Origin of the sequence: Reyranella sp. CPCC 100927 (genome assembly GCF_007859315.1) — a bacterium.
GTDB lineage: Bacteria > Pseudomonadota > Alphaproteobacteria > Reyranellales > Reyranellaceae > Vineibacter.
The window spans coordinates 57672-113857 of the sequence record NZ_VOHA01000022.1 but is presented as its reverse complement, the minus strand read 5'-3'; the positions used below and the strand labels follow the sequence as shown (position 1 = coordinate 113857).

Sequence of the window (56186 nt, the reverse complement as noted above, 5' to 3'; positions counted from 1 at the left end):
TGGCCATCTCGGTCTGGATCCGGTTGTCGCTCAACGAATCGCCGGTGTTCCAGAAGATGAAGGCCGAGGGCAAGGGCTCGACCTCGCCGCTCAAGGACTCGTTCGGCCAATGGGCCAACCTGAAGATCGTGATCCTCGCCCTCCTCGGCCTCACCGTCGGGCAGGCCGTGGTCTGGTACACGGGTCAGTTCTACACGCTCTTCTTCCTGACCCAGACGCTCAAGGTCGACCTCACGACAGCGAACATCCTGATCGCCCTGTCGCTGGCGATCGCCACGCCGGGGTTCATCTTCTTCGGCTGGCTCAGCGACCGTATCGGCCGCAAGCCCATCATCATGGCGGGCTGCCTGATCGCTGCTCTCGCCTACTTCCCGCTGTTCGGCGCGCTCACCAAGTACGCCAACCCGCAGCTGGAAGCCGCCGTCGAAAAGGCGCCGGTGGTGGTCGTGGCCGATCCAGCCGCCTGCTCGTTCCAGTTCAACCCGACGGGCACGGCCAAGTTCACCCAGCAGTGCGACCAGGCCAAAGCGCTCCTGGCCCGCGCCGGCGTGCCGTACAACAACGAGGCAGCACCCGCCGGCACGGCTGACGTGAAGGTCAAGGTCGGCAGCACCGTGATCGACAAGTTCGATGCCAAGGCGGTGTCCGCCGCGTTGAACACGGCAGGCTATCCGGCCAAGGCGGCCCCGCTGGTGGCGTTCTCCAGCAACTGGTGGATGGTGCTGGTGATCCTCACCATCCTGGTGGTCTTCGTCACCATGGTGTACGGCCCGATCGCGGCCATGCTGGTCGAGTTGTTCCCGACCCGCATCCGCTACACCTCGATGTCGCTGCCCTACCATATCGGCAACGGCTGGTTCGGCGGCTTCCTGCCGGCCACCGCCTTCGCGCTGGTGGCCTGGAAGGGCGATATCTACTTCGGCCTGTGGTACCCGATCGTCTTCGCCCTGATGACGTTCGTGATCGGCATGCTGTTCGTCCGTGAGACCAAGGATCGGCCGATCATGGACTGATCCGCGCGACAGCGCACAACGCGGCGGCCCGGGCACAACCCGGGCCGTTTGCTTTTCTGCCCTCACCGCAAGAAGCGATTCGTACAGTGGCCAGCCGTCATCCTGAGCGCAGCGAAGGATCTTGCGGTTGATCGTTCAAGAACGCCGGCGATGATCAGCAGCGCCACCAAGTGCTGACATCATCCTTCGCTGCGCTCTGGACGACGGGACCGGCGTCACGACGCCAGATAAAGCCGCCGGGCAACGCTTTCGCCGCGCGCCACCTCGAGCGCTTTCATGGTCTGCGCGTAGCCCGAATCGACGGCGCGATCGAAGCTGGTCCAGTCGAGCAGGTCGATGTCCTGCATCGGCGGCAGGACCAGCATGTCGACCTGCGTTCGATCGGTCAGTGCCCGCGACGTGCTGCCGACCAGTGCCGAACGCAACAGCACGCGCACGATCGATGGTATCGGCAACGTCTCGTCGCGATTCCACACCAGGCGCCGCAGGAACTCCCATGCCGACCACGACTCGACGACGTCGGCACCAGCCGACAGACCGCCGCCGGTCTCGATGTCGATGCCGATCACCGGACCGCGGCCGATATTGCGCATCGCCGTGACCGGGAAGTTGTCGATCACGCCGCCGTCGACATGCACGTTGCCGCCGGCCAGCACCGGCGGCAGCACGCCGGGGATCGATACGCTGGCGCGCAGCCAATGCCACAGCTTGCCGCGGCGATGCACGTCGGCGTTCTGGCGCGTCAGGTTCGCCGATACGCAGAAGAACGGCTTGGGCAAGTCCTCGATATCGCTTTCGCCGAAGGCGGCGCGCAGCAAGCGGGTGACGCGCTTGCCGGAGAACAGCGAGACGAACGGTACCGTGTAGTCGTTCAGCGGGTTGTGTTCGACGAACGAACGCCGGAAACGCTCCTGCATCTCCTCGACCGTCCAGCCCGCGGCCACGCTGGCGGCGACGATGGCGCCCATGCTGGTGCCGCCGACCAGATCGATGGGCACGCCGGCCTCGCGCAGCGCCCGCACGGCGCCGATATGGGCAAAGCCGCGCGCCCCGCCGCCCGCCATCACCACGCCCACCGAACGATTCAGCAGCAGCCGCGCCAGCCGGTTGAAGTCGTTGTCGCGGCCCAGGCGCACGTGATGGTGCATGCCGTAATCCTGGCCGTGCAGCCACTGCGCCGTGGTGCCCGGCTTGGCGCGCCGCCCGTCCTCGTGCACCAGCACCAGTTCGCGACGGGAGCGGAACGGGCCGCCGCGGAACATCTCCTCGGCCCGGATCGCATCGATCAGCTGCGGGCCGGTCGGCGGCCGGTCGACGATGGCGAGCACCAGCAGCGCGTCGGCCTGGCGCAGGCACATGCGGGTCCACGGCGTCAGGCCAGGGTCGGCGCGATAGACGACGAAGGCGGACTCGGCCTCGGCGCGATAGAAATTCTCCGGCGGCGATCCCATCGCCTCGGGGCCGATGACCTCGACCTTGCCGGTGGCCTGGATGCGTTTCAGCGCCGCCGCCAGGTCGGCCGCGAACGGTGCGCATGGCGTATCGAGCCCGTGCGGCAGCAGCGCGATGGTGCGCGGCGGGCGCATGTCCGGCCGCGGCGGGGCGCGGTAGCGCTCGACCACCTTGGCCAGCAGGCCCATCAGCGCCTCGGGATGCTCGGCGCAGACACGCTCGAATTCACTGCGCGTGAGGCGTAGCACCTCGCTGTCGCGGATCGCGGCGATCGTATGCGACCGCCGACGATGGCCGATCAGCGACATCTCGCCCACGATGTCGCCGACCGGGATTTCGGCGATGACCCGCACGTTGCCCTCGGGCCCTGGCGGGTCGAACACGGCCAGGCAGCCGAACGAGACGACGTACAGCGCATCGCCGGGATCGCCGGCCTCGAACAGGGTGGCCCCGCCGGGAATGGGGATGACCTCGAACGACCCCTCGACCGCCCGCAGGGTGGCGTCATCCAGCCCGGAGAACAGCGGCGCGCGTCGCAGGGCGGCAGTACGCCGCGCCCGCGGATCGACCAGCGCCGCTACAGCCTCGTTCATCGCCTGCGAACCTCAAAGGAGGCCGCAGAATTGCATCACCGCCGGTCATGAGCAAGGCGCCGCTGACGCTACAGCACCCCGGGTCAGCCTTCCGACATGCGCGCGGTCAATCGTCGTGCGTCTCGTGCAGGGCTGTGGCGCCACGCTTCCAGTAGCCGGCGGCCCGCAACCACTCCTTGCGCAACCCGTGCTGATCGAGCAGCCGTCGGCGCAGCCGCTTGGCAACATCGGATTCGCCCGCGACCCACGTGTAGCCGTCGCCCGCCGGCAGGCGCAGGCCGTTCACGGCCGCCTCGAGCCGGTCGGCACTGCCCGGCGCCTCGCTACCGCGATGCAACCAGGTTACCGTCAGCGCCGCGCGGCTCTGCCACGCCAGTTCCTCGGCGGCACTGGCCACCTCGGCGATGACGATGGCACTCGCCGTGGCCGGCAGTTCCTCCAGCCGCCGGCCGATGGCCGGCACGGCGGTCTCATCGCCGATCAGCAGATGCCAGTCGAAATCGTCGGGAATGACGAAGGAGCCGCGCGGGCCGCCGACGCCCAGCATCTGGCCCGGCTGCGCCGCCGCGGCCCACTCCGTTGCCGGCCCGGCGTCATGCAAGGCGAAGTCGATATCGAGTTCGTTGGCGACGGGATCATAGCGGCGTGGCGTGTAGTCGCGCGCCGCCGGCCGCGTTGCGCCCTCAGGAAAGACGGCGCCGTTCGGCCCCGGCTGCGGCAGCACCGGCCGGTCCTGGCCCGGCGGTGCAAAGAACAGTTTGACGTGGTCGTCGAACGACGCGCTCACGAAACCCGACAGGTCATCGCCGGTCAGGGTAATGCGCACCATGTTCGGCGTCAGGCGCCCGACGCGGCGCACGGTCAGCAGCCGCATCTTCAGATCATGACGGCGGCGCTCGATGACGTGGCGGGTGGCGACTGTGGATTGGATCGGCGCGCTGGCTTGCGACATGGCAAGGCTCCTGTTGCGGAGCCGGAACCGACCTCGAGGCACAACCACGCAGGTCGAATCCGGGCCCCCGGTTCGAACGGCGCGTTGGCTGACGTTAACGCCTACGTGCGGGGCACGATCACCCCGCAATCACATGCGAATAATAATTGATCGCAACTAGAACGTCAACACCAGCTTGCCGACATGCCCGCCGGTGGCCAGTTGCTCCAGCGCCGCGCCGAAGGCGGCGACCGGAAACGTCTTTGCGACCACCGGCCGGATCGCCTGCATCTGCACCACGCGCACCAACGCCTCGAAGCTCTGTCGGTTGCCGGCGGTGGCGACGTGGATGGTGGTGGCCCGGCGTATCGCCTCGAAGATGTCGATGCTGGCCGCCGTATCGGCAGCGTAGCCCACGAGGTGGACGCGACCACCGGTGCGGGTCGCGGCGATCGAGCGCGCCAGCGACGCACCACCCGCCACATCGATGGCGACATCGACACCGCCGGTCAGGGCCAGGACCTGCGCCGGCCAGTCGGCGACATCGCCTGTGGTCACGATGTCCTCGATGCCCAACGCGCGCAGGCGCTCGGCGTGGCGGCTGCCGCGGATGAGTGCGATCACGCGTGCGCCGCCAGCGCGGGCAAGCTGCAGGGCGGCCATGGAGACACCGCCGGCACCTTGCACCAGCAGGGTCTCCCCCGGACGCAAGGTCGCGTTCTGATAGAGCGCGTGCCATGCCGTGACCGCCGTCACCGGCAAGGTCGCGGCCTCCTCGGGCGACAGGTGCGACGGCGCCCGCACCACCTCCTCCTCGTTCAGGCACATGAACTCGGCGAGCACGCCGTCGCTGGGACCGCCCAGCCGCCGGCGCGCCACGCGCGGACTGACCGGACCATCGATCCAGTCCGGCAGGTAGACCGGACACGCGAGATCGCCCTGCCGCACGCGCGTGACCCGCGCACCGACGGCGATCACCTCGCCGGCACCGTCGGAGACTGGCACCAGCGGCGGCTGGACGCCGACATGATAGTGGCCGCGCGCGATGGCGAGGTCGCGATAGTTCAGGGCGGCGGCGCGCATGCGCAACACCACGTCATGCGGTCCCGGCTGCGGGTCGGGCCGTTCCATGACTCGCAGATCATCGAGCGCGATGCGCTCGGCATAGGCATACACTTTCATGGGCTGCGACCGTCAATCCCGCACGGCCGATGGGGCCGGCTCACGCGGTCAAGCTAGGCACCGCCCTTCGATGCAGCCAGCTCATTGTCGTCATCACAATGATGAGCCGGATAGATTGCACCCGGGAGCGCGGGCGTCCCGCCCGCTCATGACCCGGCGCTACGCGCCGGTGCGGGCCGGAGGCCCGCGCTCCCAGATGATTCACACTAGCCGCTGGTGCGCATCGAGCGGGCGAGATGCTCGGCCAGTTCCCGCATCGGCAGGCCGCGCGGATTGGCCCGACGCCAGACCGCCCAGAAGTCACGCTTCTTCAGCGGCAGCAGCGGCATCGTCGCCAGACCGCGATCACCCTTGAACGGCTCCGCCGACCAGCGCGTGATCACGCCGACGCCATGGCCGGCGCGGGCCAGTTCGGCGATGGCTTCGGTGAGCTGCACGCGCCAGATCTGGCCCGAGCCTGCGTGGCGATTGCCGACGCCGCGCACGACGGCACGCAGGCGTTCGACATCGTCGTCGGGCAGGTCGTGGATGAGCAGGGTCTGCCCTGCGAGGCCCTGCCAGCGCACGCCGGGATGCCGCGACGTGCGTTGCGCCGCCAGCGGATGGCCGGCGGCGAGCACGGCCACGATGTCGAGCGAAAACAGGCGGCGCCGCTCGAAACGCTCGTCACGGCCGGGCCGTGAGGTCACGGCGACGTCGATCTCGTCGCCGGCCAGCGCCTCGAGCTCACGTCGCGTGGCCTGGAAACCGACCTGAATATCCAGCGCCGGATGCTCGCCCCCGAACCGCGCCAGCACGCCGGCAAGCCAGCCATAGGAGGTCGGACAGCCGGCCGCCACGCGCAGCGGCGTACGCTCGGCCTGGGCACGACGCAGCTCCAGCTCGGTCTCGGCCAGCTCGCCCAGCACGCGGTTGGCCGCGGCCAGCAGCCGGTGCCCCGCGGCGGAGGGCACCATGCGCTTGCCGACGCGGTCGAACAGCTTGACGTCAAGATCACGTTCCAGATTGAGCAGCTGATGGCTGAGCGCCGACTGGGTCAGGTTCAGCCACGCCGCCGCGCGCGTGACGCCCTGCTCGCGGGCGATGGCCTGAATGAGCCTGAGATGGCGAACCTCGCACACCAGGCGCGGTGCCACTCCCGGCTCCACCGAGACCGTTGGCGCCAGCAAGTTCATCCATCAATTCCAATCATCATCATCTGTGTACAATGAAGATGATTGGACGACGACACAACCCCGTGCAGGGTTCCGCGCCGCGAACGCCAGGGCCGGCCGGTCTTGCCCGACAGGGCGCGGCTGCTACTATCCCGGCAAAGTGAACCGGGCGTCACGCGCACTGGCGCGACGCCTGTGGAGGAGATTCATGGACCTCGCCTTTACGCCGCAAGACATCGCCTTTCGCGATGAAGTCAAAGCTTTCGTCAAAGCCAACCTGCCGCAGGACATCGCCGACAAGGTCGCGCACGGCAAGCACCTAGTGCGCGACGACCACATGCGCTGGCAGCAGGCGCTGGGCCGTCAGGGCTGGCTGGTCTACACGTGGCCCAAGAAGCACGGTGGCCCGGGCTGGACGGTCACCCAGCGCTACATCTTCGAGAACGTCTGCGCCGACATGAACGCGCCGGGCATCATCCCGTTCGGCTCCAAGATGGTCGGGCCGGTGATCTACACCTTCGGCAGTGAGGAACAGAAGGCGCGCTTCCTGCCGGGCATCCGCGAATCGTCGGTGTGGTGGTGCCAGGGCTACTCCGAGCCGGGCTCGGGCTCGGACCTGGCGTCGTTGCGCACCCGCGCCGTGCGCGAGGGCGACCACTACGTGGTCAACGGGTCGAAGACCTGGAACACGATGGGCCACTGGGCCGACTGGATCTTCTGCCTGGTGCGCACCGATGCCAGCGCCAAGCCGCAGGAAGGCATCTCCTTCCTGCTGATCGACATGAAGACGCCGGGCATCACGGTGAAGCCGATCATCATGGCCGACGGCGGCCATGAGGTGAACGAGGTGTTCTTCGACAACGTCAAGGTGCCGGCCGAGAATTTGGTCGGCAAGGAAGGCGAAGGCTGGACCTACGCCAAGTTCCTGCTCGCCAACGAGCGGCTGGGCATCGCCGCGGTGCCGCAGTCCAAGCGCGGCGTCGATACGCTGAAGCAGATCGCGCGCAGCGAGACGCAGGGCGGCAAGCCGCTGATCGAGGATCAGGATTTCCGCAACAAGCTCGCCGACCTCGAGATCCAGGTGACGGCGCTGGAATACACCGAGCTGCGCGCGCTCTCGGCCATGGCGGCCGGCGGCGCGCCGGGACCGGAGGTATCGTTCCTCAAGATCCGCGGCTCGGAGATCCAGCAGCGCATCAGCGAGCTGGCGGTCGAGGCCGTCGGCTACTACGCCATGCCCTATCACCCTGCCCTGCTCTGGCATGGTGCCAACGAAGAGCCGATCGGACCCGCCTATGCCCACATCGCGGCGCCGCGCTATTTCAATGCGCGAAAGACGACGATCTATGGCGGTTCCAACGAGATCCAGCGCAATGTGATTTCGAAGATGGTGCTTGGCCTGTAGAACAGGGCATAACGGTACGGGAATGCGGAGGGAGTAAGTCGGATGGATCTGTCGTATTCGGACGAACAGAAGCAGATCAAGGAAGGCGTCGAGCGCTTCGTGCGCGAGCAATACGCGTTCGAGACGCGGCGCAAGATCGCCGCCTCCGATCGTGGCTGGCTGCCGGAGAACTGGGCCAAGTTCGCCGAGCTGGGCTGGCTCGGCATGTCGTTCAGCGAGGACGACGGCGGCTTCGGCGGCGGCATGGTCGAGACGGCGATCCTGATGGAAGCCTTCGGCTCCGGCCTGGTGCTCGAGCCCTATCTGCCCACGGTGATCCTGGGCGGCGGCTTGCTGGCATCAGGCGGCAATGCGGCGCAGAAGGAAGCGCTGCTGGCGCCGATGATCGGCGGCGAGAAGCAGTTCGCCGTCGCCTATGTCGAGAAGCAGTCGCGCTACAACCTGGCCGACGTCGCCGTCACCGCCAAGAAGAGCGGCGGCGGCTACGTGCTCTCGGGCCACAAGGGTGTCGTCTACAACGCCGCCTCGGCCGACACGATCTTCGTCACTGCCCGCACGTCGGGCGGCCAGCGTGACGAGAAGGGCATCACGGTCTTCGCCATCGACGCCAAGGCCAAGGGCATCACCCGGCGCGACTATCCCACGCAGGATGCGCTGCGCGCCTCGGAAGTGACGTTCGACAACGTCAGCGCCGGTGCCGACGCCGTCGTCGGCCAGGTCGACAACGGGCTGGCGCTGTTCGAGGGCGTGCTCGATCGCGCCATCGTGGCGCTGTGCGCCGAAGCCGTCGGCTGCATGGATGCGCTCAACAAGCAGACGCTGGAATACATCAAGACGCGCAAGCAGTTCGGCGTGCCGATCGGCAAGTTCCAGGTGCTGCAGCATCGCATGGTCGACTGCTTCACCAATGCCCAGGAAGCGCGCTCGATGACCTTGATGGCGACGCTCAAGATCGACGATCCCGACGCGACGGTGCGCAAGAAGGCGGCCTCGGGCGCCAAGGTGCAGATCGGCAAGTCGGGCAAGTTCGTGGGCCAGAGCGCCGTGCAGATGCACGGCGGCATGGGCGTCACCGACGAGCTGGCGGTCAGCCACTACTTCAAGCGTCTGACCATGGTCGACACCTTGTTCGGCAGTTCACAGCATCACCTGACGCGCTACGGCAATTTGTCGATGGCGGCATAAGCGACAGAAGCCCGGCCTCAGTGCCGGGCTTCTTGTTTGTGGGCAGCGCAGGCTGCAGCGGCACAATGTTCCACAATCCGAAACCCATGACCGCAAAGCGGGGCGGATGAGCAAAATCGGTGTCGCGCGCCCCAGTCGCCGGGTCTAAGGTAAATCAGCATTCACGAGCCGACCGCGCTTCCGCCGGGGCGCCGCGGCTCACGTAAGCAGAACCAAGCGTTTCTATCGGAGGGATTTGGCGAATGGTCGGCATCACGGCTTTTGGCGCCTACGTTCCGCGGCTGCGGCTCAACCGCCAGGCGGTCTACGAGGCGAACAAGTGGTTCGCACCTGGCCTGCGCGGCCAGTCCAAGGGCGAGCGCTCGATGGCCAACTGGGACGAGGATTCGCTCACCATGGCGGTCGAGGCGGCGCGCGACTGCCTCAACGGCACCGATCCGAAGACCCTGAAGAACCTCTACTTCGCCTCGACCACGCACCCCTTCAAGGACCGCCAGAACGCCGGCGTCATCGGCACGGCGCTCACCGTCGAGCAGGGCCTGATGGCGGCCGACATCGGCGGTTCGCAGAAGGCCGGCACCTCGGCCCTGATCGCCGGCCTGAACGCGGCCGGCTCGGGCGCGCCGACCCTGGTCACCGCGGCCGACAAGCGGCTCGCCCGCGTGGCCTCGGCCGGCGAGCTGCAGTACGGCGATGGCGCGGCGGCGCTGATGCTGGGCACCGACAAGGTGATCGCCAAGCTGTTGGGCACCCGCTCAGTGTCGATGGACTTCGTCGACCATTTCCGCGGCGATGAATCGGACTTCGACTACGGCTGGGAAGAGCGCTGGATCCGCGACGAAGGCTACGTGAAGATCGTGCCCCCGGCGATCAAGGAAGCGCTGCAGGCGTTCGGCCTGAAGGGCGCTGACATCACCCACTTCGTCATGCCGAGCCTGATGGGCGCCGTGCCCAAGCAGATGGCCAAGATGGCCGGCATCGCCGAGACGGCGGTGCGTGACCTGCTGAATGCCCAGCTCGGCGACACCGGCTCGGCGCATGCGCTGGTCATGCTGGTCGATGCGCTGGAGAACGCCAAGCCGGGCGACAAGATCCTGGTCGTCGGCTTCGGCCAGGGCGTCGACATCATCGCGCTCGAGGTCACGGCCGAGATCGGCAAGCTCGGCAAGCGCCTGGGCCTGTCGGGCTGGCTGGCGCGCCGGAAGGAAGAGAAGAACTACATGAAGTTCCTCGCCTTCAACGAGATGTTGCCGCTTGAAAAGGGCATGCGGGCCGAGTTCGACAAGAAGACGGCGCTGTCGGTCCTATGGCGCAAGCGCGACATGATCTACGGCCTGGTCGGCGGCAAGTGCCGCGTCTGCGGCACCATCCAGTTCCCGCGGGCGCAGATCTGCGTCAACCCGAACTGCCACGCGATGGACAGCCAGGACGACTACCCGATGGCCGGCCTCGAGGCCTCCATCATGTCGTTCACGGCCGACGCGCTCACTTATTCGCCGGACCCCCCGGCGTATTACGGCATGGTCACCTTCCCCGAGGGCGGGCGATTCACGGCCGACTTCACCGACTGCGACAAGGAACAGGTCAAGGTCGGCACCAAGATGCGCATGACGTTCCGCATTCGTGACAACGACACGATGCGTGGCGGGTTCAAGCGCTACTTCTGGAAGGCGGCGCCGGTCTGACCGGCGCCCTCTTTCCCGCGTAATTCACAGAGTTCCAGAGAGTACAGGGCACGAAAGGAGACCGTGCGATGGCCAAGGGCATCAAGGACAAGGTCGCGATCCTCGGCATGGGCTGCTCGAAGTTCGGCGAACGTTGGGACGCCGGCGCCGAAGAGCTGATGGTTGAGGCCTTCAAGGAATGCGTGGCGGATGCCGGCATCGACATGAAGCAGCTCCAGGCCGCCTGGTTCTCGACCGCGATCGACGAGGTGCATGTCGGCAAGTCCGGCGTGCCGCTGTCGGTCACGCTGCGCCTGCCGAACATCCCGGTGACGCATGTCGAGAACTTCTGCGCCTCGGGCACCGAAGCCTTCCGCGGCGCCTGCTACGCGGTGGCCTCGGGTGCCGCCGACTTCGCGTTGGCGCTGGGTGTCGAGAAGCTGAAGGACACCGGTTACGGCGGTCTGCCGGGCGGCCGTGGCGGCCCGCTGCAGGCGCTGTGGAATGCCAACGGCACGGCACCGGGCAACTTCGCCCAGCTCGCCTCGGCCTACATGGCGGCGCACAACGTCCAGTACGACGACCTCAAGCGCGCCATCGGCCATGTGTCGTGGAAGAGCCACCAGAACGGCGCCAAGAACACCAAGGCCCACCTCCAGAAGGCGGTGGACATGGACACCATCCTCAACGCGCCGATGATCGCCGCGCCGCTCGGCCTGTTCGATTGCTGCGGCGTGTCCGACGGTGCGGCGGCGGCGATCGTCACCACGCCGGAGATCGCCAAGTCGCTGGGCAAGCACGACCTGATCAGCGTCAAGGCGCTGCAGCTCGCCGTCTCCAACGGCTCGGAGTCGGGCCACAACTCGTGGGACGGCAGCTACCTGCACACCACGCGGATCGCCTCGAAGCGCGCCTACGAAGAGGCGGGCATCAAGAACCCGCGCGACGAAGTCTCGATGTTCGAGGTGCACGACTGCTTCTCGGTCACCGAGCTGGTGACCATGGAAGACCTGCACATCTCCGAGACCGGCAAGGGCTGGAAGGACGTGCTCGACGGCTTCTACGATGCCGACGGCAAGATCCCCTGCCAGATCGACGGCGGCCTGAAATGCTTCGGCCATCCGATCGGTGCCTCGGGCCTGCGCATGCTCTACGAGATGTACCTGCAGCTGCAGGGCAAGGCGGGCCCCCGCCAGCTCAAGGATCCGCGGATCGGCATGACCCACAATCTCGGCGGCCTGCCGCGTGAGAACGTGTCGTCGGTCTCGATCATCGGTCGTCTCGACGCTTAACGACCCCGACAAACCGCCCGGTTCCGCACGGAGCCGGGCGGTTTTTTGTCTCTTCAGTTCAGCAACCACGCGGAGGGAAAGCCCAATCCATGCTCGACAAGAAACACATCGGCCACACCTTCAAGCCGTTCACCACGACGGTCGAGGCCGGCAAGATCCGCCTGTTCTGCAAGGCGATCGGCGAAGAAGACCTGATCTATCAGGACGAGGCCGCGGCCAAGGCCGCCGGCTACCGCGCCATTCCGGCGCCCGCCACGTTCCTGACCGCCGTCACCAACGACGATCCCGACAAGGGCGGCCTGCTGCGCCTGCTGAACGTCGATATCGGCCTGATCCTGCACGGCGAGCAGCACTACGAGTATCTGGCGCCGGTCCATGTCGGCGACCGCATCACCTGCCAGTCGAAGGTGCTCGACATCTACGACAAGAAGGGCGGCGCCCTGTGGTTCGTGGTGTCGGAAACCGAGATGAAGGACGCCGGATCCGGCAAGCCGGTGGCCAAGGCGCGCAGCGTCACGGTCGTGCGCAACCCGGATGCGGCGAAGAAGGCCTAGGAGACTGACATGGCAAACGCACCGAAATTTGCCGACGTGAAGGTCGGCGACGAGTTGCCGGCGCTGAAGCTGGCGCCGATCAGCCGGCACCAGCTGGCGCTCTACTGCGGCGGCTCGGGCGACCACAACCCGATCCACGTCGACATCGACTTCGCCAAGAAGTTCGGTTTCAAGGACGTCTTCGCGCACGGCATGCTGTCGATGGCGTTCCTGGGCCGGCTGGCCACCTCGTGGGTGCCGCAGAAGCAGGTCCGCAAGCTCGGCACCCGCTTCACCTCCATCACCTGGGTCGGCGACGTGATCACGGTCACGGGCAAGGTGACGGGCAAGCGCGAGGAGAACGGCGAGAAGCTGGTCGACCTCGACGTGAAGTGCACCAACCAGAACGGCCAGAGCACGCTCGAGGGCAACGCCACCGTGGCGCTGGCGTAGGGGTTCATCTCGTCATGTCGAGCGCAGCGAGACATCTTTTGGGAATGGAGTCTCCGTTCGCACAAGATTCCGCGCTGCGCTCGGAATGACAGACTTCGGAAAAAGGAGAGAAAAATCATGGGTCAACTCGACGGGCGGGTCGCCATCGTTACCGGCTCGGGCCGCGGCATCGGCCAGGAAATCGCCTTCCGGCTGGTGCGTGACGGCGCCAAGGTGGTCGTCAACGACATCGACGACGCACCGGCCAAGGAGACCATCGCCGCCATCGAGAAGATGGGCGGCAAGGCCGTGGCCTGCGTCGGCGACGTCGCGGCGGCCGATTTCGGCGACCGCATCGTGAAGACGGCGGTCGATGCCTTCGGCGATTGCCACATCGTGGTGAACAACGCCGGCTACACCTGGGACAGCGTCATCCAGAAGATGACCGACGAGCAGTGGTACGCCATCATCGACGTGCACCTGACGGCGCCGTTCCGCGTCCTGCGCGCCTTCCAGCAGCATCTGCGCAGCGCGGTCGAGAAGGAGCGCTCGGCCGGCAAGCGCATCGTGCGCAAGGTGGTCAACATCTCGTCGACCTCGGGCGTCAACGGCAACGCCGGCCAGTCGAACTACTCGGCCGGCAAGGCGGGCATCGTCGGCCTGACCAAGACCCTGGCCAAGGAGTTCGGCCGCTACGACGCGACCGTCAACGCCGTCGCCTTCGGCTACATCCAGACGCGCCTCACCAAGCCGCTTTCCGAAGGCGAGGCCGGCGAGATCGAGGTGCAGGGCCGCAAGGTCAAGATCGGCGTGCAGGGTGGCCGCATCGCGGCCATGAACCAGATGATTCCGCTGGGCCGTGGCGGCCTGCCGGAAGAAGCGGCCGGCTCGGTCTACCTGTTCTGCAGCCCCGACAGCGACTATGTCAGCGGCCAGTGCCTGGTGGTGAACGGCGGCCTCTGACACCATCGTCGGACGTCGAAAAAGGCATCGTCCCCCAGGGGTCGATGCCTTTTTATTGTCGGCTCAGGGACCGCCGGCCCGATCCGCCACCGCATCGTCCGGTACGAGAAGCCAGGTCGCCGCGGCGGCCAGCAGCGCCGCTACGGCGGCGACGGCGAAGGCCAGGACCAGCGAATGGCTCGCCAGCACACCGCCCAATGCCGCGCCCAGCGGCAGGCCGCACATGTTCAGGCTCATGGACACCGCCAGCGCCCGGCCCAGCCAGGCCGGATCGGTGCGGCGCTGCCGCAACGTCAGCAAGCCCACGTCCACCGGGCCGGTCAGCGCGCCGACGACGATCATCCCGGCAGCCAGTCCCCACAGGCCGAAATGCGCGCTCAACGGGTAGATCGCGACGGCGGAAGCCAGGATTCCCGCCACCATCAATGGCCGCTCGCGCCCGGCAACGCGCGCCGAGCCGCTGTACAAGGCGCCCACGCTGCCGGCCAGACCCGACAGCGCCCACAGCGCGCCCACCATGCTGTCCGCCGCGCCGCGATCACCCAGCTCGCGCAGGACAAAGACCGGCACGGCGATGATCAGAATGCCGAAGCTCGCCATGAAGAGGGCATACGACACCGCAAGCCCGCGCAGCACGCGATGGCGCAACACGTAGATCAGACCCGCCCTGGCGTCGCCCATCAGGGACGTGCCCCGATCGGGCGGACGGCTCTCTTCGCGGCGGGTGAGCGGCATCAGGCTGATCGCCGCCGCGAGGTATGATGCCGCGACGACCATCAGCGTGGTGGTGGCGCCGGCGACGCCGAAGAGAAGCCCCGCCAGCACCGGGCCCAGCACATCGACCAGCGCGTAGCTGCTGGTATCGAGCGCATTGGCCCGATCCCGTGCCGACTCCGGCACCAGGCGCGGAATGAGGGTCCGGATGCCGGCGAAGCTCAGCGGACTGGTGAGCGAGTAGAGCGCGACCAGGAGCAGCAGCGCCGGCGGACTCATCGCATCCGCGACGTGCAACACCACGATGCCGGTCAGCAGCAATGCGCCCATGACCATGTCGACGACGATCGCCTTGGCGATTCCCAGGCGATCCAGCAGCGCGCCGGCCAGCGGGCTGACCAGCATCCCCGGTGCCATCGACGCAAACGACACCCAGCCCGCCAGCACGGGCGACTGAAAGGCGTTCAGCGCGTAGAGCACGATGGCCAGCGAGAACATGCGCCCGGCCAACCGCGACAGGGCCGCCGACAGCAGCAGATTGGGCACGTCGGCCAGCCGCAGCACCTGCCAGTACGACCGCGATACGTCCGTCATCCAAGGTAGCCCGCGCGACTTGATCGTGCAGCTTACCCCTGGTTGATCAGCCACACACCAGCAACGATCAGCACCAGGCCGGCGATCTTGAGCAGACCGAAGGGTTCGTTGAACAGCAGGTAGCCGACCACGGCCACGATGGCGTAGCTCAGCGACACGCTGGGGAATGCCACCGACACCGGGATCTTGCGCAAGGCGATGATGTAGAGGAACGCCGCCATGCCGTAGAGCATCAGCCCGACGATCGTCTGCGGCCGCAGCAGCTGCTGGACAATGGTCTCGCTGTCGGCGCCCGCCTTCAGCAGGATCTGGCCGCCGATGCCGGTGACGATGCCGCCGGCCAATGCCGCATAGAAGAGCCACATGGGGACTACTCGGCAGCCCGGTCGGCCGTATTCTGCAGCGGTGGCGGCAGGGGCGGTGTCGATGACCACTGGGCGCGGGCGGCCTCGACCGGCGAGATGTGGGCGCGATCGCCGCCCGCGTAGGGCCGCCCGGACGCCGCGCTGCCGGCCGCCGGTTCATGCGCGACCAGCGATCCGCCGTCGTGCAGGTAGATGCGGCGCACCATGTATTGCGGCTTGCGGTTGGCGGTCAGGAACATGCGGCCCAGATACTCGCCCACGACTCCCAGGATCATCAACTGCACGCCGGCCAGCAGCGCCACCGTCGACATCAGCGACGCCCAGCCGGTCGGCAGGCCGCGGTTGATCAGCGCCTCGATCAGCACGGCGAGGAAGCCGAGCAGGCCGCAGCCGCTCAGCACCATGCCGGTGACGCTGGCGACGCGCAGCGGCAGCACCGAGAAATTGAGGAACATGGACAACCACAGCCGCACCAGGCGGCGCAGCGTGTAGTTGCTGCGCCCTTCGGCGCGCGGCAGGTGCATGACCTGCAATCGGCCGACATTCTCCGTGATCTGGAAGATCAGGCCGTCGACATAGGGATAGGGCCCGTCATAGCTCACCAGCCGCTCGCGCAGAAAGGCGCTGACGCAGCGGAAGCTCGACAGGTAGAGACCGCGCGGCTTGTCGATCAGGCGATCGGCGCACCAATTGGTGAAGCGGCTGCCGATGTTGCGCCACGCCGCATGCTGCTTGGTCGCATAGTAGGTGTAGACGACGTCGTAATCGTTATCGCGCGTGTACTCGAACAGGCGGCGCACTTCCTCCGGCGGATTCTGCAGGTCATCGTCCATCGTGATGGCATAGTCGCCGCGCGCATGGGCCAGCCCCGCCATGACCGCGTTGTGCTCGCCGTAATTGCGCGACAGGTCGACCAGGGTGACCGGCGCACCAGGCTGTGCCGCCAGCGCGCGACAGACCTCGAAACTGTTGTCCGGGCTGCCGTCATTGACCAGGACGACCTCGAGGCCGCCCGGCACCTCCAGAGCACGCAGCGCCGCCACCAGTTCGCCGACGCTGGCGGCCCCGTTGTAGACCGGCACCACGATGCTGAGGGCAAATGGCCGTTTCATGATCCCTTCGTTCCACCCTTCTGTGCCACCAGCAGGACCGAGCCGCCGAACGGCAGCGACAGGCCCCAGCCGATCAGGCGACGCTCCAGCCCGACGATGGCGGCGAACAGCGCGTTCACCGGCGCCGGCAAGGCCTGCACGTCACTGCCAGTGTTCCGCAGCAGCACCCGTCTCGCAACCATCAGCGGAAACAGAAAACAGTTCCAGTACGAGGTACGCCGCACGCTGAAGCCGGCTTCCTCCACCAGCGCCCTCGCCCGCCCGCGCACGAAGCGGCGCACATTGTGCACCTGCCGGTCGTGCGCCGACAACATCCACGGATATGCCGGCAGATTCAGGATCAGGATTCCGCCGCTTTCGAGGCACCGGTGCGCTTCTTTCAGGGCCAGTGCCGGATCGACCAGGCCATGCGAGAGGACATCGGCGCTCACGATGGCGCCCAGCGTCGCGTCGGCGAATGGCAAAGTCGTGACCGAGCCGATCACCACCGTCGCGCTGCTCTTGCGGGCCGCCAGCCGTGCGGCATCCGCGTCGTACTCGACCCCCAGGTGGCGGCTTGCCGGCCGGCTGCGGCCAAGGGCCGCAAGCAGCCCGCCGGTACCGCAGCCGGCGTCCAGCAGCGGCCCGACGTCACGGCCCACCGCCGCCTGAACCTGATCGACCAGCAAGCGGTGCAGGCCGAGGTACCACCACAGGCGGCCCTCCAGGGCGTGCATCTGATCGTACTCGTGGCGCTCCATGGCAAGCTCTATAGCGCACTGCCGGATCCGTTGCAGCGCACAGGTGGTCAGGACCGCCGGTGCTCTGCTATCGTACCGGCGCGCCGTTGCCGCGCGGCGAGCCACCGATCCACGCTTTCACAGCCCGTCTTGCCCGATCATCGCCCTTCATCCTCCGATCACGAGGTCGAACGCCCGGATGCCGGCCGGATGCCGCCGCCAGCATCCGCCGGCGACGCCGCGCCGGACGTCGTTCACCACCCTACGCGCTTTCTGCGCGACCGGCTGCCGACCGGTGCTGCGCGGGCGATCGAGGTGCTGCTGCTGCTGATCCCGATCGCCTGGGCCGTGGTCTATCTCTTTCCGCCCATCAATCACGATGTCGCGGCGTTGATGGACGTGGGGCATCGCTGGCTCGACGGCGAAAAACTCTACGTCGACATCATCGACATCAACCTGCCGCTGGTCTTCATCCTCTATGCCGTGCCCGAGGTGCTGGCGCGCCTCTTCGCCTTCACCGGCCTGGACGCCGCGACCTGGATGACGATTGCCTTCTACGTGGCGATCATCGGCTCGTTCCTCACCTGTCGCGCGCTCACCCACAAGGTTCCGTCGCTGGCGCATCCGTTGACCGAAGCCCTGGTGCCGCCGACCCTGCTGTTCCTGTTCGTCGTGCTGCCCAACGAGAACTTCGGACAACGCGAGCACCTGATGTTCGTGCTGACAGCGCCCTACCTGCTGCACGCCGCCGAGCGCGCCGAGGGGCGCGCCGCGGCGCTGGGCCGGATCCCGACCTGGGCGATCGCGATCGCGGCCGGCATCGGCCTGGCGCAGAAGCCGCACTTCCTGGTGATCCCGTTCGTGGTCGAGCTCTATCTGCTGCTGCACCGCGGTTGGCGCCGCACCATAAGCGACGCCGTGCCGTGGCTGATCGGCGCGGTGGCGATCGGGCATGCGGCGCTGATCGTGCTCGGCACGCCGGCCTACCTCACCACCGTGTTGCCCATCATCTGGGACTCCTACACCCATCTCGGCGAAGTGACCTGGCTGGGGGTTCTGTTCGGGCCGGTGCTGGGCCCCTGCCTGCTGGCGTTGGCCGCCTTCGGCCTGCTGGCCATCTTCCTGGCCCGCACGGTGGCGGCCCGCGTCATCGTCGCCTACGGGCTGGGCGCGGCGCTGGCCGCCGCCCTGCAGGCCAAGGGCTGGCCCTATCACGTGCTGCCGGGGCTGTCGGCGACCATCCTGCTGGCCGCGGTGACGATCTCGCAGATGATCGACCGCTACCTGCCGATCGACCGCGATGCGCACCGCCTGCCGGTGATCGCCATCAGCGCCACCTTTCTGATCCTGCTCTACTTCCAGGCCGCATTGTTCACGCCGCCGTTCCAGAAGCAGCGCCAGTTCGAGGACAGCATCACCGGCGTGCTGCTGCACATCGTCGAACAGAACGCCGCCAACAAGCGCATCCTGGTCATGTCGCCCGGCATCTATCCCTACTATCCGCTGGTCAACTACGGCGGCATCCGCATGACGATGCGCTTCCAGACCATGTGGGTGCTGCAGGGGATCTATGCCGACTGCGAGGAGTATCCGACGCTGTACAACGCGCCGGAAGACATGTCGGAAGCCGAACGCTTCGTCTTCGAGTCGGTGTCCGACGACATGGAACGCCAGCAGCCCGACCTCGTCATCGTCGATCGCGTCGCCGGCATGCCGCGCTGCCAGGGGCGCGTCTTCGACTACCTCGAATACTTCATGCGCAACCCGAAATTCGCGCGCGCCTTCGAACGCTACACGCATTTCATGGATGTCGACCGCTACGTCATCTACAAGCGGCGGTGATCGAAGCGCTAGGACGCAGACGTCTTTCCCGGCACCTTGAAGACGCCGGAGGCCGACAGCACGACCTCGCCAGCGCAGACCAGATCGCAGCGGGCGAAAACGAAGTTGGGCGTGCGGCGGGTGATGACGGCCTTGCCCTCTATCCAGTTGCCGATGCGGGCGCCGCGCACGAAATCGCTGTTGAGCGTGATGGTCGGGTGCACGCCGGGCGTCTTGGTGGCGTAGCCGCAGCCGAACCCCATCACCATGTCGGCCAGCGTCACCAGGCAGCCGCCATGCGCGATACCGAGCGGATTGCCGTGGCGCGGTTCGAGCATCAGCCCGACGCGCGGGCCGTCGGCCTCGAGCTTGACGTGCAGCGGCCCGACCAGCCGTACGAAATCGTCGGCCATGTCGAGGCGCACGAAACCGTCGGGGATGCTCACGTCAAACCTCCCTGATCAGCCGGCGCCGATGCCGGTCGGCGACTGGGCCAGGTGCTGGAGCGCGTGCCGGATGTCCTCGGGGATCGGCCGGCCGCGGCCGCTGTCGCGGTCGTAGGCGACGATGATGGCATGACCTTCGGCGGCGCAACGCCCTTCCTGATCGAAGATCGCCTGGCCCAGCACGAACGACGAGCGGCGGACCTCGATCAGCCGGGCGCCGACCCGCACCGTACCCGGGAAGAACATCTGGCGGCGGAAATCGATGTCCAGATGCGCCACCACCGTCGACAGGCCGTGCGCGCGCATGAACGCCATGTACTGCGCCATGTAGGTGACCCGCGCGTTCTCGAACAGAACCAGGAACGCCACGTTGTTGACGTGGCCGTTGGAATCGATGTCGGCGAAGCGCAGCGTTTCGTTGGTGAGATGGCCGTACGCGGACGGGTCGGCGAGATCGACAGCCGGCGACACCAGCTGGGGAATGGCATTCATCCTGAAACTCAACCCTTTCTGAATTCGATGCCGACGCCGCCGGCGGCCGCGGCCGGCACCAGCACGCGCCCGTCGCCGTCGGCGGTGCAGGCAATGCCGCCGGCGCGCAGCACGCCGGCCGTGCGGGCTGTATCCGATACGTTGAAACTGAGCAATGCCGGATGATCATCGCTGCGGTGCGGCGCAATCCCCGGGTACAGCGCCTGGAAGCGCTCGCGCGTCAGGTAGCGGATCGACGTGGCGCCGCGGCCGACCACCAGGTCACCGCCCTCGCGCCGGACGGCCGCATCGCCGAACACCTTGCCGACATAGGCCGCGTCGGTCATCGGATCGGCGGCGATCACGGTGGCGCCGGCGAGACCCGTCACGCCGTTGTCGTGCGCCGCCCATTCCGGGCGGTAGACGAACTGCGGCGTGCGGTGCTCGCAGGCGAAGAAGCCCAGCAGCTTGGCGCGCTGGGTCGCCAGCCGCACGGTGCGAAACGCCGCCTGCTCCTGCCGGCCGGCGATGTCGACGGCGCGCGCGAACTCCAATACGGGGTCGGGCTGCAGGCCGGCCGCCGTCCACGCCGCATGCGCGATATCGGCGCCGTCGGTGCGCAACGCGACATTGGCAAGCCCGCCGCCGGAGCGCTCCAGCCAGGCGCGTCGCTCGGCGTTCAGCGGGTTGGCCTCGACGATACCGATCAGCTCGAAATAGGTATCGCCGAAGATCATGAGGTGGTTGGCCGTGCCCAGCCGCGTGTGCAGGCCACGCGGCTGCACCTGGAAGCCGAGCCCGGCGTACGTCGCCCGGGCCGCCTCGATATCGGCCACGACCACCACCGCGTGGTCGATGCCCGTGACCGCCTGTCCCGTCATGCCTGCCTCACGCCGGTCGGCGGCGGATCAGGTTGGTCGCCCGCACCGTCGTCACCACTTCGCCCTTCTGGTTCTGCAGCGATGCCTCGTTGATCAGGATGCCGATCGTGGGCTTGCTGCGCGACTCGCGCTTGTCCAGCACCTGCATGGTCCCGCTCAGCACGTCGCCGGGCCGCACCGGCTTCAGCCAACCGATGTTGTCGATGCCGGGCGAGCCGAGGCTGGTCTCGGGATGAAGATAGTTGTCCACGATCAGCCGCATGACGATGCTGCCGGTATGCCAGCCGCTGGCGATCAGCCCGCCGAACATCGACTGCCGCGCCGCGACCGGGTCGATGTGGAACGGCTGCGGATCGAACTGCCGCGCAAAGGCGATGATCTCATCCTCGGTGATCGCCCGACTGCCGAGGTCGTAGCGCGCGCCGACCTCGTAATCCTCCCAATAGCGCAACGGTCCCGGCATGGCATGGTCCTCTTGAATCGCGGCGGCGCTCAGCGCGCCGCCGGCGGATGGCTGAACAGCCAGGTCTCGATCGCCGCCGTCACGATCTCCGGCCGTTCCAGCGGCGCGACGTGACCGCAATCGTCGATCACGATCAGCTCGGCGTCGGGCACGGCGGCGGCGATCTCCTGCGACAGCGCCGGCGGCGTGAGCTGATCGTCGCGGCCGCAGACGACCAGCGTGGGCACCGAGACCGATGCCAGCAGCGGGCGGTTGTCCGGCCGGCCCATGATGGCGACCTGCTGGCGCAGGAAGCCGTCGCGGCCGATGCTGGTCGCCATGGCGAAGATCGGTTCGGTGACCGATGGATCATCGAGCCGGGACGGATGCACCAGGCGCGGCAGCAGCCGCGGCGTGACCCCCTTGAAGGCGCCGGTCTGCGCCAGCCTCAGCATGGCCTGGCGCTGCGCCGTCTGCTCCGGCGTGTCGGGACGGGCGCTGGTGTCGAGCAGCGCCAGGCGGGTCACGCGGTCCCGCGCCTGGCGCAGGATCTCGAAGGCGACATAGCCGCCCATCGAGAACCCCAGCAGGGCAAAGCGGGGCGGCGCCTGCGCCAGCATCGCTGCCGCCATCTCGACCAGCGACTCGTGCGCCGCGAGGTCGGCGACCAGGCAGTCGACGCGCGAGCCCAGGGCGGCGATCTGCGGCGCGAAGACCCGGGCGTCGTTCAGCAAGCCCGGGCAAAGCACCAGCGTCGGCCGTTCGGGACGGGAGGAGATGGACATCTTCTACCTTCCCCCGCTCGCGGGGAAAGGTGCCCGAAGGGCGGATGGGGGGTGCTGCAACAGCGACGATGCTCGATTGCGAGCACCATGTCCGCCGCAATGCCCCCCATCCGGCGCTACGCGCCACCTTCCCCCGCAAGCGGGGGAAGGTAATGGATCACCGGCGCTGTGAGCCATATGCGATCACCTGTTCGGGACGGGAGGGAGCCATCTAGCGGATCAGCCGGCTGAGTTCGCGGAATTCGGGCGTGCCGGCTTCGCCCAGGCATTCGAACAGCACCTGTTCGACGTTCACGATCCAGATACCTTGCGGCCGGAGCCGCTCGAACGCCAACGCCACGCTGTCGGTCCGGCGCGAGGAAATCGCGTCGGCCACCAGGAAGACATCATAGCCCGACGCCCGCAGCATGGTGGCGGTCTGGGCGACGCAGACATGCGCCTCGACGCCGGCCACCACCACCTGCGGACGCTGAACGGCTTTCAGCCGATCGGCAACCTGGGGCTGCGCTGCGGCCGAGAACTGCGTCTTGGCGAAGACATGCGCCCGCTCGGGCACCAGGTCCAGCAATTGGGGCACCGTCGGCCCCAGCCCTTGCGGATACTGCTCCGTCACCGTGACCGGCAGTTGCAGTGTGCGTGCAGCCTGCAAAAGGACGGCGGTGCGCTCGATGACCCGCCCGCCCTCGTGCATGGCGGGCATCAGGCGCTCCTGCTCGTCGACGACCAATAGCTGTGTCTTGGCGCGATCGATCAGCATCAAACCCCTCCTGTGCCGGCCACCTTAGGCGGATCGGCCGACGGCCGGCAACCGGCGCCGGGCCCATCGCCATGTTCAAATCAGGGGCTCGGGACGCGGTGGCCGCATGTCCGAATCGCACGGCGTCGCATTGACAGGCGAACGGCACTGCATATCATGCGCCCCGTTCGCGAACAGACGGTCGGCCGTGCCCCCAACATGACGCCTGACCGCGCCGCCAGAGGCTTGGGGCCCTGCGGAAATAGCTTGGAATTTCAATGGGTTTTGATCTGCTGGGGCTTGGCCCCGATGTGTTGAAAGCGGTCGCTGACGCGGGCTACACGCAGCCCACACCGATCCAGGAACAGGCCATCCCCTATGTCCTGATGGGGCGGGACGTGCTGGGTTGTGCCCAGACCGGCACCGGCAAGACGGCCGGTTTCACCCTGCCGATGATCGAAATCCTGGCTTCCGGGCGCGCCAAGGCACGCATGCCGCGGTCTTTGATCCTCGAGCCGACGCGGGAACTGGCCGCCCAGGTGGCCGAGAGCTTCGAGACGTACGGCAAGTACCACAAACTGTCGCAGGCCCTGTTGATCGGCGGCATGTCGTTCGACGATCAGGAGAAGGTGCTGGACCGCGGCGCCGACGTGCTGATCGCCACGCCCGGCCGGCTGCTCGACCATTTCGAGCGCGGCAAGGTGCTGCTCAACGACGTGAAGATCCTCGTCATCGACGAGGCCGACCGCATGCTGGACATGGGCTTCATTCCCGATGTCGAGCGCATCGTGTCGCTGGTCTCCAAGATGCGGCAGACTCTGTTCTTCTCGGCCACCATGCCGCCGGAGATCCGGCGCCTGGCCGAAGCGTTCCTGATGAACCCCAAGGAAATCACCGTGGCGCGTCCGGCCACGACGGCAGCGACCGTGACCCAGGGCCTGGCCATCGTGCCCGAGTTCGGCAAGCGCGAGGCGCTGCGCCGCCTGATCCGCAGCCAGGAAGTCAAGAACGCCCTGATCTTCTGTAACCGCAAGAAGGATGTGGACATTCTCTACAAGTCGCTGGCGCGCCATGGTTTCAACGTCGGTGCCCTGCACGGCGACATGAGCCAGCCGGTGCGCACCGAAACGCTGGAGCGCTTCAAGCTGGGCGAGATCCAGCTGCTGGTCGCCTCCGACGTGGCGGCCCGCGGCCTGGACATCGACGACATGAGCCACGTCTTCAATTTCGACGTGCCGTTCCAGCCCGAGGACTATGTGCACCGCATCGGCCGCACCGGCCGGGCCGGCCGCAGCGGTGTGGCCTTCACATTGGCGTCACCCGAGGATGGCAAGCTGGTTGGGTCGATTGAACGAATCATCGGCCAGGAAATTCCCCGTATTGCGGTGCCGGACATGGATGCTGCCGAGCTTGAGCAGGAAGGTGACGACCGTCGTCGCCGCGGCCGTGGCCGCGGTGGTCGTGACCGCACGCGGCGCGATCGCGAGGCACCGCCGGCGACACAGTTCCGTGATGCCGATGCCGACGGCACGGACGACCTGCTGCCGCCGGCCGAGGCGGCGACCGCCAGCGCCGAGAACGGCCGCACCGGCGAGCGCGGCCGCAACAAGCGCCGGCGCAACGATCGCCATGGCGAGCGCAGCGCGCGCCCGCCGCGCGATGCCGATCGCGACGGTGTCGATGACCTGCAGCCGCCCGCCCCGCCGGCCAGCGAGCAGCGCGAGGCCCAGACGGAAGAACGTCGAGGCTCCCGCCGCGACGAGCGCCGTCGTGATGACCGTCCTCGCGATGACCGGCCCCACGATGATCGCCCGCCGCGGGAAGACCGCAATCGCGACCGCCACCATGGCCGCGACCGGCGCCGCGATCGCAACTGGGACCGCGATGACGGCCCGCCGGTGGTGGGTTTCGGCGACTTCACGCCAGCCTTCCTGTCGCGCCCCGTCCCGCCGCGCCGCCGCCGCACGAACAGCACCACCGACGAATCGGTGACCGACGAAGCGGCCTGAGTTTTCCCCTGGGGCGCGAGTGTGCCCCTCGCCCCGCGAGAGCGGGGAGAGGAGCAACAACGCGAATGCGGCTCCCGGGATTTCATTTGCGTGCGCGCCGCTTTAGGCTGACCCGCAGCGCGGTTGTCCCCACAGCGCATTCGGGAGCGGCTTCATGCAGACGATCTTCATCCTGGTGAAATGCGAGCTGGGCAAGGCCTACGAGGTTGCCGACGAAGCCGTGCAGGGTGTCGAGCAGGTCTCGGAGGTGCACTCGATCTCCGGCTCCTATGACCTGTTGATGAAGTGCTATCTCGATGATGCCACCGATATCGGGCACTTCGTCACCAGCAAGATCCAGACGCTGGCCGGTATCAAGGACACCTACACCTACATCACGTTCAAGGCGTTCGGCTGATTGCCCTGAAGCCGGGGCAATCGCTGATGGCATCAACCTCACCCTGAGGAGCGAGCGCAGCGAGCGTCTCGAAGGGTGGGCTACCGCACGACCGGTGCGGCAGCAGTTGGAACGGACGAACGAGACTGCAGCCATCCTTCGAGACGCCGGCTGCGCCGGCTCCTCAGGATGAGGTTGTGCGCCGCCACAAGCGCTCCCGCCCATCCTTCACCCGTCGACGATTTCGGTCGCCAGCCAGCGCTTGAAAGCCCGCAGGCCGAGATGGGCGGCGTCGCTCTTGCGATGCACCAGCCAGTAGCCGCCGGTCGGCTGGCAGATCGGCAGCGGCCGGCACAGCGCCCCGCTGCGCTCGCGGTCGGCGAACAACGGGTCCAGTCCCAGCGCCACGCCGCCGCCCTGCTCCGCCACCTGCAGGGCCGCGCTGAACCCGTCGACCCAGATCGCATGCTGCGGCTTCAGCCCGCCGACGCCGGCCGTCTCCAGCCAGGTCGGCCAGGCGAGCGGAAACGTGGTGACATGGATCAGTGCGGCGCGCGCGAGATCGGCCGGGCGGCGCAGCTTCAGGTGCTTCACCAGACCCGACGTGGCGACCGGCGTGCTGCGGATGTCCAGCAACCGCATGGCCACCAGCCCGGGCCAATCGCCATTGCCGTTGCGGATGGCGGCGTCGAATGTCTCGGTGTCCAGGTCGACGTGGCGGCTCGCCGTTTCGATCACCAGTTCGACCTCGGGATGCTTTGCCATGAAGCGCGACACGCGCGGCACCAGCCAGGCCGAGGCGAAGAACGGCAGCACGGCCAACCGCAGGCGGCGATGACCCGCCAATCCCTCCGTCGGCGCCGCCGCGCGTGCCAGCTCGGCGAACGCACGCCCTGTGCCGGCCGCCAGGGCCTTGCCGGCGGCCGTCGGCTGGATGGCACGATGCGCGCGCGTGAACAGCACCGTGCCCATCGCGCGCTCCAGCGCGCCGATACGGTGGCTGATGGCCGATGGCGTCAGGTGCAGGGCAGCCGCTGCGTCCTTGAAGCTGCCCAGCCGCATGACGGTATCGAACGCCTGCAGCGCCAGCAGCATCGCCGGCTTCAGCCGTACCGCCGCCGGCACCGGCCGCGCCGCATTCAGCGGGGGGCCGTCGTTTCCTTTGGATCGCTCGCGTCCACGCGCGCCCTCGTCCGTCGCGTCAGCGCGAGGCGATGTCAACGGCGCCGGCGCGGCACGCCGATGCGCGCGTGAATGCGCGCGGTCCACGGTACGTCCTCAGTTGATCAGCCCGTAGAACTTGGCGGCGTTCTCGCAGGTGATCTTGTGGGTGACGTCGGCCGGCAGATGGCCGAACTGTTCGGCGATATACTTGTCGGACTGCGGCCAGACGCCGTCGCCATGCGGATAGTCGGAGCCCCACATCAGGGTTTCCGCCCCCATGTCGTCGATCAGCTTGGTGCCGATGCGGTCGAACTGGAAGGTCGCCTTGCACTGGCGGCGCCAGTAGTCGCTGGGCTTCATCTTGAGGCCCAGGTCCGTGAAGCGATCCTCCCACTCGTAATCCATGCGATCGAGCGCATAGGGGATCCAGCCGCAGCCGCTTTCGCCGAAGGCGATGCGCACATGCGGGTATCGCTCCAGCACGTTGGCCGAGATGATGGCGGCCAGGATGTTCACCAGGTTCATCTGGAAGCCGGACACCACGGTGAAGAAGATCGAGCGGCCGACACGCCCGCCGTGTTTCTGGATGATGTCGGGCGGAACGTTGGGGAAGGTGTGGAAGTGCAGCGGCAGCCGCACCTCGTTGACGGCCTGCCACAGCGGCTCCCACATCGGGTGCCACATCGGCTCCATGTCCCATGAGCAGGAGAGCTCGAGCCCGCGGATGCCCATGCGCGCGACGCGATGGATCTCCGTCACCGCCGCATCGATGTCGCCGTAGGGCAGACACGCGAGGCCAATGTGCCGGTCCGGATAGGATCGGCAGAATTCCTTCAGCCAGTCGTTATAGATGCGCAGCATCTCGTTGGCGGCCTCGCGATCGCTCAACCGGCCGGCGGCACCGAGGATGCCGTAGATCACTTCGGCATCGACGCCGTCGCGGTCGAGGTCCTTGATGCGCAGATGCGGGTCCGACACGCGGCGGATGCCTTTCTTGCCGTCCTCGTAGAGGCCGGTTTCCGCCATGACGTCGACCCGGTGATGCTTGCCGGGAACATATTTCTGGCCGGCCGGACCGACGCCGTTGAGGTAGCCGAAGCTGGCGCCGTTGCGGGCGACCCAGCGTGGACCGTCGGCGCTGTCCTCGACATAGGGCATGCGGTCCTTCAGCGCGCGCGGCGCCTGCGATGTGAACAGATCGGGCGGCATCCACGGCAGGTCGAGGTGGCAGTCGGCCGAAATGCGCTTGTACTGCATGACGCTTCCTCCTGCGGCCGGTCAGCGCCTTCTGGGAGCGCCGGCGCCCGGTCTCACACCCGGCAGTATGAGCGCTGTTGCGCGCAGCCCACAACAGCAGCGCCCCGGCCCGGATCGCCGCGTTCCGCATGGCAGGGTCGCCGGCAGTTGATCGGCCGCCATCCCGTCACCTGGGAAAGCAGGGCGATCGCATCGGATCTGGGACATTGGCCTGGGCCGCAACAACATGCGCCGGGCGCGCGCCACGCCGTGGCGCGCGCCCGGCGTTTGATCGAACCGCCTTGGGTCGCATGCGATCGTTCTGGACCCTTTGTCCACAGCGGCCGCGCACGCGAGTCCGCCAGCCCCGAATTTGCCATGTCGGCGCCACGAATTCGCAGCCTTTCCGGCCTCCCGTACGGCGCCTACGGCACTGTCCGCGCCGGACCATCGGTCCGGGCTGGACCAAAGAGTGGAAGACATGGACAGACGGCTGCCCTACGCCGCCACTGTTCGCAGTCGATGTATCGAAAGCGTAGGTCGAAAACGACCACGTGTTGTCCCTGACGAAACAAAGAGTGCGTGCCGCGATGATCAAGACGTTCTTCCTGCGACCTGGGTATTTCGCCCGCAGCGGTGGGCTGTGGTACGGGCCGGGCATCCTGCTGATTGTTGAGCCGACAGAACGGGTCGAGATGTTCACCGATCGGCGGGGCGCGGCGGACACCTGCGTCGGCGCCTACACCTTCGCCCAGCTCGACGAGCAGGCACCGCCCGCCGGTCTGATGTGGGCCCTGCCGTTCATGCCCAACCGCGCCCATCACATGGCCCGCGTCGCGGCGTGATCGCCACGCCAACGCCGGCCTGTCGTACGACCCCGGGAACACGCGCCAAAAGCTGACGTTTCCCCTCTCGGCGCCCATGATGCGATCGCGAGGAGGAGCCCGCATGTCCCACCGCGGAGCACCCGCCAGGGAGGCCACGCCGCCGACCACATGGCTGCGGCGTGCCCGCGGCCGCTGGTGGGTGTGGACGGCGGCCGCCATCGCGATCGTGGCGCTGGCCGTGGCCGGCGTCCTGTCGCCGGTGGGAACGTGGATCGATACCTACCGCGGCTGGGTGGAGAGCCTCGGCGTCTGGGGCGTCGTTGTCTTCGGCGTGCTGTATGTGCTTGCCACGATCGCGCTGCTGCCCTGTGCACCGCTGTCCATTGTTGCCGGCCTGGCCTATGGCGTCTGGGCGTTCCCCCTGGTGATCGCATCGGCCATGACCGGCGCGGCGCTGGCATTCCAGATCGGCCGCCATCTCGCCCAGGAACGCGTGCGTGCCTGGGCCCGGGATCACCCGCGCGGCGCCGCCGTGATCGATGCCGTGAGCGCGCAAGGCTGGAAGGTCGTGCTGCTGTTGCGGCTGAGCCCCTTGATCCCCTTCAACGTGCAGAACTACCTGTTCGGCATCACCAGCATCCGTTTCACGCACTACGCCGTCGCCACCGCCATCGGCATCCTGCCGGGCGCCGCCTTGTTCATCTCCATCGGCGCCTTCGGCCACGGTGCCGACGATGACGAGGGCAGGCTGCTGAACTGGATCCTGTTCGGCGTCGGACTGGCCGCGACGGCGCTGGCGGCCGTTCTGGTGTCACGCACCGTCATGGCGAAGCTGCGCGCTTCAGCGCCGCGCGCCGAGGAGAAACAAGGCCGTCCACAGCCCATGCAGGATGGCGATCGGCGGTGCCATCAATAGCCAGAATTCGATGGCATTGAGCACCATCAACAGCACGGCCAGCGGCACGACCGAGACAAATGAGGCAACGGCCGTGAGCCGCAGCCATTGCAGCGATGCCGGCATTCCCGGCGTCGGCATGAACCAGGCAACCCAGGCCGCCAGGGGAACAAGCAGAAGAAGCGCGCCGGCCCACAAGGCCATGACGACGACCAGCAGACCGGCACCCCGGCCGCTGCCGGAGAGGTCGGACCACATCCACATCGCGGGGAGCAAGGCCGACAGGACCGCGGCGGCCACGGCACCCCATACGTACGTGCTGCGCGATGCATCCCATAGCCCGCGCGCCGGCCGGTGGTCGGGTCCAATCACCGGTTTCTTAGAGCGATTCATCGTTTGATGGAATCAGTGGCGCCTGTCGTCCTGAGCGCAGCGAAGGACCTTGCGGTGGATCGCGCAAAGCATGTCGGCGCTGACAATCATCAGCACCGACAGTGTTGACGGCAACACCGCAGGCTCCTTCGCTGCGCTCAGGATGACATCGCGAGCCTGCGGCCCCATCACGTCCAACCGACGTGAAATGCTGGAAAGGTCAAGCCCAGACCGTCTGATACAATGCCACGATCTCGTCCTTGGTCGGCACGCGCGGGTTGTTGTTCGGCGAGCCCGACGCCAGCGCCTGCTCGGCCATGGTCGGCATCAGGCTCATGTATTTCGCCTCGTCGATGCCGTAGGCCTTCGGTGTCGGCACCTTGAGGTCCGCATTGAGCTGCCGCAGCGCGTCCAGCAGCATCGCCACCGCGGTCTGGTCGGAAACGTCGTCGCCGGCGACACCCATGAACCGGGCGCAATCGGCATAGCGGTTCAACGCGGCGCCGGCCGAGAACGCGGTGATGGCCGGCAGCAGCATGGCATTGCTGAGCCCGTGCGGCACATGGAAGAAGGCGCCGATCGGCCGGCTCATGCCGTGCACCAGCGCCACCGACGAATTGGAGAACGCCATGCCGGCCTGGGTCGACGCCAGCATCATCGCCTCGCGCGCCGCGCGATTTTGCGGCTCGGCGCAGACCGTGCGGATGTTGCGATAGATCGCCGCCATCGCCGCCCGCGCCAGGCTGTCGGCATGCGGGCTGGCACGCTTGCTGACATAGGCCTCGATGGCATGGGTCAGCGAGTCGATCCCGGTATCGGCGGTGAGCCGATAGGGTTTGGTCAGCGTCAGCTCATAGTCGACGATGGCGGCGGCGGCCATGCACGGCACGCCGGCGATCAACATCTTCTCGTCGGTTTCGGTATCGGTGATCACGGTGAAGCGCGTCACCTCGGAACCGGTGCCGGCCGTGGTCGGGATCGCCACCAGCGGCAGGCCCTGCTTGGGGATCGGGTTGGGCACCTTGTACTGGCGCATCTTGCCGCCATTGGCCGCCAGCACGCTCATCGCCTTGGCCGTGTCGATCGGCGAGCCGCCACCGAAGGCGACCAGGCTGTCGTAACCACCGGCTTTCATGCGGGCGACTCCGGCCTCGATGATCTCGGTGGTCGGATCCTCGATCGTGTCCGAGAACACGTCGAAGGCGACTCCGGCCTTGGTCAGCACATCGGTCGCCGCCGCGAGCTTGCCGCTCGACACCATGAACTTGTCGGTGACCACCAGCGGTCGCGTCCCGCCGACCTGGCCCAGCACGTCGGCGACCTGTGCGATCGCACCGCCGCCGATCACGATCATGCGCGGCGTCAGAATGGTGGCGATGGTCATGCGCGGCCTCCCTCGGTGTGCGTCGCGCGAAATCTATCCGATCCGACAGCGAAGGGAAGCACACCTGAGGCGCTATGGCGTTCACACATTCCAAGCGTCCCTTCCCCCAGAGGGGGAAGGTGCCCCGCAAGGGGCGGAAGGGGGATGTTGAAACAGCTTCTGAGCCTACTGAGCAGCATCGAATCGATTTCGACATCCCCTATCCGGCGCTTCGCGCCACCTTCCCCCTCCGGGGGAAGGGCGTTTTCAAAAGGGCTCAACCCCGATCACAGTTGGCGGAAGATGGCTTCGGCGGCGATCAGATCGAAGTGGCCGCCGCCGGCGTTCTTGAAAAACGTCACGTCGTCAGGCGAGCGGCGGCCGGCGACGGTACCGCCGACCAGGTCATACAGGTCTCCCAGCACATCGCTCGCCGCGATGGCGCCGCTGGCGATCGGCTGCAGGATGTCCCCCACACCGGCGAAAGCCGACTCGCGGCGATCGACAAAGACGCGGGCCCGCTGTGCCGCCGCGTCATCCGCCTCACGCGTCTTCTCCACATAGCCGCCCACCAGGTCGAGGTGGACACCGGGCTTCAGGTTGTCGCCCTTCACGAGAGGGACGTGCGAGCGGGTGCAGGTGGTGATGATGTCCGCCACACGGGTTGCCGCATCGAGGTCCTCCGTGACCTCGACGGCGATCCCGTCGCGCGCCAGTTCGGCGGCGACCGCCATCGCCCGCTGCCGCGTGCGGTTCCAGATCAGCACCCGCCGCAGTGATGGCCGGACCGTGCGATGCGCGCGCACAAGCCACCGCGACATCTCGCCGGCGCCGACGACGAGCAGCGTTTCCGGCGACGGCGGCGCCAGAAGCCTGGCGCCGAGCGCCGAATCGGCAGCCGTGCGCCAGTAGGTGATCTCGGTCCCATCCATGACCGCCAGCGGCCTGCCGTTGGTGCCGTCGAAGAGCACGCACACGGCCTGGACCGCGGGCAACACGCCCGTGTCGAGATTGGCCGGAAAGCTGGTGATCAGCTTGCTGGCCATGAAGCGCCCATGGTCCACGGCATTGCGCGCGAAATAGAACGCCGTCTCGTTGCCCATGGCGTCGTCCTGGACATCGATCTTGCGACGCCGATGCGCCGCTTCGATCGCATCGATCAGGACTGGAAAGGTCAGGATTTTTCGGATCTGCGCCGCATCGACAAACCGCAGGGAGCCGGGCTGTTCAGTCATTGGCAATACTCCGAGCCGGCGCGAACGCCGGTTGATCAGACACAGGCAAACGCCCCCTCAGCGCGAACGCGCTTCGGCATCCAGGCTTTCAGGCGCCAGCAGTTGTCCGCTCCACTGGGCGCGTTCGACCTGATCATGGACGATGCCGGCGATGGCATCGCCGGCGAAACGGGCCAGTCGCGACACCGGGCGATCGGCGGGGTGGGACAGGACCAGCCGGCGTACCGGCACCGGATCGATCAGCGCGGCGGCCGTCAGGCGGCGGCTGGCGATGTCCTCGCGGATCGGCGCCAGCGGCAGGATCGTCCATCCATGCCCATGCCGCACCAGGTCCTTCAGCGTGGCGTAGGAGTCGGCCTCGACGGCGACATCAAGCGTGATCCCCGCTTCGGTCGCGCAACGCTCGACGATCGTCCGCAGGCCATGCGGAACGCTGGGCAACAGCAGACGCTTGCCGTCCAGCGTCTTGAACGGAGTCGGGCGCACGGTCGAGAATCCGGCGTCCGCGGGCCCGATCAGGAACAGATTTTCGAGCAGCAGCGGACGCGACCGCAGCGACCGGGTCGGCCGCGGATCGTAGAGGATCGCCACATCGATCTCGCCGCGATGCAGCCAGTCCAGCAGGTAGCCGGTATAGGCACTGACCAGGCGCAGCACGGCCTGGGGATGGGACCGGCCGAACAGGTCCACCAGCGGCACGGAGATGATGTCGCCGACCGTCGGCGGCATGCCGATGGCGATCTGCCCCTTCAACGGTGCGTCCGCGTTCGATGCGCGCGCCCTGATCTCCTCGAGTTCCGCCATGATTCGCTCGGCATGGCCCAGCACCTCGCGGCCCTGCTCGGTGACCACCATGCCGCGGCCGTGGCGGACGAACAGGCGAAGGCCCAGTTCCGCCTCCAGCAGGCGCACCTGGCGGCTGAGCGCGGGTTGGGCGATGCGCATTCGGTCCGCCGCCTTGCTGAGGCTGCCCAGTTCGGCGACCTGGATCAGGGTGCGAAGTTGTGAAAGCTCCATGAGCGATAGAATATCATTATATCTGTTCACACAAAATGCTCGAAGCAATAGCATTATGTGATCGTTAGTCTCCCCGTGGTTTTCCTGGAACGGATCGGAGATCGACGATGTCGGGCGTTGCAGCAGGTCTTGACCCGGCACGCGGCGGCGCACCGCCGGCTGCCCCGCCGGAAGCGTCGTGGCCGTCGGACGTCTATCGCGTGCTGAAGGCGGCGCAGGTGCGCCAGATGGCCTACGTTCCCGATGCCGGCCACAGCACGTTGATCAAACTGTTCGATGCCGACCCCGATGTCGTCGCCAACGTATTGACGACCGAGGAGGAAGGCATCGCCATCGCCGCCGGCGCCTGGCTGGGTGGCCAGCGCGCCGTCCTGCTGATGCAGTCCAGCGGTGTCGGCAACTGCATCAACATGCTGTCGCTGCCGGCGATCGCCCGCTTCCCGCTGCTGATGCTGGTGACGATGCGCGGCGAGTGGGCCGAGTTCAATCCCTGGCAGGTGCCCATGAGCCGCGCGACGCAGCCGGCGCTGGAAGCGGTGGGCGTGCGCGTCATGCGCGCCGAGACACCGGCGGATCTGGTCGACACCGTCGCGGCCGGCGCGGCGCTCGCCTACGAGGCCGACCAGCAGATCGCGGTTCTGATCGGACAGCGTCTGCTGGGCCGGAAGACATGGTGATGTCCATGACCAATACCGTGCATCCCGTCCCCCTCGCCCGCCGCGACGCCATCGCCGCGCTCCTGCAGCACCGGCGGGACGCGCTTGTCGTCACCGGCCTGGGCTCACCCACCTACGACGTCCACGCAGCCGGCGACCGCGACGACAATTACTATCTCTGGGGTGCTATGGGCGGTGCGGCGCTGGTCGGCCTCGGCCTGGCGCAGGCGCAGCCCACCCGGCGCGTCCTGGTGATTACCGGCGATGGCGAGCAGCTGATGGCGTTCGGCAGTCTCGCCACCATCGCGGTGGCGCGGCCGCGCAATCTCGACATCGTGGTCATCGACAATCACCATTTCGGCGAGACCGGCATGCAGGCGAGCCATACCGGGCGCGGCATCGATATCGCCAACGTCGCGGCGGCCTGCGGCTTTGCGTCGACCCGCACCGTGCGCACGCCGCAGGACATCGCGGATACCGGCGAGCACCTGCACGCCGCGTCGGATGGACCGCGCCTGTTCGTCATCAAGGTCGCAGCGGAAAACCCGCCACGCTCCCTGCCCGCGCGCGATGCCGTGCACATCAAGAACCGCTTCCGCGCCCATCTCGGCTTCCCGGCGGGATGACCCCGGCCTCCGGTCCATAGGCGCTCGCTCACACACGACCTCACCCTGAGGAGCGGCCCGCAGGGCCGCGTCTCGAAGGGTGGACAAACAGTACAAGCGCTGCGAACCCGCTTTTTCAAGACTCCGCCTGTGGCCAATCCTTCGAGACGGCCGCTACGCGGCCTCCTCAGGATGAGGTGGGTCGACGGGAACGTTGAACAAATCGAGGGCAGCCGCCTCCTGTCGCTCGATTCCATCCAGCACCATGGCCAGCATCGCCGGGAAGTCCGGCTGCTCATGGACCAGCTCCCATGCACCGTCGTGGTTCCACACGAAGCAGCGGCCGTAGCGGTCGCCAGGCTCGGTGTGGAGAAGCACGAGATTGCTGGCGTCGTACGGCTCGGCGATCGGAACGAGGTGGCGCAGCGCAACGCCAGACGACTCACGGAATGACGCCGCGGCATTCGCCTCGCTGTCGGTGAGCGTGACGAAATGGATGAAGTCCTCGCGCATCTGCGACAGCTGATCCGGCCCGGCGAAGCGCAGGCGCGTGTCCTCATCCGGTAACCGCACGAAGAGGTCGCAGCGACCCCGCTCCTGCAGGAACGCACGATAGGCGTCGGGAAACCGGACATCGAGCGCGGCCTCCGCCGCGGCGATCGCTGCCGCGTCGGCAGGCTGATGCCCACCGCTCCAGCGCCAGGTCGCGCGCCCGGCAGCGGTGTCGGCAGCACGGCGGGCGGCATACGCTGCCCAGGAGGCGCGCGCGGTGATCGACTCGTAGCCGCCGCGATCGGCGTAGCGATAGATGCTGTCGTAGGCGTCCTCTTCGCGCTCCGGGAAATGCGTGCTGAGAATCCAGGCTTGAAGGATCAGCCGATCTTCGTCCCGGTACGCGTCCAACGCAGCGTCGATCGCACCCAGGGCAGCCGACGCATCGGGCGTTGCGCGCGCATCGAGATGGCGGCGCGCCAGCAGCGCATAGACGTGTCCTTTGACGGCGCGGGCGGGCAGCGACCAGGTATAGTAAGGTTGTTTGCCGGCTTCGCGCTGCACCAGCGTATCGCGAGCGCGCTCGGCGCGTTCCAGGGCGTCGGATGACTTGATCGCGCCGGCGTGGCGTGCCGCAAGCCACAAGGCCATGGGTTCGTCGGCCGCCGGTGTTTCCGCGAGCGCCGCCAGCCTGTTCGCCTGCACGTCCACGGGATCGGCGAAGCTCGCCATCATCGCATCGTCCAGCAACCGCTGCCACGCCGGTTTCGGTGTGAAATCGCCGCCGAGATCGCGCAGCGTATAGTCGGTGTGGTGTGTTTCGACGTAGCCCGCGGCGCGCAGCCTTTCCACTTCGTGCCGAAACGCCGCGATGCTCTGCGACGCCGTGTCGAACGCCTGGCGCAGGAATTCGCCCGGCAGGTTGGCTCCCGGTGGCAGGGGTTTGCTCCAATCGAACGCCAGGTAGTCGACTTCCTTCAGGTAGATGCCCATCAGCGTGTCGGAACCGAGCGCCAGCAGCACCAGGCGATCATCATCGCCCGGCGGTTTGTGAAGGAATTTTGCGAAATACATGGATCTCCGGAGCAAGGCCTTCGCCGACCGCCCCGAACCTTAGACAAAAAGGTTGACGACATTTCGGCACGGCCGCCGTCTGTCGCCGCCCGCTGTCATTCCGAGCGAAGCGAGGAATCTTTGGCGGTGTGCGGACCGTTCACGAATAGAAAGATCCCTCGCTGCGCTCGGGATGACAGTTATGCAAGCCGGCAGAAGCACACGCTCCCGGGCCGATGGCATCACCAGAGTATCTTAGTTGACCGGCGACGGCGTGGTCTTCACCCACATGTTGCCGCGCTCGTGGGTCATCACGAAGGTGAAGCCGATCACCTTCCAGCCCGATGGCGTGCGTGCCAGTTCGTGGGTGTAGTGGCCCCACACCTCCCACAGCGGCTCGCCGTTGCCCTCCAGGCGATTCCAGGCATAGGCATGCGAGTAGACCGTGGCGCGATCGCCCTGCACCGTCGGCAGGTGGTTGCCGCGCAGATGGAGACTGCTCTTGCGCGGGCCGAGGTTGCGGCGCCAACCGGCGATCAGGTCGTCGCCCGTCACGACCGCAGGCTGGCCACCGATCAGGGATGTAAAGTCCGTTCGGACCTCATCGGCGAAGAAACTGCGCGCCTGTACCCAGTCCTTGCGGTCGACCGCAACGTCGATGGCGTTCGTGACCCGGATCACCGCCATCTCGTCATCGCGGGCCGATTGCGCCTGCGCCGCGGGTATGAACGCTCCCACGAGCAGGGCAGCACATCCTGCCGTCAGCACACGGCGTCTGTCGTTTTTCATCATGCGCTCAGACATTTGGGTGCGCGCACCCGTATTCAAGACCCCGGTTCAGATCCCTGGCGGACCCGGCCTGCTTTCAGCCGGTCAGGATCTGGCGCGCCGACGCACGCGCACGAGTTCGAGCCCCGCCTCCCGGGCGATGCGCTGCGCGAGAGGATGAAGGCGGTCGAGATTGTGTGTGGTTGCCACGACAAGGGGCGTCCGTCCGGCGGCCTGTGTCGGGCGGAACTCCAGCCGCCACGACGGCGCACCGTCATCCTGCGTCTCGACCAGCGCCAGTTCGCGCACGCTGCCGAGCGACATCGCCTCATCGCGTCGGTTCCACAGGCCATGGTGCATAACGCGCACGCTACCGGCGCTGCGATCGACGTCGACGCGGCTGTAGCGGCGCGCCAACCACCGGTTCAACGCAACGACCAGGCATGCCAGCGCGCCCAGAACGCCGGTCAGCCAGCCGATGAAGGGATCCACGGGCTGGTGCCGGAAAATCGAGGTCGACGCCCCCAGGCGTCCGGGCCCGACGACCAGGAGAATCGCCAGCACAACGAGCGAGACAACCACGGCGATCCGACGACACCAACGCCCCAGCCGCGTGGTATCCGGTTCGATGCTCCTCAAGGGAATCGTCGCGCGCTCCGGCAAGCCGGGGGTCATATCAGTCACTTTCCCCAACGACAGATGATGGTGTCGCGCAGGCAACACCGCCGAGCTGGTCGATGATGCGCCCCGTCACAATGGACCATAGCGGCGGCTCGAGCGCGGCATCCTGAATGAGCCTCGCGTTTCCGACATCGCATCCGTGTTGCCAACTACACCACCGTCACCTGCAACGCCGCAAGAGAGCCTGGGCTTTCAATGGCTCATCACGATCACAGCAGCGCATTGTTCAGGTCCGTCCGGCCTCGAACCTTCCAGACGACGGAACCGTCGCCTATTCCCGAGAGGGAGAGGGACGCGAACTGCCGGGTCAACCAATGGGCAAAAGGAGCGTAGTGGCGCTCGCGAATCTTTTCACCGGAGAACATGACACTCTCCAGATCTTCAGGCCAATTTGGGTTTCGCGCGCGCCCGCCGGGGTACTCATCTCTTAGGCCGATGATATGACCGAACTCGTGAAGGACTGGGCGTTGTTCGAATTTCGTAGAGACGCCGCGAACAATACGGTCTCTGACAATAGGGTCCAGGTCGCGACTGTACAATGTTACTTCCAAGTCGGCGCCAGCACGATCGATGCTCACCTTGCTTACTTTGCCCTCAAAGCCCTTGGTGTAATCTACCGGATCGACCTTGGTGACGGTCACCGACCAGCGGGTCTCCGTGACCAATGGCGTTGTCGTCCAGGGCACCACGGCGAACACCACGTTGATTTCGTCGAACCAGGAGTTCCTGCGTGACGGCAAGATGGGATGCGCTTGGCTCCACCAAGATTCGATGGTGCGCGAGAACGACTTCATGAAAAGATCGGGCTGGTCGCCTGCCCACTCCAGCAAGGACCCGTAGGGTTTTCGTGACCTAAAGAAAGAAAACCGTGGTGCGATGTCGACCGTCAGAACGCCGCGGCGCGACTTTCCAGATTCCCAGAAAAGCGCCAGATTATAGACGCCTGGGGTCTTCAGTCCTGCGGGTGCATTCACGTTCCGTTGCTCGAACAAAGGACCACGCGTTACGTCGAGCAGTAGTGTCGGCTTCGCCGGCATGGAAGCCCTCCGAGGGTCAGCTGACCCCTTCAGTGGTGATGGCTTCCTGATGTGTAGCGAATCCTGACCGATGGCACGTCAACCTGAAGGTTGATGCCGCATGCCATCGCGAAAGACCGCGCCACCACCTGAGAGATCGCGAAACGTTTCGCCGAAATGCAGCATGCCTGTCAGGCCGCCGCCGGCCATATCCATCATCTGAAGGATGTGGCAGCGCTGCGGGTGACGTAGTTTGGCGTCAAGCCGAAGTGTACGCCTGCGTCGGAGCGCAGTCATGATCGGGTCTGGTCACAACCTCACGACGTCTCAAGGGCTGTCGCGGCGATACGGTCCTGCGTGCTTGGCCTTCTCGCTGGCGATGGTCGGGCTTCAGGCGCCGGCCGCCGCACAGCCTGCCGACCCGGCGGTGATGCGGGCGACCTGCGGCGGTGGGAACAGTCGCGGATTGGGTGTCACGACAGCCGAGATGTGGGCCGATGGGCGTGTCGTGCGGATCTGTCCCAAGACGTTCGGCCAGGCCGGTGATTTCACTTGGCGCCTGAACGTTGCCCGTCTCTCACCCGATGTGTTCCGTGATCTGCGGCGACGCCTTGATGACATCGGCTTCGACCACATCCGGCCGGAAGGAGAGTGGCGCAGCACAGGACCTCACGTCCCGAACTGCCGGCTCGAAATAAAGGACGGGAGCAAGGCGCAATCGGTCCGGGTAGAGCTCTGGCGCCTGGGCGGCGTCTACGCTTGGCCCTTGCGGCAGCACCAGGACGACACGCCGGCGGCAACCGAGGCGACCCGCAAAAGTGCCGTCATCAAGGAAGTCATCGATGCGCTCAGGGCCGCGGCGGGAGGCCGCGACTCGTCCGTCATGCCGTGCCCGGCCATCAAAGACGTCCACAAGGCCTTCAATCAGGAGAGCGTGATCGCATCCTGCGTGGCACCGAAAACGCGCGGACTGATCATAGAAGCCCAGGTGGATCCATCGGGCGTCATCACGCTGTGGGATAATGCGGTTCGGCCAGGCGGAGCGAGCTGGGAACGCATTCCCGTCCCTGTTGCATTCGATGCGTTTCCCATACCGGACGCCGCCGCCATGATCGCGCGGCTGGACGCTGCGAACTACGCCGCGTCGCCGGGCTCGCCGCTGTTGGATATGGTCTGCAGCCTCAAGCGCCGACGCCTGATCAACGGCCAAGGGCAGGACCACATCGTATCATGGCAGGGGCTGGTGCCGCCCGACACCGTGCCGGCTGTCGTGCGCGAGACATTCGAGCGGATCCGCCGGCACACGAACACGCTGCCCGAGCGCAAGACGTTCAAGCTACTGGAAGCGCCCTTGTAGGGTGCACGCCGAGCGTGCCCCAGAGCACGCGCCTCGAGTCCACCAGGACAGATCGTCCGCCATCGGCGCGAGCCGAAATTCTTCTTGTTCTTTTCTAAAGAACATTATATAGATAGTACTGCGTGGGCATGCGACCGTCAGGATAGGCATCTCGTGAGCCCAGCGTGAGACGGCCAGGCTGCCGCCAAACAGGCGGCGCCAGCCAACGAACCCCACATCGAACCAAGAGGACCCTGGCGCGCGCAGGCGTGAGTGATGTTGGCTGCAAGAGAGACCACGCACACATCGGCGATGGCGCTGATAGCGCCGATCGCAAGCGCGCTCCGCTTGACCGCACGGCGGCGCTCACCGGTGACCAAAAGACTTTCTGGCCGTATCTGCCTCTATTTGACCGCCACTTGGCCGGCCGGCTTGCGGTGCAAAGAATGCAGCAGAATCAAGGAGAAAAGGACTTTCTGGCCGTATCTGCCCTTTCTGCCGCGCCCTTTGCCCAGGTCGCGCTCCTGGTGGCGCGGGACGAAGCCCGCGCCACGCGAAGCAAGCCCCTGCCCTCAGTGCCGGGACCTGAAGTTGAACTCGGCGCCGCTGCGGATGCCGGTGGGCCAGCGGGCCGAGACGGTCTTCAGCTTGGTGAAGAAGCGCACGCCTTCCATGCCGTAGATGCCATGGTCACCGAAGATCGAGGCCTTCCAGCCGCCGAACGAGTGGTAGGCGACCGGCACCGGGATCGGCACGTTCACGCCGACCATGCCGATCTTGACGTTGTTGGCGAACGCGCGCGCCGAGTCGCCGTCGCGGGTGAAGATCGCCGTGCCGTTGCCGTAGGCGTGGTCGTTCACCATCTTGATGGCCTCGTCGAAGCCCTTGGCGCGCACGATCGACAGCACCGGCCCGAAGATCTCGTCCTTGTAGATCGTCATGTCGGTGGTGACGTTGTCGAACAGGCAGCCGCCCATGAAGTTGCCGTTCTCGTAGCCCTGCAGGCGCAGGTCGCGGCCGTCGACCACCAGCTTGGCGCCTTCCTTGACGCCCTGGTCGACGTAGCCCTTCACCTTGTCGAGGTGCTGGCGCGTCACCAGCGGGCCCATCTCCGACTGCGGGTCGAGCCCGGGGCCGACCTTCAGCTTCTGCACCCGCGGCGCCAGCTTCTCGACCAGCTTGTCGCCGATGTCGCCGACCGCGACGGCGACCGAGATCGCCATGCAGCGCTCGCCGGCGGCGCCATAGCCGGCGCCGATCAGGGCGTCGGTGGTCTGGTCGAGATCGGCGTCGGGCATCACCACCATGTGGTTCTTGGCGCCGCACAGGGCCTGCACGCGCTTATCGTGCTGCGTGCCGGTCTGGTAGACGTAGCGGCCGATCGCGGTCGAGCCGACGAAGCTGATCGCCGGCACGTCGGGATGCTTGAGCAGCGCATCGACGGCTTCCTTGTCGCCGTTGATGGCCTGGAAAATGCCGGCCGGCACGCCCGCTTCGGCGAACAGCTCGGTCAGCAGCATCGGCGCGCTGGGATCCTTCTCCGACGGCTTGAGGATGAAGGCGTTGCCGCAGGCCACGGCCATCGCACCCATCCAGCACGGGATCATGATCGGGAAGTTGAACGGCGTGATGCCGGCCACGACACCCAGCGGCTGGCGCATCGACCAGCTGTCCATGTCGGTGGCGATCTGCTCGGTGTAGTCGCCGCGCAGGTGATGGGCGATGCCGCAGGCGAACTCGACCACCTCCAGCCCGCGGCCGACCTCGCCCTTGGCGTCGTCGAACGTCTTGCCGTGCTCCAGGGACAGTTGGCGCGCGATGTCGTCGATGCGCTTCTCGATCAGGTCCTTGACCTTGAACATCACGCGCGCGCGGCGCAGCGGCGGCATGGCACCCCAGGCGACCTGGGCAGCCTTGGCGACCTGGACCGCCGCGTCGACCTCGGCCGTGCTGGCAAGGGCGACCTCGGCCGTCTTCTCGCCGGTGGCCGGATTGAAGACGTCGCCGAAACGGCCGCTGCCGCCAGGAACGTTCTTGCCGTTGATGAAATGCCCGATCTGGCTGGCCATCTTTCCCTCCGCAGGACCACCTCGATTGGGCCGGAAACTAGCAGCGGCGCGCAGCCTGGGGAAGCGGCCGAACGGCCGCAGCCCGAATCGTCCTTTCCCGGTAAGTGCACCCGTCATCCCGAGCGCAGCGAGGGATCTTCTGCAAGTGACGCACGGGTGCGCCTGCATCAAAAGATCCCTCGCTACGCTCGGGATGACAGCGGTATACGCCCGGCATCCGGCCGGCGATCTCGACTCATGGCGCCGCGCATGGTTAGGTTCGCGCCGGAAGGACAACGCCCAGCCGACATGCTCACCGATTCACAAGGGCTGCCCGTCGCCAATGCCGATGCGGCGACGATCGAGGCCCTCGATCACGTGCTTGGCCAATGGCTGGGCTACGGCAAGGACTTCGCGCCGTTCATGATGATGGCCGAGCGCGCGAGCGACGTGCCGCTGGTCCAGATGCAGGCGGCGGCGCTGAACATCACCATGGACGAGCCCGCCGCGCACCAGGCCGCCGGCGCGCAGCTGGCGCTGGCCCAGGCGCGCCAGGCCGACATGACGGCGCGCGAGCGGGCCTGGCTGCAGGCGATCTCGGCCTGGCACGACGGCGCACTCGATGGCGCCGCGGCAGCTTTCGAAGAGATGGCGTCGGCCTGGCCGCGCGACCTGTTCGCCGCCAAGCTGGGCCAGCTGGCGCATTTCAATCTCGGCAACGCCGAGGGCATGCTGCGCATCAGCGAAGCCATCGGGCCGGCCAATCGCGATGTCGGCTACGTCTACGGCATGCGGGCGTTCGCGCTGGAGGAACTCAACCGGCTCGACGAGGCCGAGGCCGACGCGCGCCGGGCCGTCGCGATCAACCGCAGCGATCCCTGGGCGCACCATGCCGCGGCCCATGTGATGGAGACCCAGGGCCGCATCGAGGACGGCATCGCCTGGATGGAAGGCCTGGCCGACACCTGGGACGCCTGCAACTCCTTCATGTACACGCACAACTGGTGGCACACGGCGTTGTTCTACATCGACAGCGACCGCCCCGAGCAGGCGCTGGCGCTGTACGACAATCGGGTCTGGGGCGTGTGGAAGACGTTCTGCCAGGACCAGATCAACGCCATTTCACTGCTGGCGCGGCTGGAGCTGCGCGGCGTCGATGCCGGCGACCGCTGGCGTGACATCGCGACCTATCTGGTGCCCCGCCTGCACGAGCATTTCTCGCCGTTCCTGGATCTGCAGTATCTTTACGGCCTTGCCCGCGCCGGCGAGGGCGCCGCCGTCACCGAGATGCTGGCGAGCCTGGAAGATCGCGCCGGACGGGCGCGCCCGTTCGAACGCACGGCCTGGGTCGAAGCCGCCGTGCCGGCGGCGCACGGCGTGGTGGCGCACGCCAAGGGCGACTGGGGAACGGCGGCGCGGTTGCTGGGCGACGCCTTGCCCCACCTGCAGGTGATCGGCGGCAGCCATGCCCAGCGCGCCCTGTTCGGTGCGCTGTGGCTGGATGCCCTGATCAAGGCGCAGTGGAACGACCGCGCACTGGCCGCGCTGGTGGCCAACGACCATGCCCGCGGCAACATCGCCCACACCAAGCGCGACCTCGCCACGATCTACGACCGGCTGGGCCGCGCCGAGGATGCCTTGACGGCGCGCCAGCAGGCCGAGCGGTTGACCCGCCGCTATCGCGCGGCGTGACAGGACAGAGCCGAAGGAGCGTCCGTTGAAATCCGATCTCACCCAGGCCACGGCAACGGAGCTGTCGGCGCTCTATCGCAAGGGCAAGGCCTCGCCCGTCGAGGCGCTGAAGGCGATCCTGGCGCGCGTCGACACGGTCAACCCCGTGCTCAACGCACTCAGCCTGATCGATGCCGAACCGGCGTTGAAGGATGCGGCGGCGTCCGAGAAACGCTGGAAGAAAGGCGAGGCGCTGTCGCCGCTGGATGGCGTTCCCGTCTCGGTCAAGGAACTGGTGCGCGTGAAGGGCTGGCCGACCCTGATGGGATCGAAAGCCGTCGACCCGCATCAGCCGTGGGAAGGCGATGCGCCGTCGGTCCAGCGCCTGCGCGAGGCGGGGGCCGTGATCTTCGCGCAGTCGACGTCGCCGGAGTTCGGGCACAAGGGCATCACGGAGAGCCCGCTGCGCGGCATCACGCGCAATCCGTGGAACCTCGACAAGACATCGGGTGGCTCGTCGGGCGGGGCCGCCGCGGCGGTCGCCGCGCGGCTGGGGCCACTGGCGATCGGCACCGACGGCGGCGGCTCGATCCGTCTGCCGGCCAGCTTCTGCGGCATCGTGGGTCACAAGCCGACCTTCGGCCGGGTCGCAGCGTGGCCGCCCAGCGTCAACGGCGATCTTTCCAATACCGGCCCGATGACGCGCACGGTCGAGGACTGCGCGCTGATGATGAACGTCATTGCCGAGCCTGACGTGCGCGATCCCAGCGCCCTGCCGCCCGACGATGTCGACTACATCAAGAAGATCGACGGCAAGGTGAGGAAGCTGAAGATCGGCCTGGTGATGAAGTTCGGCGACCACGAGCTTGACCCCGAGGTCGGCGCGCTGGTGACCAAGGCGGCCCGGACGTTCCAGAAACTCGGCTGCGAGGTCGAAGAGGCCAGTCCCGATCTCGGCGGGATCGATGGCCGCAAGACCTTCGTCACCCACTGGCTGTGCTTCGTTCAGCGTGTCCTGCAGATCTTCCCGCCGGAGCGTCACCAGCTGCTGGACCCGACGCTGCTCGCCATGGCGCGCGACGGTGCCAAATACAGTTCGGGTGATCTCGTGGCCGCGATGGCGGACCGCCGCGCCCTGACCCTGGGCTGGAACCGCTTCTTCGCCCAGTACGACCTGCTGCTGTGCCCGACTTTGGCCGTGGCGGCGTTCGACACCGGCAGAATGGCACCGGATCTTGCCGACGGCACGCCCAACCAGCGCTGGTCGCCCTACACCTATCATTTCAATCTGTCGCGCCACCCGTCGGCCAGCGTACCCTGCGGGCTTACCCATGCCGGCCTTCCGGTCGGTCTGATGATCACATCGGGCCACTATCGCGACGCGCTGGTGCTGCGCGCCGCCCACCACTACCAGCAGGTCGCACCCCTGAAGGTGCCGGCGCTGCCGGCGAAATAAGGACACCAGGAACCGAGCATGGCTGACGATCTCGCGATGATGCCGGCGCACGCGCTGGCGCGACTGTTCAAGAAACGCAAGGCATCGCCTGTCGAGGCGACCAAGGCGGCGCTGGCCCGCATCAAGAAGTTCCACCCGGTGCTGAACTGCATGCAGCACGTCGACGCCGACAGCGCCGTCAAGCAGGCGCGTGCGTCGGAGAAGCGCTGGAGCAAGGGCAAGCCGCTCAGTCCGCTCGACGGCGTGCCGACCACGATCAAGGACATGGTCCAGACGCGCGGCATGCCTACGCGCATGGGCAGCGCCGCCATCGGCCCCGACGGGCCATGGGACAACGATGCGCCGTCGGCAGCGCGCCTGCGCGCCGCCGGCACCGTCCTGCTGGGCAAGACGACGTCGCCGGAATACGGCTGGAAGGGCGTCACCGACTCCAAGCTGTTCGGCATCACGCGCAACCCGTGGGACATCCACAAGACGCCGGGCGGCTCGTCGGGTGGCGGCACGGCAGCGGCGGCCGTCGGCATCGGCAACCTCGCGGTCGGCACGGACGGCGCCGGCTCGGTGCGCATTCCCTGCAGCTTCAGCGGCCTGTTCGGTCTGAAGCCGACGTTCGCCCGCGTGCCGCTCCATCCGCCGTCGACCCAGGGGACGCTGTCCAACGCCGGGCCGATGACCCGCACCGTGCGCGATGCGGCGATGATGATGAACGTCATCGCCCGGCCCGATCACCGCGACTGGTACGCGATTCCCACCGACCAGGAGGATTACCTCAAGGGTCTCGAGAAGGGCGTCAAGGGCCTGCGCATCGCCTACTCGCCCGATCTGGGATTTGTCGAGAAGGACAAGATCGATCCCGAGGTGGCGCAATCGGTGGCGAATGCCGCCAAGGCCTTCAAGAAGCTGGGCGCCAAGGTGGTCGAGGCGAGCCCCAAGCTGAACGGCCTCGATCCGCGCGACATCGAGAACGTCCACTGGACCAGCAATTTCAGCCTGCTGATCAAGAGCTTCCCGCCCGAGCGGCAGGCCTTGATGGATCCCGGCCTGCTGCGCGCCGCCGAGCATGGCGGGCGCCATTCGCTGGAAGCGTTCCTGCGCGCCGGCCAGCAGCGCGTCCAGTTGGGCGCCCTCTTCAACCAGTTCTTCGAGGACTACGATCTGCTGCTGACACCGACGATGCCGATGCCGGCATTCGACGTCGGTGAACCGGCGGCATGGGGTGGCGACGGCCTCGATATCGGTTGGACGCCGTTCACGCTGACGTTCAACCTGACGCGCCATCCCGCCGCGACCATTCCCTGCGGCACCACCAAGGCGGGCCTGCCGATCGGCCTGCAGATCGTCGGCCCGCTCTACGCCGACGCCCGCGTGCTGCGCGCCGCCTACGCGTTCGAGGAGACGACGCCGATCCCACCGCCACCGATGGCGGCCGGGTAAACCACACCCTCCCCCAACGCAGTTGGGGGAGGTGGCCGAAGGCCGGAGGGGGAGCCTACGTGGTCTCCATTATCAATACCACGTCGCCTCCCCTCCGCCCCTTCGGGGCACCTCCCCAGCTTCGCTGGGGAGGATGATGAATCAATCGAACCCCACGCGCCGGCGGACCTCGGCCGGCGTCGCGCCGCTGTCGCGCAGCGCCCGCAGGGTGAGCGCCTGGTCGCGCTTGGCGTAGCGTCTTCCTTGTGCATCGGTCAGCAGGTGGTGATGCGCATAGCGCGGCGTCGCGTAACCCAGCAGCGTCTGCAGCAGGCCGTGCACGTGGGTGGCGGGCTGAAGGTCCTCGCCGCGCGACACCAGTGTGGTTTCCTGGAGGTGGTCATCGACCGTGACGGCGAGATGATAGCTGGTCGGCGTGTCCTTGCGCGCCAGCACCACGTCGCCGTGCAACGCCGGATCGCCGTCGACCCAGCCGTGGCTTTCCTCGAAGAACCGGTAGGGACCGGCCATCGCGGCGGCCTTGGCGTGGTCCAGCCGCAATGCGAATTCGACTCCCGCCGTCACACGTGCCTGCCGCTCGGCGGGCCGAAGCGCGCGGCATGTCCCGGGATAGAGCGGCCCGTCCGGACCGTGCGGCGCGCTCTGCGCCGCTGCGATCTCGCGCGCGATGTCGGCGCGGGTACAGAAGCAGGGAAAGATCACGCCCATCGCCTGCAGACGGTCGAGCGCAGCGCCGTAATCGGCGAAGTGCTCGGACTGGCGGCGCACATCGCCGTCCCAGTCGATGCCCAGCCAGGCCAGGTCCTCGAGGATCGCCGTCTCGAATTCGGCCTTGCAGCGGCGGATGTCGATGTCCTCGATCCGCAACAGGAACCGGCCACCGTCATGGCGCGCCCGGCGCCACGCCGTCAGCGCCGAGAAGGCGTGCCCGAGGTGCAGATAGCCCGTCGGACTGGGTGCGAAGCGGGTGATGAGGGGAACACTCATGACACGTGCAGCCCTATTAGCATCGTGTGCCCGCGCATGCTATGTGCCCAGCCATGAGCATTCCATTCCGTCTCGACGAAGCGCGCGTTCGCGAAGGCATGGACTACCTGGCTGCGCTCGATCCGCGCTTCGCCGCGGCGCGGGCCACCTATGGCGATCCGCCGCTGCGCACTGCCGAGGAAGGCTTCAGCGCCCTGCTGCGGTCGATCATCGGCCAGCAGGTGTCGGTCTTCGCCGCCCGCAGCATCTGGGATCGCGTCGCCACGGCGGTCGACCCGGTGACGCCGGAGAACCTGCTGCGTCTGTCGGACGAAGAGCTGCGTGCCTGCGGGCTCAGCAACAACAAGGTGAAATTCGCGCGATCGCTGGCGCTCGACACCGTGGAGCGCCGCATCGTCTTCGAGGACCTGCCTGCGCTCGACGACGCCGCCCTGGTCGCGACCCTGACCCAGGCCAAGGGCATCGGCCCGTGGACGGCCGAGATCTATATGATGTTCGCGCTGGGCCGTCCCGACGTGATGCCGATCAACGATCTCGGCCTGATCGTCGCGGCGCAGCATCTGTTGAAACTGCGGCAGCGGCCGGAGCCGGAGCGGCTGCTGAAGCTCAGCACGCCATGGCGGCCCTGGCGCACGGTCGCGGCGTTGTTCCTGTGGCACTTCCGCCGCAACATGCCGGATTTCAGCAGCAGCCCTGCCGCCCAGGCCCGACGCGAGGCGGAACGGCTGGCCAAGGAAGCGCGCAAGGCCGCCCGCCTGGCGAAAGCGGCCGAGCGCGCCGCAGCCGAACCCGCGGCGGCGAAGAAGGCGGCCGCCAAGAAACGCACCGTGGCCGCCAGCCGACGCAAGAAACTGAAACGCGCAACACCACGACCGGCAAACCGTTCCTGAGAGGCACGATGTTCGAACTCGAAGGTCCCTCGCATCCACCGGCTTCCGGCCTGCCGCCCAAGAAGCTGATCATCCTGCTGCACGGCTACGGGGCCGACGGCAACGACCTGATCGGCTTGGCGGAACCGCTGGCCCCGCTTCTGCCCGACGCCGTGTTCCACGCGCCCAATGCGCCCTACCCCTGCGACGGCAATCCGTTCGGCTATCAGTGGTTCGGCATCTCCCAGCTCGATCCGCAGCTGATGGCGGCCGGCACGCGCGGTGCCGCGCCGTTCGCCGAGGCGTTTCTCGACTCGATGCTGCAGGAATATGGACTCACCGAAGCCGACACGGCGCTGGTCGGCTTCTCGCAGGGCACGATGATGTCGCTCCATGTCGGCCTGCGCCGCGCGAAGCCGGTGGCGGGCATCGTCGGCTTCTCCGGTGTTCTGGCCGGTGGTGACAGCCTGAAGGATGAGATCCGCTCGCGCCCGCCTGTGCTGCTCGTGCACGGCGACGCCGACGAGCTGATCCCCGTGCAATTGATGGACCGTACCGAGACGGTGCTGAAGGCCTGCGGCGTGCCGGTCGAGTCCCACGTTGCGCGCGGCGTGGGACACGGCATCGACCAGACCGGCCTGCAGCTCTGCGCCCGGTTCCTGCTGCGTGCGCTGGGAGGCAAGGCGCCATGACCACGGCGATCAAGGAAAGCGTCGGCGACGGCGTCGCCATCGAGGGTCATGTGGCATCCGGCTTCGAGCCGGTGGCGCAGCAGTTCATGGAGAACTTCCGCAGTCGCGGCGAACTCGGTGGCGCGGTGTGCGTCACCGTCGACGGCGCGACCAAGGTCGACCTGTGGGGCGGCGTCGCCGACGGCAAGTCCGGGCGCGCCTGGGATCGCGACACCGTGTCGACCGTGTTTTCCTGCACCAAGGGCGCAACGGCGCTGTGCGCCCATGTGCTGGCCAGCCGCGGCCAGCTCGATATCGATGCGCCGGTCACCGAGGTCTGGCCCGAATTCGCGCAACAGGGCAAGGAGCGCGTGACCACGCGCATGATGCTCGACCATTCGTCAGCGGTGCCGGCGCTGCGCGACGCGGTGAAACCGGACGGCCCCTACGACTGGACCTACATGACCGAGCGCCTGGCGGCCGAGGTGCCGTTCTGGGAGCCGGGCACCCGCAACGGCTATCACGGCTTCACCTTCGGCTGGACCGTGGGCGAGATGGTGCGGCGCGTGTCCGGCAAGTCGCTGGGCACGTTCTTCCGGGACGAGATCGCAACGCCGCTGGGCCTCGATTTCTGGATCGGCCTGCCGGAAGAGATCGAGCCGCGCGTGGCGCCGATCGTGCCCTATGTGTATGCCGCCAGCGAGGCCAAGACTCCGTTCATGACGGCGCTGGCCAAGGAACCCAAGTCGATCCCCTCGCTGTTCTACTTCAACAACGGACGCTGGCGCACGGGCGGCGCCAACAGCCGCGAAGGTCACGCAGCCGAGATCGGTGCCGCCAACGGCATCACCAACGCCCGCGGGCTGGCCGGCATGTACGCGCCGCTGGCCAACGGCGGTGCGCTGGGTGGCGTGACGCTGGTCGACACCACGACCCTGGCGCGCATGGCCGAGGTGTCGATGGCCACCCACTTCGACGCCACGCTCTACATTCCCACGCGCTTTGCGCTCGGCTTCATGAAGTCGATGGACAACCGCAAGCGCAGCATCGCGGCCACCCTGTGGGGCGAGAATTGCGACAGCGCCATCCTGGGCCCACAGGCGTTCGGCCATGTCGGCGCCGGCGGCTCGCTGGGCTTCGCCGATCCCGCGTGCGGCCTGTCGTTCGGCTACACCATGAGCAAGATGGGGCCAGGCCTGCTGCTCAATGCGCGCGGCCAGTCGCTGGTCGACGCCACCTACCGCGCACTGGGTTATCGCTCCAAAGACGCCGGCGTCTGGCTGCGATGAGCGATATCGCGATCCGACCCGCAGCCGCTTCCGACCGTCCGTGGCTGGTCGCCGCCATGGCTGCCATCAACGACCATGAACGGACGCTGCATGACTCGCGACAACCGGGCGCTGCGTGCGCGGATGCCTATCTGACGCAGGTCGAGAAAGCGATCGCGGCGCACGGCGGTGCCATTCTCATCGCCCTGCAGGACGACGAGCGGGTGGCCTGCATCGCCTTTCGAACCGTCCACGACGACAACGCCGCCGAGACCGACGACTCGAATGTCTTCGGCTATGTGTCGGATCTGTTCGTCGCCGAGCCGGCGCGCGGACAACGGCTCGCGGGACGCCTTCTCGCCGAAGCGGAGCGCCATTTCCGCGACGCCGGCCTGCGGCGCATGCGCATCGGATCATTGGCGGCCAACACGCCGGCGGTGCGCGCCTATGCCCGGTTCGGCTTCACCGACTATGAGCTGGTGCTGGAAAAGCGCCTGGCACCGTGAGGAAACCGGCGCGGCGCGCGGGTGCAACACAGCATTTCAATAAGCGGCCTACTCGCCGGGAGGCGGATCGGGTGAGATGCCGACGTCATGCTTCCTGTGTTTCGGCCCCTGCAGGACCGCGCCATCGCGACCGTGTGGTCGGGGCTCACGGCCTCGACCATCGGCGAGGATCTGTTCCGCGTCGCGGCGATCTGGCTGGCGGTCGATATCGCCGGCAACCTCGCCGGCCTGCTGACGGCGGCGCAATACGCCACCATGCTGGTCGTCGGCCTGACCAGCGGCGCCGTGGCCGATCGCTGGCGGCCCGAGCGCACGATGGTGATGGTCAACATTCTGGCCGCGGCCGTCGTGCTGCTGCCGGTCGTGGCGGCCTATGTGTATGGCGTGTCGCTGACCTCGCTGATGGTGGCCGCCGTCGGCGTCGCCGGCCTGCGCACGTTCTTTGCGCCGGCCCTGCAGTCGACGATACCGGTCCTGGTCAAGGACCGCACGATGCTGCAGTCGATCAACGGACTGTTCGATGCGACCTGGCGGCTGGCGCGCCTCGCCGGCCCGGCGGCGGCGGCCATCCTGGTCCAGTTCATTCCCGTGATCCATTTCCTGTCGGTCACGGCCTGCGGCTTTCTCACCGCCGCGGCCGCGATCTACTGCGTACGGTCACGGCTTTCGGCCCCGGCGCAGACCACGGCGCCGGCGCGCGGCTGGTCCGGCGCGATCGAGGGCCTGACTGCCGGCTTCCGCCTGCTGCGCCGCAACCGTGTCATGGCCGTGCTGGTTCTCAGCAACGCTGCCGTGAACGGCCCCTGGATGGTGACGCTGCTGCTGGGCATCGCGCTGCTGGTGAAGACCTATCAGCCGACCTTCCTCGGCGTGCAGGATCTCGCCGCCTATGGCCTGGTCATGGGCTCGTACGGGCTGGGCGACCTGTGCGCCAACCTGGTGGTCGGCAACATCCTGCTGCGCCGGCCGCTGTCGACCATGTACCTGGGCTATGTCGCCATGGGCGGCGGGTTCATCCTGATCGCGCTGGCAACCTGGGTCGTTCCCGCCGGCTGGTTGCTGCCAGCCATGATGCTGGCTGCCGTCATCGCCGGCAGCGGCGGACCGTTGTTCTTCATCCCGCTGATCACCCGCACGCAGATGGTGTTCGACGGCGCCGACATCGCGCGCGTCTGGCGCCTGCGGCTGGCCATCATGGCGGGCTCGCAATTGGTCGCGAGCCTCGCCGCGACTTGGCTATTCGACGTGCTGGGCGTCACCGTCACCGTGCTGGGCTGCGGGTTGTTCATCTTCCTGGCCGGCGTCATGGGCCACGTCGCCTTCCGCCGGCACGATGAACCGCCACCCGTGATGCTGACCGCATCACCGTCCGCCGCCGATTGATCACACGCCGCTGGCCTGACTAACGGCAAATCGCCCTTGCGCGGCGCGCGGAAATTGCATAGGGTCTTTTAAATACACAGTGTTACCCTTAAAAATCTACCGCGTCAGACCCTGGGAGGGCCCGCATGGCCAAGGCGTTTCCGACCGACAATCCGTTCCTGCAGGGCTACTACGCGCCGCTGCACATGGAATGCGACGCAAACCACCTGCCGATCACCGGCGAGATGCCGAAGGACCTGTGCGGGTCGCTGTACCGCAACGGCCCCAATCCGCAGTTCGCACCGCGTGGGCCCTATCACTGGTTCAGCGGCGACGGCATGGTGCACGGCTTTCACGTCCAGAACGGCCGCGTGTCGTATCTCAACCGCTGGGTCCGCACGCCCAAGTGGCAGCTCGAGAATGCGGAAGGCGAAGGCCTGTCCGGCTCGTTCGGCAATCCGCGCTATAGCGACCCGCGGATCATGGCGCTGAACTCCACGAGCGCCAACACCAACATCGTGTGGCACGGCGGCCGGCTGCTGGCGCTGGAGGAAGCACACGCGCCCTACGAAATGGACCCCAAGAGCCTGGCCTCGACGGGCTATCACACATTCGACGGCAAGCTAGCGGGACCGGTCACCGCGCACCCCAAGATCGATCCCATCACAGGCGAGATGGTGCAGTTCGGCTACGCCGCCAAGGGCCGCTTCACGCCGGACCTCAGCTACCAGGTGGTGGGTCGCGACGGTCGCATGCAGCGCTGCGATTTCTTCCAGGGTCCCTACGCCAGCATGGTGCATGATTTCGTCGTCACGCGCCGTCATGTGATCTTCCCAATCTTCCCGCTGACCGGATCGATGGAGCGCGCCATGAAAGGCGCGCCGCCGTTTGCCTGGGAGCCGGACAAGGGCTCGCATATTGGCATCATGAAGCGCGACGGCGACGTATCGACGGACATCCGGTGGTTCAAGGGTGACCCCTGCTATGTCTTCCACCCGATGAACGCCTTCGACACCGACGACGGCAAGGTCGTCTGCGACATGATGAAATACGCCATCGCGCCGCTGTTTCCGCTGCCGGACGGCACACCGTCGAGCGCCACGCCGCCAACAGCCACGTTGGTGCGCTGGACGTTCGATCTGGCCGGCAATACCGACACGTTCAAGGAAGAGCCGCTCGACGATCATGTCGGCGAATTCCCACGCTTCGACGAACGCTTCGCGATGTCCGCCTACCGCCACGGCTACATCCAGGGCGGTGTCGTGACCGATCCGCACAATCCGCGGGCGTCCCGCAACGGGATCGTCCACATCGATCTCGCTAACGGCCGCAGCCAGATCTGGGATCCGGGTCCCCACGACGTCGCTGGCGAGCCGATCTTCGTGCCACGCAGCGACAACGCCCCCGAGGGCGACGGCTGGCTGCTGGCCGTCGTCTATCGCGGCGGCGAGAACCGCAGCGATCTCGCGGTTCTCGATGCAACCAATGTCGCGGCCGGGCCCGTGGCGCTGGCGCACCTGTCGCACCGCGTCCCCGCCGGCTTCCATGGCAACTGGCGGCCCGGGCCGCTCTGATCATCTCGGGTTCCGCATCCCGATGCGGCGGCCATCAAGTTCGGTCGCCGCATCGACGTTGTGCGTAAACTACCGTTCATCATCGTCGTCCCGTTCTTCGGAGAGCTGATTCCATGGCCCTGCCCGCCAAGCTTCGTGGCAAGCTGCGCATTCCGGTCGTCGGCGCGCCGCTGTTCATCGTGTCCAGCCCCGATCTCGTCATCGAGCAGTGCAAGGCGGGCATCATCGGTTCATTCCCGGCACTCAATGCGCGCCCGGCGCCGGTTCTCGAAGACTGGCTGAAGCGCATCACCAGCGAACTGGCCGAGTATCAGGACAAGCATCCCGACAAGATCGTGGCGCCGTTCGCGGTGAACCAGATCGTGCACAGCTCCAACGACCGTCTGCAGCACGATGTGGAGCTGTGCGCCAAGTACAAGGTGCCGGTACAGATCACGTCGCTGCGCGCGCCCGACGACGTGGTGCCGGTCGCGCATGCCTATGGTGGCCTGGTGTTCCACGACGTCATCAACGTCAAGCATGCCAAGCGCGCCCTGCAGGCCGGTGTCGACGGCCTGATCCTGGTGTGCGCCGGTGCCGGCGGCCATGCCGGCCGGCTGTCACCGTTCGCGCTGGTGCCCGAAGTACGCCAGTTCTACGACGGCTGCATCCTGTTGTCGGGCTCGATCGCCAACGGCGCCTCGGTGCTGGCCGCGCAAGCGGTCGGCGCCGACCTCGCCTATCTCGGCACGCGGTTCATCGCCACCCAGGAAGCGAACGCCACCGACGCCAACAAGCAGTGCATCATCGACAGCGCCGGCGAGGAGGTCGTTTACACAAACCTCTTCACCGGGGTGCACGGCAACTACCTGAGCCGCAGCGTCTCTTCCGCCGGGCTCGATCCGGAGAACCTGCCCGAGGCCGACAAGTCGAAGATGAACTTCGGTTCGGGCGGCAATACCAAGGCCAAGGCCTGGCGCGACATCTGGGGCGCCGGCCAGGGCGTCGGCCAGATCGCCGATGCGCCACCGGCGGGCGAGGTCGTCGATCGCCTGGCGCGCGAATACGAACAGGCGCGCAATGCACTGTTCGCCGACCAGCCCGTGCCGACGCGCTTGGCGGCGGAGTAACAGCACTCCAGCCGTCCCCCCGCCAAGCGTGGAGACGGCAAATCAAGACGATCCGTTGACCTGGAATTCGACGGACAGCTTCTGTTCCCTGTAGGGGAAGCGGTGGGCCCGCAGGCGAGCCAGAATCGCCTGGCCGGCGTTGCGCCCCATATCGTACGCCGGCGAGAAGACGGTGGTGAGTTCGGGTGACGAGTACCGCCACACCTCGAAGCCATTGAAGCCCGTGATGCGCACATCCTTCGGTGCGGTCAGGCCACGTGCCATGAAGAATTTCATCGCCGCGATGGCCATCTGATCGTTACCGCCGACGACGGTGTCGGGCACGCCATGGCGCGCGACATAGGCTTCCAACGCGGCCTGGGTGTCGGTGTACCCCTCATCACCACACGCCACGATACGCAACGTCCGTTTGGGCTTGGCGCGCGACAGCACGGAACGCAAGCCGGCCTCGCGGCGCAGCATGGCCGACCACTCGATCTCGGGCACCAGCATCACGACGTGATTGCATCGCCCGCTCAGCAGGTGGTTGGCAATGGCGACACCACCGCCGTGATCGTCCTGCACCAGGGCGCAGACATCGTCGGTCGCCACGCCTGGGGTCAACTCGGCAAGCTCCTCCTGCAGCAGGACCACCGGCTGATGGGCATCCACCAGCCGGCGCACCATGGCCCGGCGCTGCTTGAGGCTGCCGGACAGGACGGCGCACAGCGCATCGGTCTCGATCTGCTGCAGCAGCGGGATCGCCCCGATGCTGTCGGGGTGCGTACCGTGCAGCACGAGGCTATAGCCTTGCGGGCCCAGGCAATCGGTCAAGCCGGCGAAGAGTGCCGCGATGAACGGGTCGGACAGGTAGTTCGGCGACGGATCGACGATCACCATGCCGACGGCCATGCGCCGATCCGTGCGCAGGCGACGGGCGCTGGCATGCGGCTTGTAGCCGAGCTGGCGGCAGACCTCGAGCACGCGGTCCTGGGTGTCCTGCCCGACTTGGCCGGCGCGTCGGTTCAACACGTTGGACACCGTCATCGGCGTCACGCCGGCGGCGGCGGCAACGTCGCGGATGGTAATGCGTCTGGTCGGGTTGCTCCGAGGTCTGATCGCCATTCTCACCCGGCCGCCGGTCTGTGCGGCGGCCCTATCCTGCTAGCCAGGGTAGCCGCCATGCCACCAATGCTCAAAGGGATTGGAATGCAGGATATAGTCGATCGTCGCCTGTGACACGCGGGGCAGGTTGGTGCCCTCGAC

General features: G+C 67.1%; 54 protein-coding genes (2 of these 54 cut by a window edge). 26 read left to right on the top strand and 28 right to left on the bottom strand.

The features are described 5' to 3' along the window. On the top strand, window positions 1–1013 hold the 3' portion of the coding sequence (locus tag FQU96_RS34545; RefSeq protein ID WP_218574994.1) for an MFS transporter. It extends 622 nt beyond the left edge of the window; the window shows 1013 of its 1635 coding nt (coding positions 623–1635); its start codon lies off the left edge, out of view; it ends in the stop codon at window positions 1011–1013. A gap of 215 nt (window positions 1014–1228) precedes the next feature. On the opposite strand, the gene FQU96_RS34540 is transcribed toward FQU96_RS34545, so the two are convergent. The 4 genes from FQU96_RS34540 to FQU96_RS34525 form a co-directional block, all read right to left on the bottom strand. After that, window positions 1229–3058 carry a patatin-like phospholipase family protein gene (locus FQU96_RS34540; protein WP_146545955.1) on the bottom strand — a complete coding sequence of 610 codons (1830 nt, stop codon included), beginning with the start codon at window positions 3056–3058 and terminating at the stop codon, window positions 1229–1231. Window positions 3059–3164: 106 nt separating this feature from the next. Continuing rightward, window positions 3165–4010, bottom strand: a complete 846-nt coding sequence (locus FQU96_RS34535) for a siderophore-interacting protein (protein ID WP_146545954.1) — start codon at window positions 4008–4010, stop codon at window positions 3165–3167. A gap of 156 nt (window positions 4011–4166) precedes the next feature. Then, window positions 4167–5171, bottom strand: coding sequence for an NAD(P)-dependent alcohol dehydrogenase (locus tag FQU96_RS34530; RefSeq protein WP_146545953.1), 1005 nt, complete (start codon window positions 5169–5171; stop codon window positions 4167–4169). A gap of 206 nt (window positions 5172–5377) precedes the next feature. Then, a complete protein-coding gene (locus FQU96_RS34525; RefSeq protein ID WP_146545952.1) occupies window positions 5378–6346 on the bottom strand; it encodes a LysR family transcriptional regulator in 969 nt (322 codons plus the stop codon). Between the two features lie 187 nt (window positions 6347–6533). Between FQU96_RS34525 and FQU96_RS34520 the strand changes: the two genes are divergently transcribed. From FQU96_RS34520 to FQU96_RS34490, 7 genes are all read left to right on the top strand, one after another. Then, a complete protein-coding gene (locus FQU96_RS34520; protein ID WP_146545951.1) occupies window positions 6534–7730 on the top strand; it encodes an acyl-CoA dehydrogenase family protein in 1197 nt (398 codons plus the stop codon). A 42-nt stretch (window positions 7731–7772) separates the two neighbouring features. Next, window positions 7773–8915 carry an acyl-CoA dehydrogenase family protein gene (locus tag FQU96_RS34515; RefSeq protein ID WP_146545950.1) on the top strand — a complete coding sequence of 381 codons (1143 nt, stop codon included), beginning with the start codon at window positions 7773–7775 and terminating at the stop codon, window positions 8913–8915. 242 nt (window positions 8916–9157) lie between these two features. Beyond that, complete coding sequence (locus FQU96_RS34510; RefSeq protein WP_146545949.1) at window positions 9158–10600, top strand: hydroxymethylglutaryl-CoA synthase family protein; 1443 nt, start codon at window positions 9158–9160, stop codon at window positions 10598–10600. A gap of 68 nt (window positions 10601–10668) precedes the next feature. After that, complete coding sequence (locus tag FQU96_RS34505) at window positions 10669–11871, top strand: acetyl-CoA acetyltransferase (RefSeq protein WP_146545948.1); 1203 nt, start codon at window positions 10669–10671, stop codon at window positions 11869–11871. A gap of 89 nt (window positions 11872–11960) precedes the next feature. After that, window positions 11961–12425, top strand: coding sequence for a MaoC family dehydratase N-terminal domain-containing protein (locus tag FQU96_RS34500; protein ID WP_146545947.1), 465 nt, complete (start codon window positions 11961–11963; stop codon window positions 12423–12425). Window positions 12426–12434: 9 nt separating this feature from the next. After that, window positions 12435–12857: a MaoC family dehydratase gene (locus FQU96_RS34495; protein ID WP_146545946.1), complete on the top strand. Its 423-nt coding sequence runs from the start codon at window positions 12435–12437 to the stop codon at window positions 12855–12857. Window positions 12858–12974: 117 nt separating this feature from the next. Beyond that, complete coding sequence (locus FQU96_RS34490) at window positions 12975–13799, top strand: SDR family NAD(P)-dependent oxidoreductase (RefSeq protein ID WP_178130908.1); 825 nt, start codon at window positions 12975–12977, stop codon at window positions 13797–13799. A gap of 63 nt (window positions 13800–13862) precedes the next feature. On the opposite strand, the gene FQU96_RS34485 is transcribed toward FQU96_RS34490, so the two are convergent. From FQU96_RS34485 to FQU96_RS34470, 4 genes are read right to left on the bottom strand one after another with little or no spacing between them, the layout of a single operon-like run. Beyond that, on the bottom strand, window positions 13863–15107 hold the full coding sequence (locus tag FQU96_RS34485; RefSeq protein WP_146545944.1) for an MFS transporter: 1245 nt from the start codon (window positions 15105–15107) through the stop codon (window positions 13863–13865). A gap of 32 nt (window positions 15108–15139) precedes the next feature. Further along, a complete protein-coding gene (locus FQU96_RS34480) occupies window positions 15140–15472 on the bottom strand; it encodes an SMR family transporter (RefSeq protein ID WP_146545943.1) in 333 nt (110 codons plus the stop codon). 5 nt (window positions 15473–15477) lie between these two features. After that, entirely contained in the window at window positions 15478–16584 is a 1107-nt protein-coding gene (locus FQU96_RS34475) for a glycosyltransferase family 2 protein (protein ID WP_146545942.1), read from the bottom strand. Next, window positions 16581–17324: a class I SAM-dependent methyltransferase gene (locus FQU96_RS34470; RefSeq protein WP_218574993.1), complete on the bottom strand. Its 744-nt coding sequence runs from the start codon at window positions 17322–17324 to the stop codon at window positions 16581–16583. Before FQU96_RS34470 ends, FQU96_RS34475 begins: the two co-directional genes overlap by 4 nt. A gap of 189 nt (window positions 17325–17513) precedes the next feature. Here FQU96_RS34470 and FQU96_RS34465 point away from each other — a divergent pair, with 189 nt between their 5' ends. Next, window positions 17514–19145, top strand: coding sequence for a hypothetical protein (locus FQU96_RS34465; RefSeq protein ID WP_146545941.1), 1632 nt, complete (start codon window positions 17514–17516; stop codon window positions 19143–19145). An 8-nt stretch (window positions 19146–19153) separates the two neighbouring features. On the opposite strand, the gene FQU96_RS34460 is transcribed toward FQU96_RS34465, so the two are convergent. The 6 genes from FQU96_RS34460 to FQU96_RS34435 all read right to left on the bottom strand — a co-directional run bounded on the left by FQU96_RS34460 (window position 19154) and on the right by FQU96_RS34435 (window position 22906). Beyond that, window positions 19154–19570 carry a PaaI family thioesterase gene (locus tag FQU96_RS34460; protein WP_146545940.1) on the bottom strand — a complete coding sequence of 139 codons (417 nt, stop codon included), beginning with the start codon at window positions 19568–19570 and terminating at the stop codon, window positions 19154–19156. Between the two features lie 15 nt (window positions 19571–19585). Further along, entirely contained in the window at window positions 19586–20062 is a 477-nt protein-coding gene (locus FQU96_RS34455) for a thioesterase family protein (protein ID WP_146545939.1), read from the bottom strand. Between the two features lie 8 nt (window positions 20063–20070). Then, window positions 20071–20922: a VOC family protein gene (locus FQU96_RS34450; RefSeq protein WP_146545938.1), complete on the bottom strand. Its 852-nt coding sequence runs from the start codon at window positions 20920–20922 to the stop codon at window positions 20071–20073. A 7-nt stretch (window positions 20923–20929) separates the two neighbouring features. Then, window positions 20930–21385, bottom strand: a complete 456-nt coding sequence (locus FQU96_RS34445) for a MaoC family dehydratase (RefSeq protein WP_146545937.1) — start codon at window positions 21383–21385, stop codon at window positions 20930–20932. 29 nt (window positions 21386–21414) lie between these two features. Then, window positions 21415–22149 (bottom strand): alpha/beta fold hydrolase, encoded by a 735-nt coding sequence (locus FQU96_RS34440; protein WP_146545936.1) that lies wholly within the window; start codon window positions 22147–22149, stop codon window positions 21415–21417. Window positions 22150–22360: 211 nt separating this feature from the next. Further along, a complete protein-coding gene (locus tag FQU96_RS34435) occupies window positions 22361–22906 on the bottom strand; it encodes an isochorismatase family protein (protein WP_146545935.1) in 546 nt (181 codons plus the stop codon). A 257-nt stretch (window positions 22907–23163) separates the two neighbouring features. On the opposite strand from FQU96_RS34435, the gene FQU96_RS34430 reads away from it, so the two are divergent. Continuing rightward, window positions 23164–24894 carry a DEAD/DEAH box helicase gene (locus FQU96_RS34430; RefSeq protein ID WP_146545934.1) on the top strand — a complete coding sequence of 577 codons (1731 nt, stop codon included), beginning with the start codon at window positions 23164–23166 and terminating at the stop codon, window positions 24892–24894. A 154-nt stretch (window positions 24895–25048) separates the two neighbouring features. After that, window positions 25049–25291: an Lrp/AsnC ligand binding domain-containing protein gene (locus FQU96_RS34425; RefSeq protein ID WP_146545933.1), complete on the top strand. Its 243-nt coding sequence runs from the start codon at window positions 25049–25051 to the stop codon at window positions 25289–25291. A 207-nt stretch (window positions 25292–25498) separates the two neighbouring features. On the opposite strand, the gene FQU96_RS34420 is transcribed toward FQU96_RS34425, so the two are convergent. Together FQU96_RS34420 and FQU96_RS34415 are read right to left on the bottom strand one after the other, a co-directional pair. Next, window positions 25499–26395: a LysR substrate-binding domain-containing protein gene (locus tag FQU96_RS34420; RefSeq protein WP_146545932.1), complete on the bottom strand. Its 897-nt coding sequence runs from the start codon at window positions 26393–26395 to the stop codon at window positions 25499–25501. A 153-nt stretch (window positions 26396–26548) separates the two neighbouring features. Next, window positions 26549–27691 (bottom strand): amidohydrolase family protein, encoded by a 1143-nt coding sequence (locus tag FQU96_RS34415; RefSeq protein ID WP_146545931.1) that lies wholly within the window; start codon window positions 27689–27691, stop codon window positions 26549–26551. Between the two features lie 569 nt (window positions 27692–28260). Between FQU96_RS34415 and FQU96_RS34410 the strand changes: the two genes are divergently transcribed. Together FQU96_RS34410 and FQU96_RS34405 are read left to right on the top strand one after the other, a co-directional pair. Further along, complete coding sequence (locus tag FQU96_RS34410; protein WP_146545930.1) at window positions 28261–28515, top strand: hypothetical protein; 255 nt, start codon at window positions 28261–28263, stop codon at window positions 28513–28515. Window positions 28516–28618: 103 nt separating this feature from the next. Further along, on the top strand, window positions 28619–29413 hold the full coding sequence (locus tag FQU96_RS34405; RefSeq protein ID WP_178130906.1) for a TVP38/TMEM64 family protein: 795 nt from the start codon (window positions 28619–28621) through the stop codon (window positions 29411–29413). Here FQU96_RS34405 and FQU96_RS34400 read toward each other — a convergent pair. The 4 genes from FQU96_RS34400 to FQU96_RS34385 form a co-directional block, all read right to left on the bottom strand. Beyond that, complete coding sequence (locus FQU96_RS34400) at window positions 29339–29764, bottom strand: hypothetical protein (protein ID WP_146545928.1); 426 nt, start codon at window positions 29762–29764, stop codon at window positions 29339–29341. The genes FQU96_RS34405 and FQU96_RS34400 overlap by 75 nt on opposite strands. Window positions 29765–29984: 220 nt before the next feature. Next, window positions 29985–31148 carry an iron-containing alcohol dehydrogenase gene (locus tag FQU96_RS34395; protein ID WP_146545927.1) on the bottom strand — a complete coding sequence of 388 codons (1164 nt, stop codon included), beginning with the start codon at window positions 31146–31148 and terminating at the stop codon, window positions 29985–29987. Window positions 31149–31414: 266 nt separating this feature from the next. Continuing rightward, the gene (locus FQU96_RS34390) at window positions 31415–32362 is read right to left on the bottom strand and encodes an ornithine cyclodeaminase family protein (protein WP_146545926.1); all 948 of its coding nucleotides are present in this window, start codon (window positions 32360–32362) and stop codon (window positions 31415–31417) included. 57 nt (window positions 32363–32419) lie between these two features. Continuing rightward, a complete protein-coding gene (locus FQU96_RS34385; protein ID WP_146545925.1) occupies window positions 32420–33379 on the bottom strand; it encodes a LysR substrate-binding domain-containing protein in 960 nt (319 codons plus the stop codon). A 107-nt stretch (window positions 33380–33486) separates the two neighbouring features. Here FQU96_RS34385 and FQU96_RS34380 point away from each other — a divergent pair, with 107 nt between their 5' ends. Both FQU96_RS34380 and FQU96_RS34375 read left to right on the top strand, forming a co-directional pair. After that, on the top strand, window positions 33487–34056 hold the full coding sequence (locus FQU96_RS34380; protein ID WP_146545924.1) for a thiamine pyrophosphate-binding protein: 570 nt from the start codon (window positions 33487–33489) through the stop codon (window positions 34054–34056). Further along, entirely contained in the window at window positions 34056–34661 is a 606-nt protein-coding gene (locus FQU96_RS34375; protein WP_146545923.1) for a thiamine pyrophosphate-dependent enzyme, read from the top strand. Before FQU96_RS34380 ends, FQU96_RS34375 begins: the two co-directional genes overlap by 1 nt. A 153-nt stretch (window positions 34662–34814) precedes the next feature. Here the strand turns inward: FQU96_RS34375 and FQU96_RS34370 are convergent, their stop codons facing one another. The 4 genes from FQU96_RS34370 to FQU96_RS34355 form a co-directional block, all read right to left on the bottom strand. Then, window positions 34815–36206, bottom strand: a complete 1392-nt coding sequence (locus tag FQU96_RS34370) for an SMI1/KNR4 family protein (protein ID WP_146545922.1) — start codon at window positions 36204–36206, stop codon at window positions 34815–34817. A gap of 234 nt (window positions 36207–36440) precedes the next feature. After that, complete coding sequence (locus FQU96_RS34365; protein WP_146545921.1) at window positions 36441–36974, bottom strand: nuclear transport factor 2 family protein; 534 nt, start codon at window positions 36972–36974, stop codon at window positions 36441–36443. 84 nt (window positions 36975–37058) lie between these two features. After that, window positions 37059–37628, bottom strand: coding sequence for a hypothetical protein (locus tag FQU96_RS34360; protein WP_146545920.1), 570 nt, complete (start codon window positions 37626–37628; stop codon window positions 37059–37061). Between the two features lie 215 nt (window positions 37629–37843). Then, window positions 37844–38671, bottom strand: a complete 828-nt coding sequence (locus FQU96_RS34355; RefSeq protein ID WP_146545919.1) for a hypothetical protein — start codon at window positions 38669–38671, stop codon at window positions 37844–37846. A gap of 274 nt (window positions 38672–38945) precedes the next feature. Between FQU96_RS34355 and FQU96_RS34350 the strand changes: the two genes are divergently transcribed. Further along, window positions 38946–40007 carry a hypothetical protein gene (locus tag FQU96_RS34350; RefSeq protein WP_146545918.1) on the top strand — a complete coding sequence of 354 codons (1062 nt, stop codon included), beginning with the start codon at window positions 38946–38948 and terminating at the stop codon, window positions 40005–40007. Between the two features lie 551 nt (window positions 40008–40558). Here FQU96_RS34350 and FQU96_RS34345 read toward each other — a convergent pair. Then, window positions 40559–42055 (bottom strand): CoA-acylating methylmalonate-semialdehyde dehydrogenase, encoded by a 1497-nt coding sequence (locus FQU96_RS34345; protein ID WP_146545917.1) that lies wholly within the window; start codon window positions 42053–42055, stop codon window positions 40559–40561. Window positions 42056–42304: 249 nt separating this feature from the next. On the opposite strand from FQU96_RS34345, the gene FQU96_RS34340 reads away from it, so the two are divergent. The 3 genes from FQU96_RS34340 to FQU96_RS34330 are packed head-to-tail and all read left to right on the top strand — an operon-like array spanning window position 42305 to window position 46595. Beyond that, complete coding sequence (locus FQU96_RS34340; protein ID WP_146545916.1) at window positions 42305–43726, top strand: tetratricopeptide repeat protein; 1422 nt, start codon at window positions 42305–42307, stop codon at window positions 43724–43726. Window positions 43727–43751: 25 nt separating this feature from the next. Continuing rightward, on the top strand, window positions 43752–45161 hold the full coding sequence (locus FQU96_RS34335; RefSeq protein ID WP_146545915.1) for an amidase: 1410 nt from the start codon (window positions 43752–43754) through the stop codon (window positions 45159–45161). An 18-nt stretch (window positions 45162–45179) separates the two neighbouring features. Further along, on the top strand, window positions 45180–46595 hold the full coding sequence (locus FQU96_RS34330) for an amidase (protein ID WP_146545914.1): 1416 nt from the start codon (window positions 45180–45182) through the stop codon (window positions 46593–46595). A gap of 141 nt (window positions 46596–46736) precedes the next feature. On the opposite strand, the gene gluQRS is transcribed toward FQU96_RS34330, so the two are convergent. Beyond that, a complete protein-coding gene (gene gluQRS / locus FQU96_RS34325; RefSeq protein ID WP_146545913.1) occupies window positions 46737–47582 on the bottom strand; it encodes a tRNA glutamyl-Q(34) synthetase GluQRS in 846 nt (281 codons plus the stop codon). A gap of 53 nt (window positions 47583–47635) precedes the next feature. On the opposite strand from gluQRS, the gene FQU96_RS34320 reads away from it, so the two are divergent. From FQU96_RS34320 to FQU96_RS34290, 7 genes are all read left to right on the top strand, one after another. Next, window positions 47636–48472, top strand: coding sequence for a DNA-3-methyladenine glycosylase (locus FQU96_RS34320; RefSeq protein WP_178130904.1), 837 nt, complete (start codon window positions 47636–47638; stop codon window positions 48470–48472). 8 nt (window positions 48473–48480) lie between these two features. Continuing rightward, window positions 48481–49143 carry an alpha/beta hydrolase gene (locus tag FQU96_RS34315; protein WP_146545911.1) on the top strand — a complete coding sequence of 221 codons (663 nt, stop codon included), beginning with the start codon at window positions 48481–48483 and terminating at the stop codon, window positions 49141–49143. Continuing rightward, a complete protein-coding gene (locus FQU96_RS34310; RefSeq protein WP_146545910.1) occupies window positions 49140–50411 on the top strand; it encodes a serine hydrolase in 1272 nt (423 codons plus the stop codon). The genes FQU96_RS34315 and FQU96_RS34310 overlap by 4 nt, the downstream gene beginning before the upstream one ends. Beyond that, a complete protein-coding gene (locus FQU96_RS34305) occupies window positions 50408–50896 on the top strand; it encodes a GNAT family N-acetyltransferase (RefSeq protein ID WP_146545909.1) in 489 nt (162 codons plus the stop codon). Before FQU96_RS34310 ends, FQU96_RS34305 begins: the two co-directional genes overlap by 4 nt. An 87-nt stretch (window positions 50897–50983) precedes the next feature. Further along, window positions 50984–52279 (top strand): MFS transporter, encoded by a 1296-nt coding sequence (locus FQU96_RS34300; protein ID WP_146545908.1) that lies wholly within the window; start codon window positions 50984–50986, stop codon window positions 52277–52279. 125 nt (window positions 52280–52404) lie between these two features. Beyond that, window positions 52405–53832 carry a carotenoid oxygenase family protein gene (locus FQU96_RS34295; protein WP_146545907.1) on the top strand — a complete coding sequence of 476 codons (1428 nt, stop codon included), beginning with the start codon at window positions 52405–52407 and terminating at the stop codon, window positions 53830–53832. Window positions 53833–53945: 113 nt separating this feature from the next. Beyond that, the gene (locus FQU96_RS34290) at window positions 53946–54941 is read left to right on the top strand and encodes a nitronate monooxygenase family protein (protein WP_146545906.1); all 996 of its coding nucleotides are present in this window, start codon (window positions 53946–53948) and stop codon (window positions 54939–54941) included. A 42-nt stretch (window positions 54942–54983) separates the two neighbouring features. On the opposite strand, the gene FQU96_RS34285 is transcribed toward FQU96_RS34290, so the two are convergent. Continuing rightward, window positions 54984–56045, bottom strand: coding sequence for a LacI family DNA-binding transcriptional regulator (locus FQU96_RS34285; RefSeq protein WP_146545905.1), 1062 nt, complete (start codon window positions 56043–56045; stop codon window positions 54984–54986). A 39-nt stretch (window positions 56046–56084) separates the two neighbouring features. After that, on the bottom strand, window positions 56085–56186 hold the final stretch of the coding sequence (locus FQU96_RS34280; RefSeq protein ID WP_146545904.1) for an amidohydrolase family protein. 759 nt of this gene lie beyond the right edge of the window; only the last 102 of its 861 coding nucleotides appear in the window; the start codon falls outside the window, past its right edge — the gene reads right to left on this strand; it ends in the stop codon at window positions 56085–56087.

Coding starts and splice junctions, on each gene's coding strand:
- FQU96_RS34540 (WP_146545955.1), bottom strand. CDS start 3,058: ATGAACGAGGCTGTAGCGGCGCTGGTCGATCCGCGGGCGCGGCGTACT.
- FQU96_RS34535 (WP_146545954.1), bottom strand. CDS start 4,010: ATGTCGCAAGCCAGCGCGCCGATCCAATCCACAGTCGCCACCCGCCAC.
- FQU96_RS34530 (WP_146545953.1), bottom strand. CDS start 5,171: ATGAAAGTGTATGCCTATGCCGAGCGCATCGCGCTCGATGATCTGCGA.
- FQU96_RS34525 (WP_146545952.1), bottom strand. CDS start 6,346: ATGAACTTGCTGGCGCCAACGGTCTCGGTGGAGCCGGGAGTGGCACCG.
- FQU96_RS34520 (WP_146545951.1), top strand. CDS start 6,534: ATGGACCTCGCCTTTACGCCGCAAGACATCGCCTTTCGCGATGAAGTC.
- FQU96_RS34515 (WP_146545950.1), top strand. CDS start 7,773: ATGGATCTGTCGTATTCGGACGAACAGAAGCAGATCAAGGAAGGCGTC.
- FQU96_RS34510 (WP_146545949.1), top strand. CDS start 9,158: ATGGTCGGCATCACGGCTTTTGGCGCCTACGTTCCGCGGCTGCGGCTC.
- FQU96_RS34505 (WP_146545948.1), top strand. CDS start 10,669: ATGGCCAAGGGCATCAAGGACAAGGTCGCGATCCTCGGCATGGGCTGC.
- FQU96_RS34500 (WP_146545947.1), top strand. CDS start 11,961: ATGCTCGACAAGAAACACATCGGCCACACCTTCAAGCCGTTCACCACG.
- FQU96_RS34495 (WP_146545946.1), top strand. CDS start 12,435: ATGGCAAACGCACCGAAATTTGCCGACGTGAAGGTCGGCGACGAGTTG.
- FQU96_RS34490 (WP_178130908.1), top strand. CDS start 12,975: ATGGGTCAACTCGACGGGCGGGTCGCCATCGTTACCGGCTCGGGCCGC.
- FQU96_RS34485 (WP_146545944.1), bottom strand. CDS start 15,107: ATGACGGACGTATCGCGGTCGTACTGGCAGGTGCTGCGGCTGGCCGAC.
- FQU96_RS34480 (WP_146545943.1), bottom strand. CDS start 15,472: ATGTGGCTCTTCTATGCGGCATTGGCCGGCGGCATCGTCACCGGCATC.
- FQU96_RS34475 (WP_146545942.1), bottom strand. CDS start 16,584: ATGAAACGGCCATTTGCCCTCAGCATCGTGGTGCCGGTCTACAACGGG.
- FQU96_RS34470 (WP_218574993.1), bottom strand. CDS start 17,324: ATGGAGCGCCACGAGTACGATCAGATGCACGCCCTGGAGGGCCGCCTG.
- FQU96_RS34465 (WP_146545941.1), top strand. CDS start 17,514: ATGCCGCCGCCAGCATCCGCCGGCGACGCCGCGCCGGACGTCGTTCAC.
- FQU96_RS34455 (WP_146545939.1), bottom strand. CDS start 20,062: ATGAATGCCATTCCCCAGCTGGTGTCGCCGGCTGTCGATCTCGCCGAC.
- FQU96_RS34450 (WP_146545938.1), bottom strand. CDS start 20,922: ATGACGGGACAGGCGGTCACGGGCATCGACCACGCGGTGGTGGTCGTG.
- FQU96_RS34445 (WP_146545937.1), bottom strand. CDS start 21,385: ATGCCGGGACCGTTGCGCTATTGGGAGGATTACGAGGTCGGCGCGCGC.
- FQU96_RS34440 (WP_146545936.1), bottom strand. CDS start 22,149: ATGTCCATCTCCTCCCGTCCCGAACGGCCGACGCTGGTGCTTTGCCCG.
- FQU96_RS34435 (WP_146545935.1), bottom strand. CDS start 22,906: ATGCTGATCGATCGCGCCAAGACACAGCTATTGGTCGTCGACGAGCAG.
- FQU96_RS34430 (WP_146545934.1), top strand. CDS start 23,164: ATGGGTTTTGATCTGCTGGGGCTTGGCCCCGATGTGTTGAAAGCGGTC.
- FQU96_RS34425 (WP_146545933.1), top strand. CDS start 25,049: ATGCAGACGATCTTCATCCTGGTGAAATGCGAGCTGGGCAAGGCCTAC.
- FQU96_RS34415 (WP_146545931.1), bottom strand. CDS start 27,691: ATGCAGTACAAGCGCATTTCGGCCGACTGCCACCTCGACCTGCCGTGG.
- FQU96_RS34410 (WP_146545930.1), top strand. CDS start 28,261: ATGATCAAGACGTTCTTCCTGCGACCTGGGTATTTCGCCCGCAGCGGT.
- FQU96_RS34405 (WP_178130906.1), top strand. CDS start 28,619: ATGTCCCACCGCGGAGCACCCGCCAGGGAGGCCACGCCGCCGACCACA.
- FQU96_RS34395 (WP_146545927.1), bottom strand. CDS start 31,148: ATGACCATCGCCACCATTCTGACGCCGCGCATGATCGTGATCGGCGGC.
- FQU96_RS34390 (WP_146545926.1), bottom strand. CDS start 32,362: ATGACTGAACAGCCCGGCTCCCTGCGGTTTGTCGATGCGGCGCAGATC.
- FQU96_RS34385 (WP_146545925.1), bottom strand. CDS start 33,379: ATGGAGCTTTCACAACTTCGCACCCTGATCCAGGTCGCCGAACTGGGC.
- FQU96_RS34380 (WP_146545924.1), top strand. CDS start 33,487: ATGTCGGGCGTTGCAGCAGGTCTTGACCCGGCACGCGGCGGCGCACCG.
- FQU96_RS34375 (WP_146545923.1), top strand. CDS start 34,056: ATGTCCATGACCAATACCGTGCATCCCGTCCCCCTCGCCCGCCGCGAC.
- FQU96_RS34370 (WP_146545922.1), bottom strand. CDS start 36,206: ATGTATTTCGCAAAATTCCTTCACAAACCGCCGGGCGATGATGATCGC.
- FQU96_RS34365 (WP_146545921.1), bottom strand. CDS start 36,974: ATGAAAAACGACAGACGCCGTGTGCTGACGGCAGGATGTGCTGCCCTG.
- FQU96_RS34360 (WP_146545920.1), bottom strand. CDS start 37,628: ATGACCCCCGGCTTGCCGGAGCGCGCGACGATTCCCTTGAGGAGCATC.
- FQU96_RS34355 (WP_146545919.1), bottom strand. CDS start 38,671: ATGCCGGCGAAGCCGACACTACTGCTCGACGTAACGCGTGGTCCTTTG.
- FQU96_RS34350 (WP_146545918.1), top strand. CDS start 38,946: ATGATCGGGTCTGGTCACAACCTCACGACGTCTCAAGGGCTGTCGCGG.
- FQU96_RS34345 (WP_146545917.1), bottom strand. CDS start 42,055: ATGGCCAGCCAGATCGGGCATTTCATCAACGGCAAGAACGTTCCTGGC.
- FQU96_RS34340 (WP_146545916.1), top strand. CDS start 42,305: ATGGTTAGGTTCGCGCCGGAAGGACAACGCCCAGCCGACATGCTCACC.
- FQU96_RS34330 (WP_146545914.1), top strand. CDS start 45,180: ATGGCTGACGATCTCGCGATGATGCCGGCGCACGCGCTGGCGCGACTG.
- gluQRS (WP_146545913.1), bottom strand. CDS start 47,582: ATGAGTGTTCCCCTCATCACCCGCTTCGCACCCAGTCCGACGGGCTAT.
- FQU96_RS34320 (WP_178130904.1), top strand. CDS start 47,636: ATGAGCATTCCATTCCGTCTCGACGAAGCGCGCGTTCGCGAAGGCATG.
- FQU96_RS34315 (WP_146545911.1), top strand. CDS start 48,481: ATGTTCGAACTCGAAGGTCCCTCGCATCCACCGGCTTCCGGCCTGCCG.
- FQU96_RS34310 (WP_146545910.1), top strand. CDS start 49,140: ATGACCACGGCGATCAAGGAAAGCGTCGGCGACGGCGTCGCCATCGAG.
- FQU96_RS34305 (WP_146545909.1), top strand. CDS start 50,408: ATGAGCGATATCGCGATCCGACCCGCAGCCGCTTCCGACCGTCCGTGG.
- FQU96_RS34300 (WP_146545908.1), top strand. CDS start 50,984: ATGCTTCCTGTGTTTCGGCCCCTGCAGGACCGCGCCATCGCGACCGTG.
- FQU96_RS34295 (WP_146545907.1), top strand. CDS start 52,405: ATGGCCAAGGCGTTTCCGACCGACAATCCGTTCCTGCAGGGCTACTAC.
- FQU96_RS34290 (WP_146545906.1), top strand. CDS start 53,946: ATGGCCCTGCCCGCCAAGCTTCGTGGCAAGCTGCGCATTCCGGTCGTC.
- FQU96_RS34285 (WP_146545905.1), bottom strand. CDS start 56,045: ATGGCGATCAGACCTCGGAGCAACCCGACCAGACGCATTACCATCCGC.